The following is a 57,671-nucleotide window of genomic DNA, read 5'->3' as shown; positions in this document are numbered from 1 at the left end:
CGCAGGCGTTTCGCGTTTGCCGGTCAGTGCTGAGAAGGTTTTGTTGATCTGCTCAGAGAGGTTGCGGCTGTCGACATTGCCGACCACGTAGAGCGTCATCGCATCCGGGGTGTACCACTGATGGTAAAAGTCGTTGAGCTGGGTTAAATCAACCGGGGCGCGTGGCTGCGCCGCAGGATCGTGCGCCAGCAGCGCCGAGCCTTTGAGGCGGTAGCGCCACCAGACATCCTGCGTATCTTTCGGCCAGGTGGCGACCGGATCGGAGGCCGTCAGCGCGGTGCTCACCACCTGTTCGGTAATCGCCATATTGCCCGCCGTGGCCGCCAGCCAGTTCAGCGCTTCTTTCAGCAGCTCAGGACGGTTGTTCGGCAGGCTCAGATTATATTGGGTGGAATCATAAGAGGCGATGACGGGCGGCAGGGGGCGCTGAGGATCCATCGCCTGCTGCCATAGCGCGCGCTGCTGCTGGGTGTCGAGCGCGGTGTTGTGCACCATGGCCAGACGCGACAGCAGATGGCTGAAGCCGGTCTGTTGCGCACTCTCCACCAGTGAACCGGTGTTGACCACCAGCCGCAGTTCGATGCGGTCACTGGGGCGTTGCGGTGTGGCCAGTAACTGCCAGTTAAATCCGTTATCCAGCTTGCCTTCCTGCCAGGCCGGATCCGGTTGCAGCGTTTCTGCCTGGAGACCATAGCTGCTTGCTGCCAGCACTAATCCACCAACCAAAAGCCGAATTCTGGTGCCCTGCATGTGAACCCCTACTCAAATAATTCAAATATCGTTATCACTGGCGCGACGTGCCGCTGTTATTAACGAATCGGCTGGCGCCGAATCGCGCTGTTATCCAACAACAACGTGTTTGACCACAGGAAGTTCAGGATGTCGCGCAACGAAGTGAAAAACGTCAAAAAAAACAAGTGGGGTTTATTATGCAAATGCCCGCTGTCAGGGCAAGCGACAGCGGGCATTTGAGGGGATTTAAGTGAAATTCAATGATTAAACTGAAGATTCGGACGCTTTATTCTCTTTATTCTGGCCGGCGAGCGTGTCATTGAGCTGTTTGTGATCCAGCTGGTCGACCCATTTCGCTACCACCACGGTCGCCACACCGTTTCCGATCAGGTTGGTCAGCGCACGCGCTTCGGACATAAAGCGGTCGATACCCAGAATCAGCGCCAGACCCGCCACCGGCAGATGGCCGACCGCCGAGAGCGTCGCCGCCAGCACGATGAATCCACTGCCGGTCACCCCTGCCGCGCCCTTCGAGGAGAGCAGCAGTACCACCAGCAGCGTGATCTGATGGAAAATATCCATGTGGGCATTGGTCGCTTGGGCGATAAACACCGCCGCCATGGTCAGATAAATCGAGGTGCCGTCGAGGTTAAAGGAGTAACCGGTGGGGATCACCAGCCCGACCACAGACTTCTTACAGCCCAGCTTCTCCATCTTATCCAGCATGCGCGGCAGCGCCGACTCGGACGAGGAGGTGCCCAGCACAATCAGCAGCTCTTCTTTGATATAGGCGATGAACTTAAAGATGCTGAATCCGGCAAACAGACGCGCAATCAGCCCCAGCACAATCACCACAAACAGCACACAGGTGATATAGAAGCAGACGATCAGCTGGCCGAGCTGCACCAGTGACCCCACGCCATATTTACCGATCGTGAACGCCATCGCGCCGAAGGCCCCTATCGGTGCCAGACGCATGATCATGTTGATGATGCCGAAAATGACTTTCGAGAAGCTCTCAATCACGTTGAAGATCAGCGTGCCGGTGTTACCCAGACGATGCAGGGCAAAACCAAACAGAATGGCAAACAGCAGCACCTGCAGGATGTTGCCGCTGGCAAAGGCGCCAATCACGCTGTTAGGAATAACATCCAGCAGGAAGGCGACGATGCCCTGCTGTTCCGCCTGCTGCGCATAGACCGCCACCGCTTTGGCATCCAGGGTGGCGGGATCAACGTTCATTCCTGCGCCTGGCTGCACCACGTTAACCACGATCAGACCAATGATCAGCGCGATGGTACTGACAATTTCAAAATAGAGCAGCGCGACAGCGCCGGTGCGCCCGACGGCTTTCATGCTTTCCATACCGGCGATGCCGGTCACCACGGTACAGAAGATGACCGGGGCGATAATCATCTTGATTAACTTAACAAAGCCATCGCCCAGCGGCTTCATCTGGGTCCCCAGCTCCGGGTAAAAATGGCCTAACAAAACGCCGATGCCAATCGCCATCAGCACCTGGAAATAAAGGCTTTTAAAAAGTGAGGTTTTCATAAACAGGTGTCCACTAACGCCGTGAGGTGATGTTGTCGGATTCGTTATTGTGACTGGCGGGCAACAGAGGTGGCGCCTGACAGTAACCCGAAAATAACACTGTGTTTACGTGATTAATACAGGGCGACAAACCCCCAGGAAATGTCAGGATCGTAATTCTGAACTGAAACGCTTCAGCAAGGGGTTTTGTAACTAAAATTCTCGCAAAATCAATGAATCAGGCAATTATTGCGGCAGTGAGGAGTTTTCTATCCAGGCCTGATTGAATCGGGTCAGAGGCAGCGCTTCCGCGTAGAGGTAGCCCTGTCCGATATGAATGCCGCGCGCCAGCAGCCAGTCACGCTGCTCCGCGGTTTCCACGCCCTCGGCAATCACCTCAAGGTGGATAATCTCGGCGATAGCCGCCACGATGCAGACCATGGTGTCGTCATCCGGCAGCGCCGCCACAAAGCTGCGATCCATCTTCAGCTTGTTGACCGGCAACGCTTTCAGCTGATGCAGATAGTTGAGATTGGAGTAGCCCATGCCGAAATCATCCAGCGCCACCGCCACCCCGGCCTGCTGCAACAGTCGCAGCATCGCTATCGCCTGTTCTGCATCATCCAGATGCGCCGTTTCGGTCACTTCCAGCACAAAAGTGCCAGGGGCGATGCGGTGACGGGTCAGCAGAGACTGCAGATGGGAGACCACGCCCGTATCGCGCAACTGTACCGCAGAGATATTCACGCTCAGCGGCAGCATCATACCCTGCCGCTGCCAGCCAGCCAGAATGCGGCACGCCTCTTCAAACACCCAGCGTCCCACTGCGCTAATCACGCCTATCTCTTCGGCGCTGGCGATAAATTCTTCCGTCAGGCCGTAACTGCCATCCGGCTGGCGCATACGCAGCAGCGCTTCCGCGCCCGCCAGTGCCCCGGTGCGCATATCGACCTGCGGTTGCAGGTAGAGAGCAAACTGCTCATCGTGCAGACCCTGCAGAATGTCATGCTCCTGGGTCAGGCGTTTCTGTGCGCGCTCGGTCAGCGCGGCGTCAAAGAAGAGGATCTGATTTTTGCCCTGATGACGGGCCGACATCATCGCCGAGATCGCCCTGTCCAGCAGTTCACTTGCGCTCAGCGGCTGATCGTCGCGCAGCGCCAGACCGATGCTGACGTTAGGGCGCAGCTGCAGCTGGTGCAGGCTGACCGGCTGATTAAGGCGAATCATCAGATTGCGCGCCAGACGCAGGGCGCGGAACGGATTACTGGCGCGCTTCATCAGCAGGACAAAATCGCTGACGCCGGTCTGTGCCAGCAGGGTGTGGTCATCCAGCGTATGGCGGATCTTCTCCACCAGCGTCAGCATCAGCGTGTCGCGCTGCTCATCGCTGAGTATGCCGTTGGCTTCCTGCAGGGTTTCAATGCGGATCACCATCAGACCCAGCGACCGGTCAGGATTGCACATGAACTGTTCGACCAGCGCCAGGAACAGGGTGCGGTTGGGCAGGTCGGTGACCGGGAAGTGGGTGGTCAGCCGGCTCATCTCATCATGAATCGACTCCAGCACCTGCTGATTGCGGTTGTAGCTGCGCACCAGCATGCCGATTTCGTCATCATGATGGCTGTGCGGCAGGGAGAGTTTATGGGTCAGAATCGCCTGTGGCGGCAGCTCCTGCAGCTCGCGCGAGAGATGACGCAGCGGATGCACCACCAGCCGGTTGATGCACCAGCTGATCGCCACGGACAGGATCAGCGCCAGCAGCAGATAGGTGATGATCATGGTCGAGAGCGTGCTGAGGATAAACTGGTAGACGCGCGTTGAGTTCGCCTGCAGCACCAGATAGGCCAGCGGCTTTGGCATTCTGGTATTTTCTATCGAGTAGAGCGGCAGGGTAATCTGCACCGGCAGCTCAAACAGGCGGGCCACCAGACGCGGCACCGGTTTTTCCGTCTCAAAGTCAGCATGCAGCGCCTGAAACGCATTGGGCAGCACCACATCGGCGCGCGACAGGATACCGGCCGGTTTCAGAGAGTGAAGAATGTGTTCGGCCCGGGGGATATCGGCCCGCAGCACCGCTTCCGACAGCGGCTGACGAACGGTGTGGGCGATATTCTCCATCTGCTGGGCGTAGTCAATCCTGCGCTGCTGCACAAAATGAAACAGTTGGATGACGATAAAAATACTGATGGTGATAACCGCAACCAGCGAAACCGTCGCCATCTGCTTTATCGTAAGTGACCGGCTTACGCGCAAAAATTTCTCTCCTGACGATGAAAAAAGCCCAGATAGCAGACAGTACAATGCCAGCCAGTATATCCCATAAACTGACTTTTTTACCGTCTGAAAAGTCCGGCTTTTTCCCGGTCAGGATTATTTAAAATCCGCGTAAGGGGTCAGCGGCTGCGGCGGCATATCCAGGTCCCCTTCCCAGCCACCGGCAGCATAGCGCACATAAAGCAGACCATGACTCGGGGTGTAATCCTTCGCCTGCTGGATATCCACACCGGCACCGATAAACCAGTTCGACGTCAGCCGTCGCTCAATCACTGCCTGCAGCGTATAGCCGGTACCGCCGCCGGAACTGCTGGCAGAAGAGGGGTTACTGGCAAGGGTATAGCCCGGATTAACCGGATAGCGCTGCTGGGCATGGGTTTGTGAATGGGACCAGGAGACAGAGCCGCCCAGATCAAACGACCAGTTCTCTGTCCGCTGCCGCCAGGTGACCGGCACGGAAAAAGAGAGATACTGCTGCGGGCTGTAGTAGCCGCCCTGGCCGAAAGTGTAATCGCTGAGATCCTTCTGATAGTGCCAGAGCATGCTGTTCAGCCCGACGGTCGCCCGGCGGTTGTCGCTGTTGATGAGCTTATAGTAATAGCCGCCCATCAGGCGCTCGCGGCTGTTATCGGCGACATTTTTGCCGGTGATCTGATGCGCACTGATGTCGCCCCAGACGCCATGCGCGCCGCCCTGATCGTAACTCAGCCCGATGCTGCCGCCGGTGGCCACCACGCCGCCCCAGCTTTTGCCGCCGCTGGCTGCGGGATCGCGCGTCCCGGCATAGGAGAGCAGCGAACTGGCTATCGGCCTGCGTGAGGCCGTCAGTGTGACGCCGAGCTGTTTCACATCGGTTTTCCAGCTCAGGCCGCCGGTCCAGTTCGTGACTTCAAAACCCAGCGGCGTGGTACCGAGGTCAGCGGACCAGGTCGCGTTATGCCAGCCCGCGGCCAGCGCCGTCCCGCTATCGCGCTGGCGGTTGTCACGATTACAGCCGCCAGAATTGGCATCGTCGCAGCTGCCAAACAGGGCGTCGATGCTGCCGTTCCGGGTGGTAAAGGTGCCTGCGGAGACATCGACCCGATCAAGACGGAAAAAGCCCCGGCCATCGGCAAACGGATGTTCCGCCTGCAGCATGGTGGTGTGCGCCGTAAAATCGGAGATGCCGCCGGTGCCGCTGTTGCGTGAATAGTCCTGCTGCACCGTGAGCGTGGTCTGCTGCTGACGGTAGAGATCGGCCGTGTCGCTGCGCAGGCTGCGCTTCAGCCAGTCATCCTGGGGATCGTTGCGGGTTGCGCGGCTGATATTGCCACGGCTCGCGATGCCGCTGGCCGTCATCGCCTGACGATAGTCTGCCAGTGCCTGTTCAGGCTGCTGCCGCGCCCCTTCCAGCCGTGCCGCGTCACGATAGACCAGCGCTTTATCCTGCGAAGGGGGCAGCGAGGCGGCACGCTGTTTCAGATCGGTCAACAGCGCCGCGGCCCGCGTGGTTTCACCGACTGCCTGCCACGCCAGCGCCGCGCGGCGATCCGCATTCAGCGAGCTCTGCTGCGGCGGCAGCGTCTCCAGCGACTGACGGGCTTCGCCGTTGCGCTGCAGCGCCACCAGCCCCTCAATCCGTCCCAGCGCCGCATCGCGGTTGTCCGCCTGGCGCGACAGCACCTGCTGATACCCCTGCAGCGCCTGCTGCGCGTCCCCCCGCGCCAGCGCCCAGTCGGCCAGGGTCAGATCGCGGCGGCTGGAATCCGGCTGCTGCCGAAGCAGCGCGATTGCGGCAGGCTCATCGCCCGCCTCGCGCAGGGCATCGGCCTCGGCAAAGCGCTGATCCTGCGTCAGGCGGTCAGCCAGCTGACGCATATCGCTGCTCCATTGTGCTTCCGGCAGACGATGCAGCGTGGCGCTGGCCTCAGCAGCGTTATCGTTGCCCGAGAACCAGAGGGCGGCGGCGTAGAGCGCGGTGCTATCCTGCGGGTGCTGCTGCGCCACGCCGCGCATCACCGCCTCCGCCTGCTGCGCACGACCGCTGTTACGCAGCGCACCCGCCAGCCGGTAGCTGAGCCAGACGTCATCCGGCGTCAGCGCCAGTGCCTGGCGATAGCGATCGGTGGCCTGGGGCCAGCGCGCCTGCTGCGCCAGCGCATCGGCCTCCGCACGCAGGCTGTCGCTGCGCAGCGTGCGAATCGTGTCGGCCAGAGCGCGCTGCTGGTCGGCGGGCAGCGTATCGATAAACGCCATCTCGCGGGCGGGCGACACCGTCCGGTAAAGCCCTGCCAGCCGCCGCACCGCGGTGATATTGGTGCCATCCAGCCGGCGCGCTTTTTGCCAGAACCGTTCAGCGCCGGGCGCATCGTTGCGCGCCATCGCCACATCACCCAGACCAATCAGGGCGTAGCTGTCGCTGCTGTCATAGGTTTGCGCCGCGCGGTAGGCCTTTTCAGCCCCGTCGATATCGTGCTGCGCCAGCGCTTTATCACCCTGTTCAATCGCCAGCCAGTAACGACTGGTCTGCAGCAGCGACTGCCATTTGCCTATCAGCGTGCTCTGCTGACCCGCCTGAATCGCGCGCTCCAGCCAGCGAATGGCCACCTCACGATGGCCCGCGCGGGCCTGAATCTGCCCCATTGCGCCCATCAGTTCGGCATCCCCGGGATTGCTCTTCAGCGCCCGTTCAAGGGCGCGCATGGCGCTGTCATCGTTACCGGCATCGACCCGCGCCAGCGCCTGCATCCGGTCACGATAGGCGGGATCGGCCAGCTGGCTCTGCTGCTTCGATAACGCGTCCACACCCTGCTGATGAGGCTCGCCGTCGGTAAATACCGCCAGATAGGCCTTCAGCTGCGCCACGCTGCTGTCGCTGACCGGCTGGTCAGTGATCTGCTGCAGCCAGAGGTCGGCGGCGGCCTCACGCCCGCCGCCGCGCTCCGCCAGCCGCTTCAGCTGTGTAATTGCCTGCTCCGGCTGCTGACGCGCAAAGGCCATGCGGGCGATCTGTAATCCGACCCCGACGTTGCCAGGATAGCGCTGCTCCAGCACCTGAAGCTGCTGCCAGGCCAGATCCTCCTGGCCGGGAAGGCGCGCCACCAGCCGCCAGTACTCCAGGGCAATATTGGGATCGGGGAAGACGCCGTTAAACAGGGCATCGTAGGCGCTTTTCGCCTCCGCCAGTCGTCCTGAGGTGGCAAGCAGCCGCGCCTGCTGCAGTTGCTGCCGTCCGTCAGACGACATCATGCGCAGGCCGGCGGCAGATTCCCGCGCCGCTGCGGAATCGGGCGCCAGCCGGTTGAGCTGATCCAGCAGGGTCTGTGCGGTGGTGAGATCGCCCTGATGCAGCGCCAGTCGCAGACGCGCCGCCAGCACCTGGGGATTCTCCGGGTCAATCTTCTCCAGCCGGTAGAGCGACTGCTGCACCAGCTCATACTTGTTGGTCGATTCGCCGATGCGCACTTGGGTCAGCAGCCAGTCAACCGGTGAAACCTGCGGACCGGCGACAGGCGCAGCCTGCCCCGGCAGCGCACCCAGCAGGCCGATCAGCACACCTGCCCGCAGCAGAAGCGACTTATTCATCTTCATCATCAAGCAGACGGCGGCGCGAAATAAGGCGCATCAGACGCCAGACCAGCATGGCAAACAGCACCACGACACCCACCGAGCAGAGCGCCAGCCAGAAAGGATGGGTAGCCAGCGCGGCCCAGAGCCGCTCCCACCAGGGGAGGTGGCCCACATAGTAGGTCTCGCCGACACGCAGACTGTTCACACCCGACTCACGGACAATTGCCGTAGAGCCTGAGATGGCCGCACGTTTGCCGCTGTCAGCCAGCGCCTCATCGAGCAGCTGCCAGCTGCGCGGACTGCCATCGGCGAGCAGCGCAACCACACTGCGCTGATCGTAGAACGGCGACTGGAAACCAATCACGGTGGCCAGCGGACCCCGGGAGCCGATGGCGGTGGTGCTTTCTGCGCTGCGTTCCGCCTCGCTGAGGGTCTGAGCCGGCAGAGATGCCCGTCGCGCCGGGGTTTTCAGCCAGCTGGCGGTGGCGTCAACCAGCGCGCTGATCCGGCGGTCGTCCTGAAGATCTTTGGGGATGTCGCCGATCAGCAGCAGATCCGCGTCCTGCTTCTGCGCCGTGCGCCAGTCGTCGGTAAGCTGCACGCGCAGCGCCGGATACCCGGTCTGCGCGCCGATATTGCCCAGCGCATTCAGCAGGGTAGCGACCTGCTGCGCATCCGGATCCGGCTGAACCAGCACCAGCGTCTGGGAGAGATCGGCGTAGCGGCTGAACGGGAAGCCGGCATTCGCCCAGGTCTGCAGCGACGGCATTTCGATGTAGTGGCGATAACCGGAGAAGTCGATGCTGGAGTTGTCGTCCACCACCACATGATTGCTCACCGGGGTGACGGTTTCGCAGCGTCCGTCCGCCGTGCCCCCCATAAAGGTGGTGGCATAGTCGAAATCGAAACGCAGCTGATTCATTACGCCCAGACGGAGCGCCGGGATTTTCAGCTCATGACTCTTGTCTGTCGTTCCCTGCAGCAGGGGAAGGTGCAGCAGCTGCTGTCCGGCCGTGTTTTTCGGCTGCAGCGGGTAGTCCTGAATGAACTGATTGTTCAGGTTGACCGCCAGCCTGGAGCCGTCCGGCTGGGTGGGCGAGGTGTAACGATAGTTCAGATCCATATCGATACCGCGCGCCCGCACCAGGAAGAGATCGGGTGGCAGATTCAGCGTCAGGCTGATCGGATTAGGCTGCAGACCGTCAGACTGCAACTGATTTTCATATTGCGTCAGCTCGGCAAAAGTCGTGCGGCGATCGGTGCGTACCCAGTTTGGCGCATCATAAGGCTGGCGCGGGGCCAGCAGCGTGACGCGATCAATGGTGGAGGTATCGCCCCGCAGCAGTAACTCGCCCTGCGCAATGCCCTGCACGGCCGTCAGCAGGTCGTCATCGTTGCGGCCCAGAATCAGCAGCATTTTCGCATAGGGATTGTCAGGCTGACTGACGATCTCTACGGTCGGTTTGCTCACCGGTGGCAGATCTTTCAGGAATGCCGGGCGCGCATCATTGGTGGCAAACACCACCGCGTGCTGTTGCTGCGGCAGCTGATTGTAGAGGACCGGGAAGCGCTGGCCGCGCCAGGCGGCTTTGCTGCCAAACCAGGAGGCGAGGATGGCGGCAGCCCGCTGCTGCGCGACATCGGGCTGGGCGGCAAACACCATCGGCAGGGTCAGCGGCCGCGTGTCGCGCGCATCAAAGAAAGGCTCCGGGAAGTGTGACAGGTCATTTTTCAGCGGCAGCTTTTGCAGCGTCAGATCCAGGCTGCTGGCTTTACCGATATCGAGCCAGATGGTGCTGTTGGCCGGGTTTTCACAGATGTTGGCGTAGTGACCGACCAGCTCAAAGCGGACGCGGTTAAAATCGGCGATAAACCGGGGGTCCAGCGTCAGCTGCGTCTGATTCTCTTTGCCGATCTGCTCCGGCGTCAGGGTAATCAGGCTCACCAGTTCATCGTTGAGATAGATCTTCAGCTGCGACAGGGTCGGCAGCAGCGCAGGCGATGGCCGATAGCTGAGGTTCAGCATAGCACTCGTGACGACTTCGTCGCTGCGCACCCCAAACTCAATCTGCCCGGTGGTGCGCGTTCCGCGCAGCGTCATGCTGCCTGGCGGTGGTGCCAGCTTAGCAAAACTCAGCTGGCTGTTTCGTAGCGGCGCAGCCGACGGCTGCGGCACGGCCTGCTGCGCCGTTTCTCCGGCCGCGCTGACCGGTGCATTTTCCTCTGCTGCAGCGCAGCTTAACGTTGCGGAACCCAGCAACAGCGCAGCGACCCACCTGTTTATTCTCGTTGTCGTCATATCATCAACTCAATGCAGATTTTTTGAGGCGGGCACGCGTCCGATGCCTTGCGGCAAAAGCGAAGCCAGCCAGCTTACCCCAGCGGTAAGCAGGTTAAACAACCGACGTAACTGCGGCGGACCATATTCCGCCAGGCGCAGATAACCTTTGAAGCCGAGGATCATGATATCGGTGAGGCTCTGCACCGGTTTATCTTCCGGGAAACCGTCCTGCCACAACGCCCAGGTATCGGCACGGGCGAAGGTACACTGGATAAAATCGATGTGCTGCCGGGTGGTCAGGGACTCAAGACGAACGCCCGCCCGACGGCCAAAGACGCGCTGCACCGTGCAGGGGAAGCTGAACTCCTGCTGACCGCGACGCAGCAGCAGCCAGACCTTTTCATCCTCCCGCAACGCATCCGGCTCGCGCAGCTCCAGACCCACCCCGCCATCGGAGTAGTCCCGCAGCGTACAGGGCAGCATGTGGCCGTTTTCGCGCGCAATGGCGGCAGGCATCGCAATCTCCACGCGATGGGCCTCGCGGATCTGCCGGGCTTCAACCGAGACCGCTACCGCGCCCCCAAGAATCACCATGTTGTAGATGACCCACACCAGGCTGACCCACACCGTTAACACCTCGTTGGCCGGGCCGTGCTGCATGCGCCAGAACGCCATCCCTACCCCCGCCAGGTTAAGCAACACCAGCAGCATATAAGGCCGGGTGATGACCCAGTCCAGATGCCGCTTCTCAACCAGCCCGCCTTTGGCGGTGACGTTAAACTTGCCTTTGTGGGGATTGATCAGCGCAACGGTCGTGGGCAGGGCGATATACCACGCCAGCACCGTTTCGTAGACTTCACTCCAGAACGAGTGCCGCCAGCGCCCCTGAATACGCGAGTTGGTCAGGCTGGTGTGCAGCATGTGGGGCAGCACATAGACCGCGATCGCCAGCGCGGGCGCGTAGATGATGTAGGCGTGGCAGAGCAGAAACGCCAGCGGAGCCAGCAGGAAGATCAGCCGCGGAATGCCGGAGAGAAAGTGCAGCATGGCGTTGGCATAACAGAGTCGCTGTACCCACTTAAGCCCTTTACCGAACAGGGGGTTATCCAGACGGAAGATCTGCACCATGCCGCGTGCCCAGCGGATTCGCTGTCCGATATGCGCCGACAGGCTCTCGGTCGCCAGTCCGGCGGCCTGAGGAATACGGATATAGGCCGAGGTGTAACCCAGCCGGTGCAGGCGCAGCGAGGTATGCGCATCTTCCGTTACGGTTTCGACCGCGATGCCGCCAATCTCCTCCAGCGCGGTGCGGCGCAGAATGGCGCAGGAGCCGCAGAAGAAGGTCGCATCCCAGGTATCGTTGCCATCCTGAACCAGGCCGTAAAAGAGTGATCCCTCATTCGGCGTGCGGCGAAAACGGCCCAGATTGCGCTCAAACGGATCGGGCGAAAAGAAGTGGTGCGGCGTCTGCAGCATGGCCAGCCGGGGATCTTTGATAAACCAGCCCATGGTCATCTGCAAAAAGGCGCGCGTCGGCACATGGTCGCAGTCAAAGATCGACACGAAGTCGCTGCGGCAGTGCTTTTTCAGCGCATGGTTGATGTTGCCCGCTTTGGCGTGTTCATTCGAGGGACGCACCACATAGTTAACGCCAATGCTGGCGGCGAACGCGCGAAACTCGGGCCGGTTGCCATCGTCCAGCAGATAGATGTTAAGCCGATCTTTCGGCCAGTCGATACCCAGCGCGGCGTAAAGCGTCGGCCTGACCACGCTCAGCGGTTCGTTATAGGTCGGAACCAGCAGATCCACCGACGGCCACAGCGCACGATCGGCAGGCATCGAAACCGGCTGACGGTTGAGCGGCCATAGCGTCTGGAAATAGCCCAGCACCAGCACCACCCAGGCATAGGTTTCGGCGGCGATCAGCAGCAGACCCAGCACCAGGCTGAGCGGGTCATCCCAGTTGAGTGTCGAGGTGTAACGCCACCAGAGATAGCGGCAGGATACGGTCAGCGACAGGACGATCAGCATCATGGTCGGTAAGCGGCCCGGCACGCGCCGCACCACCATCGCCAGACTCCAGAGCAGCAGCACAAAGATAAACTGCGTCAGCAGGTCAAAGGGCTGGCTGATACAGAGCAGCGCCAGTACCGACGCGATCACGCCCATCCCGGCCAGGAGAGCGTAACGCAGCAGGGGCGGCAGTCTCTTCAGCCGTTTTTCCGCCCGCGCGCCCAGCCCCTGCGCCTCTGCCTGCCTGCCACGCCTGTCGAGCCAGCGATAGACCCGCTGCCGCCAGCCAGCCAGCGTGGCGAAGCCGTTCACGCGGCGGCGGCCATCACCCGGCAGGATAAACACCAGCCAGAGCGTCTGGATCAGATAGCGCACAGGATCAAGCGGCTGCGGGCGTTCGGGCGAAATATGCGGATAGAGGCGGCGGCGCTGCTGAATAATCTGCTGCCAGCCCGGTGCCTCCAGCCGCAACAGCGTCACGGCCAGCCCGCACCAGAAGAGATGCAGCGCGCTGGCGAAGCGGGATGCTCCGTTGTTCCGGGCGGTGCTGTAGCGACGCTGCAACGCCAGCCAGGCGGGTCGGGTCAGCAGCCAGCGCAGCGGGTTCATACGCGATCGCCTTTCAGATGAAGCAGCAGCCAGTTCGCCAGGGTGGTGAGCTCTTCGCTGACCAGCGCGTGGGGCCGGTATTCTCCGACCGGCTGCTTCATCATCAGCGCTTCTGACAGCGCTTCATCACGGTGGATCAGCAGCGGGATCAGCGGATTCAGCGACGCCATCCAGAGCTGATGCAGATCCTGCTGCAGGCGGCTGTTGGCGTTGAACTGGTTGATCAGAAAACGGGTCGCCGCAGGAAAGCGTTGCTGACTCAGGCGCAAATGGCAGTTCGCATCGGGCGTAATGATGCCGAGCAGGCCATCCAGCTGCGCATAGAGCGCCGCATGCCACGGCGCGCTTTCGGCGGGCAGATCAAAAATTATCCAGCCGTAGCGCGCCCGCAGCGCCGGTAGCGCCGCCAGCAGCGGGGCAGCAGTCGTGCTGTCCTGAACCGCAGCGGAGGCGGAAGCGGAGAGCTGACCATAGGGGAGCAGATCCGGCCCCTGCGGATAGCGCCGGGCGCTCTGCAGCCAGTCGCCGCCGTGACACAGCGCCTGCATCCAGCCCTGCTCCGCCTGCACCGGCAGATTAAAATGCATGCCGAGCTGGCTGACCGGCGAGCCATCAATCAGCAGAACCTGTTCACCCAGTGCCGACAGCGCCCAGCCGAGGCCCGCGCAGAGAGAGGAGGTGCCGACACCGCCCCGGATGCCCTGAAGTGCCATCAGCGCCATCAGCGATGCGGCTCCGGCTGTGCGGCAACGGTTTCGGTTAATAATGGCCAGCGCGATACGATCTCTGCCAGCCGTTCTTCGCGGGCAATATCGATATAACGGAACGCGTGCAGAGAAAAGGCGTCACGCAGTGCGCTGATATCATCATGAGGTCCACCCTCAACGGCGACCGGCGTATAAACATTCGGGTTTGTCATTATTTTTCGCCACGAACAAACAGTGTCGGATTGAGGACAGCGGCCTCTTCGCCTTTTTTCTGAAAAGGGGTTTCCAGAATAAGGACGCTATCAGAAAAGCATAATTGGCCTGTCGCAGTAATTTTTAATTCGTCAGGTTACAACCTGTACTGACTATAATAAACTAGCCTGGGCTGGAACAATATCGAATTCAATATGAAAAATTCTTTTTCACTGGGGCTGCGACAGGTTCAGCCTGAAGTCATAACGTTGCAAAATCCCGGTTTTTATTGGGTCACCTGCGCACGCCAGCAGGATATGCGTGCCTTTATTCGACAGGTTATTTCTCAACAGCATGCCGCCACGCTCATCAGCGCCGGGCTGCCGCCCCGCGAGCTGCTGACGCCCGACCTGACGGGCGGCCCCGACCGTATCCCGCTCTTTTCTCTGCCGGCAAATAAAAAAAGTCTGCTGCAGCTGGAAAGGGATTTATCCCGCACGCTCAGTCATAAAAGTGGGCTGGTGATCTTCAGCAGCAGTACGGCGCAGTGGGATAAATTAAACGAAGCGGAGTTGCGTGACTGGATAACACGCATGCGCAGAATGTTGCGCAAACGAAATATTACATTTCTCATCGTCACTACCGGTATTACTCTTTTTAATCAGACCAGCACGCTTCAGCGTTATTATCGCCAGATAGACGGACTGGCTTATTTAACCGTTGAGCAGGATAGCTGGCTGTATCAAATAAGCTGGTGGTATACCGGCGAAAGACTGTTTGCCGATCGCACGCTTCGTCTTGGCTATGAAGATGCGCATTTCTTTGCGTTAAAAGAAACGCAGGAACCGCTGAGCCTGAATGACGAGCAACACTATCTGGCCGATAAAAGCGTGCTTGAAGGCGCGCCGCCGCTTTCCCGCCAGTGGCAGCTGTTTGATGATAATCAGCAGGTCTGGTTGCAGGCGCAGCAGGCCCATGCGGCCACCGTGATCTTCAGCCTGAATCACAGTGAACAGATCGGTGAACTGGCAAAAATGGTGCACAGCCTGCGCCGCGCGCGCGGCAACGGGCTGAAAATTGTGGTGCGTGAGATGGGCGTCAGCCTGCGTTACAGCGATGAGCGCCTGCTGCAGGCCTGCGGCGTGAACACCATTGTGCCCACCACGGCGGCGATGTCGCGCTTTCTCACCATGCTCGAAGGGATTCAGGGGCAGCGGTTCAGTCGTCGCGTGCCCGCCAGCCTGGATGCGCTGATCGCCTCCCTGCAGCCGCTGCATGAAAAGGGCTATCTGCGCCTGGATGCGTTCTGTGAGGCGGTCAGCCAGTTAATCAGCAACACCCTGCTGCCGGAAAATGACAAAGGCCTGCTGGTCGCCCTGCGCCCGGTGCCGCAGCTCACCCCTCAGCAGGTTCTGACGCTCTGCAAACCGCGCCGCTTTGGCGATCTGGTCACGGTGCTGGAGGATCGGGTGATTCTGTTCCTCTCCTCCTGCCGCTACAACGACCTGGATAAAGCGCTGAAATTTATCTTTTCACTGCCGCACGATGAGCTGTTTGCCAACCGGATTATCTGGTTTGAGGACAACCAGATCCTCGCCGAGATCGGCAACATTAAAAAAATGACGCCGATGGCGCTGCAGGTGCTGACGCCGGTTTCCGATTCGGTGCGCACCGCGGAGACCCCGCCAGTGGCCGCGCCGGAGCGCCCGGTTCCGCAGCCCATTACATTACTGCCGGAGAGAGAGTCCTGATGAACCTGATGGATTGGGTGCAGATTGCGCTGCTGCTGCTGTTCATTCTGCTGATCGCCAGACCCGTGTGGCAGCAGTGGCTGCCGCGCCGCTGGAACGGTCTGCTGAATCGCCTGTTACCTGCACGTGCGCTGAAGTCTGAGGGGCACTGGCAGCGTCAATCTTCAAAAACGGATGCCAACATTAATGAAAAATGATCAACCCGCTGCGGCCCACGCTTCACGTTTGTGGTCCTGCTGGCGCGGCCTGGGCGGCTGGAATTTCTATTTCTTAGTGAAGTTTGCCCTGCTGTGGTACGGCTATCTTAATTTTCACGCCCTGAGCAATCTGGTGTTTCTCGCCTGGCTCCTCTTTCCGTTGCCGTCGCTGCGCCTGCATCGCCTCCGTCACTGGATCTCCCTCCCCATCGGGATCGGGCTGTTCTGGCATGACACCTGGCTGCCCGGACTCAGCAGCCTGCTCAGCCAGGGCGACCAGCTGGCGGGCTTCTCCGCCGCTTACCTGCTCGATCTGGCTGACCGCTTTATTAACTGGCAGATGTTAGGTGCGCTGTTTGTGCTGCTGGTGATCTACCTGTTTATTTCGCCCTGGATCCGCATCACCGTGCTGGTGTCGCTGATGATGATCTGGCTCAACGTGCTGACTATCGCCGGCCCGGCGATGTCGCTGCTGCCCACGCGCGCCGCCACGCCGCAGGTGGTTCTGAACCAGACGCCCGCCGCCGCCAGCCAGCCCGCGGCGGCACCGGAGGGACTCGATCAGTCGGCTGCCCCCACCAGCGCCAGCCTGACCGCCTGGCTCAGCCGCTTTTATGAGAGTGAACGCAAGCGCGTCACCCACTTCCCTGACAGTCTGCCAGCCGATTCGCAGCCGTTCGACATTCTGGTGATCAATATCTGTTCGCTCGCCTGGTCTGATATGGATGCATCCCAGCTGCGTAATCATCCGCTGTGGCAGCACTTCGACATCATGCTGACCAACTTCAACTCGGCCACCAGCTACAGCGGCCCGGCAGGGATTCGCCTGCTGCGTGCCAGCTGCGGTCAGACCTCGCACAGTGACCTCTACAAGCCCACCGATTCACGCTGCTATCTGTTCGATAATCTGGCGAAACTGGGCTTTAAAGAGCAGCTGATGATGGATCATACCGGTGTGTTCGGTAACTATCTCAAGGAGTTACGCGAGTCAGGCGATATTCAGGCTCCGCTGATGTCCCAGGCGGGTATTGCGCCGGAACTGACCTCGTTCGACGGCTCGCCGGTGCTTAACGATGCCCAGGTGATGCAGCGCTGGCTGGATGACCGCAGCAAGAGCAGCGATGCGCGCAGCGCCACCTTCTACAATCTGATCCCGCTGCACGACGGCACGCGCGACCTGGGCAGCACGAAAACGGCCCCGTGGAAGCCGCGCGCTCAGCTGCTGTTTGACCAGATCGACGCCTTCCTGACGCAGCTGGAGAAATCGGGCCGCCGGGTGATGGTTCTGGTGGTGCCGGAGCATGGTGCCGCGCTGCAGGGCGATAAAATGCAGATGTCCGGCCTGCGCGATATCCCCAGCCCCGACATCACGCACGTGCCGGTGGGAATTAAGTTTGTCGGCATGAAGGCTCCGCATCAGGGACAGCCCCTGAATATCGATGCGCCAACCAGCCTGCTGGCTGTCTCAGAGCTTGTCTCGCGCGTGGTCGATGGTCAGGTGTTTAATGCGCCGAATGTGAACATGTCGGTGCTGACGGACAAGCTGCCTCAGACGCCTGTCGTGTCGGAGAATGATGGTGCGGTGGTGATGATGTATCAGGGCAAACCCTGGATCCGGCTTAACGGCGGCGACTGGGTCGCCTACCCGCAGTAGCGCAGCGATGAAGGGGTTCAGGCGCGTCGGCGCGCCTGAACCGGAGTGAACCCGCTGCTATCCGCAACAGGGCGCTGAGCAATCAGCGCTTCTCCTGAAAAGCCTGCCAGGTCAGTAACTGCAGGCTGGCCGAAAAGTAGTTCTGATCCGCCGCCAGCGTATCGCTCAGATAGCCCGTCTCATTCAGCGTCAGGTCACGAACTGCCAGCAGTCCGCCCTCAAGATGGTAAGGGGCCGGGGTATTCGCCAGCACGTCAAACCAGGCTGGCGTCAGCATCCGGCTGTAACCCTGCCAGACGCGCTGAAACGGCACCAGCGCCAGACTGTGCGGGTCATACCACCAGATGTTCAGCGGCACGCGAATAGCGTCGTAGCTGAAGCGGCTGGAATAGCCGACTGCCGGGGCAACCGATCCGTCAGCATTCAGCGCCACCCAGTCCAGCGGCAGGCCGGTTTTCCCAAAGCTCAGCTTACCCAGCAGATCGAAACCGTCATTGATCAGCTTATCCCAGACCTGGAGATGGCTGCGCTCGCCAAACTCATGCCAGGCCTGAAACAGGAAGTAGGAGGGATTCAGCACCACAAAGCTGCCTTTGTTAAAGCCCTGCGCCCCGGGCAACAGCACGGTGTGCCCGCCAAAATTCGCCACGTCCAGCCGGATGATGGCACGCTGGATACGGTCAGAGGCCTGCTGATAGCTCTCTGCCTGCCACTTCTGCGCGGCACGCTGTAGCGCCCAGGCGAGCAACACATCACCATCCGAGGCGTTGTTTTTGTCGGCAACCGGGTTGTCACTGCCCGGCACATAGCGCCAGTAGAACAGCTCGGTCTGCGGATTACGCAGCTGGGTGCGTGTCCACTGCCACAGCCGATCAAAGGTGGCGCGGTCATCGTTAGCGACCGCCAGCAACATGCCATACCCCTGACCTTCGGTGTGACTGACATTGTTATTGGCGGTGTCGATGATCCGCCCTTCAGGGGTAACAAAACGGCTTTTAAAAGTGTCCCAGCCGCTGGCACTGGCCTGCGCGCTGCAGGCCAGCAGTAACACTGAGCAGATCCAGCCCAGCCAGAATGGCTTACGTTTCATAATTGATCCTATTGATATCGATAGTACAGCGTACTGCCTTCACTGCGTTCAGCCGTCACCGGCACCCGGTTGCTGCCGCCCTGCCCCTGCAGCCAGCCCGAAAAAAGACCGGCCAGCACCGCACCAAACGCCGACTGCCACTCAGCCGGTGAAAGGATGTTGTCGCCTGCCGGTATAGCGTGACAGGTAATCCGCAGCGCCGCCTCTTCCGGCTGAAGCTGCACAAACCCCCAGTTAAAGCGCGCCAGCTGCAGATTACACTCGCGCTCCAGATCCTGCACGGTGCGTGCCGCTGGCAACGGATAGCGGGTCGCCAGCGACTCCCCCATGCGGTAGAGGAAGGCTTCCGCCTCCTGCTGACCGGCGTTGGCGATCATCCCCTCAATCAGCACGCTGACCAGGTCAAACCAGCCCGGCTGCCAGGGATGCGAACCGCCCGAATGCTCACTCATTACTTCTCTCCGAACAGATAGCGGACATAGAGCTGCGCGCTGCTTTCGTTGTAGTCACCAAAGGTGTCATAGCCCAGCTGGCCGCCAATCGTCACATCTTTATTGAGTTTATAGTCAGCCCCCGCGTGCAGGTTATAGCCGACGCCGTTTTTACTGCCACCCGAGTAGTACGCCTCTTTCACGCTGCCACCGGCGGCAAGCGCCTCCAGCTGCGACTGCAGCCGGGCATCGGCCGGGAAGTACGCACTCTTATCCTGGCTGTAGCTCTGATAACCGGCGGAACCGCCGATGTTCACTTTCAGATCGTTAAACCGGCGTGAGAACTCCACCGGGAAAGAGACCGCCGCGTAGTTCTGCGGGCTGAAGTAGCCGCCCTGCCCGTAGCTGAAATAGCTGAGGTTTTTCGAGAAGTCCATCCACGACAGGCTCATCCCCACTTTCAGCTCGCGGTCGTCGCTGTGGAACGGACGAACATAAGCGCCTGCCGTCGCCTGCAGACTGTTGTTGCTGGCAACATTTTCGCCCAGATAGCTGTAAGCGCCTGCCCCGGCATAGAAGCCCGCATCGCCATTGTCATAGCTTAACAGGGCGTTAGCCCCGTTCTTCGTGACGCGGCCCCAGCGTTTGCCGCTGCTCTTATCCTCTGCGCCCACGTATGAGAGCAGGCTGTCGGTAATGGCGCGGCGCTCGCCGGTCAGGATCAGCGTCAGGAAGTCGGTCAGCTTCGGTGACCACTGAACGCCGCCCACCAGGGTACTGAGATCCTGCCCCAGCGGCGTACTGCCGAGATCGACCTTGTAACGGTCGCCCTTCAGCGCCAGATTCAGCTCCACGCCCGACGCCGTTTGCGAATCGGTGGTGGCGTTCGGCAGATCATTGACCGTAGCACCGCCTGCGGCGACCACATTGCCCTGGCTCAGCGCATTGGTGCCGAAACGACGCCACGCATCGGCCGCGCCGCTGCCCGCCGTGAGCGAGACCGGCGTGGCGGTAAAGTCAAAGCGCGCCTTTTCAAACGGCACGGTAGAGAACGTCAGCGGCGCTTTGGCTTCGGTGAGTTTGCTCAGGCCTGACTCGCCATCACGCCCGCGCACCTGCACCATACCCTGACTCCAGGTGCCGGTTTTCTCCTGCAGCGAATCCATCATGGTGTCGATCTCGTGCAGCGTCTGCGCCTGTCGGGACGCGGTTTCGCTGCCCGCAGCCGGTTCGCCCTGTGCCGTCACCCCGGCAGGCGCTGCCTGCCACGGCAGCACGGTGCCGTAGCTGGACGCGGTGTGTCCTACCGGCGAAGTGTGGCGATTGATAAAGGGGTTATCCGCCAGCGCCAGCCCGCCTATCGTCGGCACGCTGCCGGGCTGCGCACCCTGCAGGCCGATCAGCTGACCACGCGCGGAACGCAGATAGCCCATCGCCTGCGTATGGTCGCCATTGGCTTCCGCGACGCGCGCCAGCAGCAACAGGCGATCGGCCGACGGCGCGGTGCGGTTAAGGCCGCGACTCAGCGCACTGGCGCGCTGCACATCGTTCTGCGCCAGCGCCACGTTGATGGCCCCGACACGGGCATCCTGAGTCGGAGTATCCTGGGTCATCAGGTAGTCATACACCACACCGGCATCCCGGTTCATCTTACCGTCCTGGTAAAGACGGGCCATCGCGAACATCAGATCGCGGTTCTGTGGATCCTGCTGCAGGGCACCAATCAGCTTGTCATAGGCCACCGCATACTGCCGCTGCTGCCGCAGGCGATCCACTTCATTAATCAGATAGCCATTGCGAATGCCGGCCAGCTGGGTCGGGGTACTGCGCGCCTGCAGCTCAGGGTTACTGAGAAAGCGCTGTGCCTCGCTGCCGAGGCCCGCCTGATTCAGCACCGCCATCTGCGCCGCATAGTCGCCCGCATTCCCCTGCACGCCGCGCTGCAGGTTCGCCCGCACCAGCGAGACGGCGCTGGGGAGATCGCCCGCCTGTGCCAGCTTCTGCGCCAGGTTACCGGCATCAACCGGATTCGCGGGCGGATTGACCGTGAGCGCTTTCAGGGTATTGGCAGCGGCGGCCGTGGCCCCCTGCGCCAGATAGCGATCGGCGGTGCTCATCTGCAGGTTGAAATTGACCCGCTGCGCCAGTTCACGCATCGCTGCGGTCTGTGCGCTGGCGGGAATGCGTGACAGCAAGGTGCTGGCCTGCTGCCAGCCGCCGCTTTCGCTGGCGTTGAGTGCGCCAGCATACAGCTCGCTGCTGCTGGCACCGCTGCGCATGACCGGCTGCATCACGTTAGCGGCCAGCAGCGTATCCCCCTGCTGGCGGTAGAGCCGGGCCAGATCGAGCCGCAGCCACCCCTCCGTGGGATAGCGCTGAATAGCCTGTTGCAGCGTCGCCATCGCCGCGGCGCTGTTACCGGCGGCCAGCTGACGCTTCGCCTGCTGGCGCAGCGCATCGGCTTCATTCGCCCGCGGTGCGACGCTCTGGCGTACGCTCTCCGGCAGGGAGCCCAGCAGACTGCCAGCTTCAGCCGTGCGATTCTGCTGGCGCAGCACGTAGAACAGCCCCTCTTTGGCGCTGCGGTTATCCGCATCGCTTTGCAGGATTTCGCGGTAGATCTGCTCTGCCTGAACGGGCTGATTCGTGCGGCGCAGCACGTCGGCGCGGAACAGCCTGGCGGCCAGCCCTTTTTCGCCCTGCGCCTGCATCAGCGGTTCGCTTAATGTCAGCGCCTGTGCGCTGTCGCCGTTTTTCAGCGCCTGCTGCGCGCTGGCCAGCTGCGCATAGAAGCGGGCATCCTCCGCCTGCTGCTGACGCGACGCACTCTGATCGCCGCCAAGCTGCGCCGCCCGCTGCAGATAATCGGCCGCTTCCTGATAACGTCCGTCACGCTGGGCCACGTAGCCCATGCCCGCCAGCGCATCCGCATCCTGAGGATTGGCACCCAGCACTTTCTCAAAGCTGGCCTGCGCCCCGCCGACATCCCCGCTGTTGAGCGCGCTGAAGCCCGCCCCTTTTTCTGCGCCACCCACGTTCTTACGGTAGTAGTCCATGACCGCTGTGTCCTGCGGATGACGCTGCTGCCAGGTCTGATAACGCGCCGCATCGGCGGGCTGCGGGCCGAGCCACAGCAGCGCCTGACGCAGTGAACGGTCAGCATCCTGATTGCCGCTCGCCAGCGCGCTCAGCACCTCAATGCCTTCACGGCGGGTCGACTCCTGATAGGTCAGCGCTTTTCCCAGCGCCAGCTGCGCACCCGTGTCCTGCGGATGCTGCGCCGCAAACTGCCGCAGCGCCTCGACGGCCTGCGGCAGCAGCGTGCGGTCGCCGGCCATAGTGAGATAATATTCCGCCGCCACGCTGGCGGGCGGCTCATTGCCGCTGAAGGTGTTGCGCCAGGTCTGTAACGCCGCCGGTATATTGCCGCTGCGCGCCTGCTGACGCGCCAGCGAAAGCTGCGCCTGCGGAATGGTCTGCATCTGGCGCGCATTATCCAGCTCGCTCAGATGGGGATCGCCAGGGGCAACCTGACTCAGGCGGGCGCGATACTGCGCCGCCGCCGCCGTATCGCCGCCCTGCTGGGAATAGAGCGCCAGCAGGTAGAGCGCCTGGGTGTTGCCGGGTTCCACCATCAGCACCTTCTGCAGCGAAGCCTTCGCCAGATCGTCATGCGCCTTCTGGTGCCAGTAAGAAGCCTGGTCGAACAGCGCCTGCAACGCCGGGTTGCTGCTTTCCGCCGCCAGCAGCGGCGAAGAGAAGATCAGCGTGCTGCCCAGCAGCAGCGCATGGCGGATTCCGGCACTTATCAGAGTCGTGTTCATTCTTTTTATCCTTACTTCCTGCCGGAATCACGGCCCTGCTTTGGATGCAGACGCCGCCAGGCATGGCGCTTCAGCATCGCCCAGGCCGCACTGCCCACCAGCGCAGAGACCAGCAGCGCCGCCAGTGCCAGCAGCACCGAGTGCTGGTTGGCGTACCACACTACCATCATGTACCAGGGCATCTCGCCGCTGGGGAACTGTGCGCCGACGCGGAAACTGCGAATGCCGTTTTCATCGGTAATGATCGCGGTATCGCCGCGCACGGCGGCGTTGATCTGCGCCGAACTTAAATCGTTGTGCAGTCGCAGCAGCTGGTCGTCGCTGGTTGCGACCGTCATCACCACCAGTCGATCGGGGTTCCACGGCGAGCGATAGCTGAGGAAGCCGCGCCACGCCTCGTTGGAGGAGAAGTAGCGATCGGCATCCAGCTGCTGCCGACTCCAGTCGCCGGTCAGCCAGCCGCGTAATTGTTCCAGCGTATCCGGCTCTTTCACGCCAAAGGTGTTGCCGCTGGCGTCGTACGGTGACGCCGCCAGCATCGCCTGATTAAAGGCGCTGTTGCCGGTGGTGCTGACCGCCAGCAGATCGCTCTGCTGTAAACGTGCCAGATGGGTGCCACCAGCGGGCAGACCAAACATGACCTGATTCTGCGTCAGCGCCACGCCGGTGGCATTCCCGGCGCGCGCCGCCAGATCCAGCAGCGTCGACAGCTCGGCGTTGCTGGGGGTTTCCTGCAGCAGCAGCGTGGTCTGACCGAAGTCGGCAAGGCGCGAGAACGGGAATGAGGCCCCGACAAAGTAAGAGAGGTTCGGCAGCATACTGAAGTGGCGGGTATGGCTCAGATCGATCCACGAGTCCTCTTCAATCCGGCTCTTGATGTTGTTATTCAGCAGCACGCCGCAGGGCGCGTCGGCGCGCGGTTTAATATTGAAGTAGAGCGCCAGCTGGTTATCGCCGTAGATCAGATAGGGTTCGAGATTAAGCCGATACTGCTCCTGCCGCGCATCCCCGCCTAAACGGTGCCAGGCATTCTCCAGCAGACCGACTTTGTTCACCGTCAGGTTGCGCAGGAAGGTGCCGTTAAGCATGACGTTAAGGAACGAATTCTCCTCATCAATCCAGGTTTCCGACGGGAAACGATAGTGCAGATTGACCGGCACCGTGTCGCCATCCCACAGGAAAAGGTCAGGCGCGGCGCGGAAGTTCACGCGCAGGGCGTCGTGCCAGATGCCGCTGCTGGTCAGGCTCTGATCTTTGCGCAGCAGTTCGCTCAGGCGCACCGGACGGTCCGTGTTGATCCAGCGAGGGGCATCGTAAGGCTTACGGCTGTCAGGGAGCGGCGAAGAGACCGGCAGCTGGCTCTCATCGGTCGCCAGAGGCTGCGTCAGCCGGTTTGCCGCCTGACGCAGCTGATCCGCGTTGTTGCCACTGATCAGCAGCAGTTTGTAGACCGGATTGATGGGGTTATCCACCAGCTGCAGCATCGGGCCGTTGCTGGCCGGGAAGGTCAGCGTGCCGATGCGCTCTCCGGGATGACCAAACAGGATGCCGTTGTTCTCCGGCAGCTCACCGCGCACCACCGGGAAACGAATCCCGCGATAATCACTCTGGATGCCGAGCCAGGATGCCACCAGCGCCGCCGCACTCACCGCATCGGGAGAGAGGTTGCTGGCGAAGCCGATGGTCACGGTGGCGGCGGTCATCCGCTGAGGATCGAGGAACGGTCGCGGGAAATTGCGCAGGCGGGTGCCGATATTCAGCTGCTGCCCCTCAAGGTGCAGGGAGGTTTGCGGCAGGATGGTGACCTGATACTGCTGTGCGCTCTCTTTCTCACACAGCAACTTGTCCGCATCGTTGATTTTAAAACTCAGGTTGTTTTCAGAGACCACCATCGCCGCCGGGATCTCCAGCTCATAGTCGCTGACATCGCTGTCGGTCGCGCCCAGCGGCAGTGTGCCGAGCGGCTGACCGTTCAGCATCAGCTGCAGCGACGTATTCCGCGCTGCCAGTGCGGCTGAGACGCGCAGCGATAGATTGAGCCGCGCATTGGTAATCACCTCATCGCTGGGCAGGGTAAAGGTAATGCCTGACTGTAACTGGCCGCCGGTCAGCGTGATGCCGCGCGTCTGGCCCATCTGCGCCACGGAAAGGGTGCTGCTGATCGGCTGATTGATCGCCGCCATGACCGGTAACGGCGCGTCTGCCACCGGTGCTGTCGCCTGGCCTGGCGCATAGGGCAGCGCGCTGGCGGCCGCTTCCAGCGCCGGGTCCGCACTGCTCAGCCCCTGCGGCAACGGCACCGCTGACAGCGCACTGCTGTCCTGCGTGACGGCTCCGCTGTGCGCCGTCGGGGTCGCAGCATCGCCCGTCGCGGCAGGATTCTGCTGAGCGGCTGTCGCCTCAGCGGCAGGAACCGCTGCGGCTGGCGCTGATCCTGGCGTGTCACCGGGTGAGGCGGATGGTGACGCTGCGGAGGGAACCACTCCGCTGGCCGGGGCCGCACTGTTCACCGGTGCGGCAGAGGGCGCATCGCTGGCGGATGACTGGGCCGCGCCGGTCGCTGGTGCCACAGAGGGCGCGGCTGGCGACGTTTCGCTGGCCGGAACCTGCGCGGAATCAGTTCCCGGCGTGGCAGACGCTGCGCTGTTCCCGGCTGCCGCAGCTGGCGCGGCTGGCGACGTTTCGCTGACCGGAGCCTGCACGGAATCGGTTCCCGGCGCGGCAGACGCTGCGCTGTTCCCGGCTGCCGCAGCTGGCGCGGCTGACGGCGTTTCGCTGGCCGGAGCCTGCGCCGAATCGGTTTCCGGCACGGCTGACGGCGTACCCTCTGTGACAGACGGTGTGACCGGAGCCGCCCCGGGCGGCGTCGGGGCTGAACTGTTTACCGGCGCCACGCCGCTGTTGTCCACCGCCGCTGGCGTTTCCGCACCGGCAGGCGTCAGCCACAATGCCGCCGTCAGTGAACTGGCCAGCAATGTCTGCGTCAGGATCTTCATGCCGCGCCATCCTCTTTCGCCGCCGCGGCAACCGGGTCGACATTTTTACGTTTATCGTGGCGGCCCTTCCAGGTCAGCCAGAACAGCTCAAACACCGTACGGATAATGGTGCCCAGCGAGATCAATGGGTTGTCCTGTTTATACTCCGGCTGAATCCACGCATCGGCACGCGCCAGCACCACGCGCACCAGTTCGCGACGGCGCGCCAGCGGCATCGCTTCAAAGCGCAGACGAATGCTCTCCGCATCGCCGGAAATCTTCGTGACCGGAAGCGTAATCGCGCCTGACTTCAGCAGCAGATCGATCTCTTCGATTTCATCAGACTCGTGACGCCCGTCGGGCGCGTCGAGTTGCGCGCCCCCCATGGAGAGGTTACTGGTCAGCGTGCGCGATGAAATGCCGCTGGCGTAGTGAATAATCGTCGGGATCTGCACCTCAATACGGATGGTTTTACGCACCTGTTTGGTTTCGCGCGCCACGGCAATTGCGGCCATCAGAATGATCAGGCTGAAAATCGCCCAGCCGACGTTCAGGGCAATCACATAGGGATCGACGCCAAAGTAGTCATGCATCACCGCCCGCACCACGCCAGCCACAATGCCGATGCTCAGCAGCAGCGCCACGATCACGTGCGGACGCACAATATGGAAGTCGAAGAAGCCCTGATCCAGCACGCCGCCTTTATCGGTCACGTTAAATTTGCCATGTTTAGGCGACAGCAGGGTCAGGATGGTCGGGATCACCAGGTGGAAGCACATCACCGTCTCATAAATCTCGCCCCAGAAGGTGTAGCGGAAACGGCCATTCATGCGGGAGTTCACGTAGAGTGACATCACCAGATGCGGCAGCACGTAGGCGAAAATCAGCGACGCCGAGGAGTGAATAATGTTGAGGTTAAACAGCAGGTAAGCCAGCGGCGCGGTCAGGAAGGCGACGCGCGGCAGACCAAACTGAAAATGCAGCATGGCGTTGAGATAGCAGAGACGCTGCTGCCACTTCAGACCCCGGCCAAACAGCGGGTTATCGACGCGGAAAATCTGCGTCATGCCGCGCGCCCAGCGGGTACGCTGAATGATATGCAGCCCCAGACGTTCCGTGGCCAGACCGGCCGCCAGCGGGATCGACAGAAAGGCCGAACCCCAGCCCAGCCGCTGCATTTTCAGGGCGGTATGCGCATCTTCCGTCACGGTTTCAACGGCAAAGCCGCCAATCTCTTCCAGCGCGGAACGGCGGATCACCGCACAGGAGCCGCAGAAGAAGGTGGCGTTCCAGTTGTCATTGCCCTGCTGCACCGGGCCATAAAACAGCGACCCTTCGTTTGGCATGCTGCGCGCGGCACGCAGGTTACGCTCGAAGGGATCGGGTGAGTAGAAGTAGTGCGGCGTCTGAAGCAGCGCCAGTTTTGGGTCGTTCAGAAAGGGGCCGACCGTCGCCTGCAGGAAGGTGCGGGTCGCGACGTGATCGCAGTCGAAAATGCAGATCAGCTCACCTTTGGTGATTTTCATGGCATGGTTAAGGTTACCGGCCTTGGCGTGTCTGTTGTCGTCGCGGGTGATATAGCCCACCCCCACATCGGCCGCGAAGCGGGCAAATTCGCTGCGCTTGCCATCATCCAGCAGGTAGACCCTGAGTTTGTCGCGCGGGTAATCAATACACTGCGCCGCCAGCACGGTGTCGCGCACCACTTCCAGGCTTTCATTGTAGGAGGGGATATAAATATCCACCGTCGGCCACAACCGGGTATCGTCCGGCATCGGAACGATGGTGCGTTTTAAAGGCCAGGTGGTTTGCAGGAAGCCGAGAATTAAAATCAGCCAGACGTAAAGCTCCGCCAGATATAAGCCAATCCCTAAGATAGCCTCGACTTCGGAATTAAAATGCAGCGTCTCTGTCGTCCGCCACCAGATATAACGGCTGGACATTAATGCCGAGAGGATCACCATCACCACGGTAATTTTGCGGCTCTTGCTGAAACCCAATAAAAACATCATGCCGATGCTGATCAGACCAAAAATATACTGTTTCTGGCTGTCCATCGGCGTAGTGATGATCACCGCCGCAACAGGTGCAAGCACCAGCAGCAGCAGGTAAAACCCGATTTTACTCATGATTCACCCTGAGAAGCGCTGTGTAAATCAGCTGTCTGGCGAAACCAGCCGGTTAAAAATGGTGAGTACGGATAGGTGCCTGAACTTCGCCATTGCCCACGGTGATATTGAGAATGCTGCTGACGCGTTTCGCGATCAGTTCAATATCAAATGCCGCGGCGGAAGCGGGGCTGAAATCGTAAACAGACTGCTGAGACGCGTTGGCTTCGCCAACACTTTCATCACGGTGAACCACGCCCAGTAAATTATCCCCCAGCCGCTGCTGCATAAAGGCCGTCACATCGCGATTAATATTGCGGCGGTTATCGCACTGGTTCAGGATAAAATAGTGCCCCTGCTTATTATTAAGCGGTTTACCGATCATCCGGTTCTCTTCTATCTGCGGTAATAACGAGACCGATGCGGTATCCGCTAACATCACCACTAAATGCATATCGGCCAGCGCCGTCATGGCTTTAAGGGCCGGACCGGGGCCGGGCGGAAAATCAGCCACAATCACCAGGCCGGGATAATTGAGCACCGTGTCGAGACCGCGCTGAATAAAGTGGGGATCTTTCATCAGGTTCTCTTCGAACCGTTCGCGCTGCGGCTCTGTGACGTCGCCATAAGGCAGAACAAAGATATTGCCGCCGGTGGTGAGAATCGACTGACTCCAGTCCGCCTGCTCTTCTGAACGCGCCACAAATCCGCGGCCGTCGTGGAGCGGCACGCCAAAATGCAGACGTAATGCGTTCTGCACATCAAAATCGATGGCCAGAACTTTGCTACCGGATCGCGCCAGGCTCCAGGCCAGATTCGCCGCCAGCGTGGTTTTCCCCACGCCCCCCTTCGGCGAGCACACACAAACTAACGGCATAGCGCAATCTTCTCCAGTAACGGTTTCAGTAAGGTTTCTTTCGGCAGGCTGACTTCACGTGAGCGGAACAGCGCGCCAAACCGTCCCGGCTCAGCATGAGGCGCGGACGGTGCCACCGCGGGCTGAAGTTCAGCCACGCTGGCGGGCCGGACCGGCGCGGCGACAGGTTCAGCGACGATGGCTTTTTGTGGCGGCGGGGGTGGCGGAAATAAGGACGACGGGCCCCGCTCAGCCGCTGGCGTGGCCGCAGGGACGCTGCTGCCTGCCAGGCTGTCGAGAATCGAACTGCGGGCCGCCGCCGGTTGCGCACTGAGCGCGGCGTAACGGGGCTGTGCCTCTGCCGGCGACGCAGAGAGCGTTGCGGGGCGCGGTGGCTCTGGCGGAGGTGCCGTAAACTCATCACCGCGCAGCGGCTGCGGTTGTGGCAGGTCTATTCGCTGACCGCCACCGAACGGCGTGTGATGCTCCTCCTTCGCCAGTTGACGAAGCAGTGCCCATTTACTCTGTTCCGCCGGTTCCTGCGTCTGGCCAGACATATCTTTAAAGGCGATGTCGAGCGTTTGTGTTTTTTCTTTAAAACGCTGCAAATCATCATAATTCTTCATTTGAGGTGGCCTGCCACAAGGGGGGAATTTTCCTGGAATATACCACATCCTGTTATTCGCAGTCAGGAAAACCTGATTATAAAAAAAGCATATTTAATTAACTATTTTAATCATACAGATTCGCTAATCTCCCGATGACGCCTTCAATAGCCAACCGGCACTTAAAATTAATAAATTAAACTTAAGTTAAACTGGCTATTCCTGTCTGAATAATGTTTCAGCAGAGAGGGCTCAGACATTTCCTGGTACAGCCAGCCGCACTAATATAACGATGGCACCGCTGAGGGAAGATGCAGCGCTGCTGGCGAATAACAGCGACGGGCTGTGATAAGGGAGGGAGAAAATAAAGCGGGTGGACTGATCGTCAGGCCATAACTCTGCCGGTTCAGGCTGAAGAGGGCTGAGCCCGTGCGATATCAGGAAACGCAGGCCCCGGACGGGGCCTGCCGATCCTTAACTGACCTTTTCTGCCACACCGACCGGCTGATTCTCATCCTGATCCACCGCAAAACAGGCAATCTCCTGTCCGCCGTAATTTTTCAGCTTCGGTTGCAGCTGCACACAGGTGCCAAAACGACGGTGACAGCGCGCATTAAAGGCGCAGCCCGGCGGCGGATTGAGCGGGCTGGGCAGCTCGCCGGTCAGCTTAATCCGCTCACGCCGATCGTCAGGATTCAGTCGCGGTGTCGCGGAGAGCAGCGCCTGGGTGTAAGGGTGACGCGGATGACTGAAAATCGCCTCTTTGCTGCCCTTCTCAACGCAACGGCCGAGGTACATCACCATCACCTCATCGGCGATGTGCTCCACCACCGACAGATCGTGCGAGATAAAGACGTAGGAGAGCCCCATATCCTGCTGCAGATCCATCATCAGGTTAAGCACCTGGGCGCGCACCGAGACGTCGAGGGCCGAAACCGGCTCATCGGCGATCAGGACGTCCGGATCGAGCATCAGCCCGCGCGCAATCGCAATACGCTGACGCTGTCCGCCAGAGAACATATGCGGATAGCGATCGTAGTGCTCGGTTTTCAGGCCGACTTTCGCCATCATCTCCAGCGTCTTCTCACGGCGTTCCGCTTTAGTCAGCTGAGTATTGATCACCAGCGGCTCTTCCAGAATCTGACTCACCTTTTTACGCGGGTTGAGCGAGCCATAGGGGTTCTGGAACACGATCTGGATTTTCTGACGGCGCAGCTTCTGCGCCTGGGGATCGTGTTTCAGCAGATCCTGACCGTGCCAGTAGAGCTGCCCTTCGGTCGGGGTTTCAATCATCGTCAGCAGACGGCCAAGGGTGGATTTACCACAGCCTGACTCGCCCACGACCGCCAGGGTCTTGCCCCGCTCCAGATTAAAGGAGACGCCATCCAGCGCCTTAACCAGACGCTCCTGACCAAACAGACCCTTTTTCACCGGGTAGTGCTTCTTCAGATCAATCGCCTGCAACAGGAACTGATCTCTGGTTGTTTCATGACTCATACGTTGGTCTCCCGGCATCGTCCAGCGGATAGTGACACTTGGACTGGCGTCCTGGAATGGTGCGCAATTCAGGTTCCACCTGACGACAATGATCGGTCGCATAGGGGCAGCGTGGGTTAAGCAGGCAGCCCGTCGGGCGGTCATATTTGCCCGGCACCACGCCAGGCAGCGAGGCCAGACGCGCTTTATCCGCCGCAAACTCCGGCAGCGCGCGCAGCAGCGCCTGCGTGTAAGGATGACGCGGCGCTTTAAAGATATCGCTCGCTTTACCGCTCTCCACCACCTGACCGGCATACATCACGATGATGTGGTGCGCGGCTTCCGCCACTAACGCCAGGTCGTGCGTAATCAGGATCAGCGCCATGTTCTCCTGACGCTGTAACTCCAGCAGCAGTTCGATGATCTGAGCCTGAATGGTCACGTCGAGCGCCGTGGTCGGCTCATCCGCAATCAGCAGCTTAGGCCGGCAGGCGATCGCCATCGCGATCATCACACGCTGGCTCATGCCGCCCGACAGCTGGTGAGGATAGACATCAAGCCGCGATGCGGGATCGGGAATTCCCACCTGGGTCAGCAGGTCGATTGCCCGCTGACGCCGGGTGCGTTTATTGCCGCCCTGATGCACCTTGATCGCTTCCATAATCTGGAAACCCACGGTGTAGCAGGGGTTAAGGCTGGTCATCGGGTCCTGAAAGATCATCGCCACTTCTGCGCCAACCAGCTGGCGGCGCTCTTTTTCGGAGATGCGCTTCAGATCGCGCTGGTTAAACTCCAGCTTTTCCGCCATCACTTTGCCGGGGAAATCGATCAGCCCCATGATCGCCAGTGAACTCACCGACTTGCCGGAGCCGGACTCGCCGACAATGCCGACCACCTGGCCCTGCTCAACCTGATAACTGATGCGGTCAACCGCACGAAACGGTGCTTTGTCGTCGCCGAAATGCACCGACAGTTTGTCTACATTTAATAACGCCATCTCGGTGCCTCTTTACTGCTTGAGTTTCGGGTCGAGTGCATCACGCAAACCATCGCCCATCAGGTTAAATGCCAGCACGGTAAGCAGGATGACCAATCCAGGGAAGGTCACCACCCACCAGGCACTTTGCGCATACTGCAGCACGTCGGAGAGCATGGTGCCCCACTCCGGCGTTGGCGGTTGCGCACCCATACCGAGAAAGCCCAACGCCGCCATATCCAGGATGGCGTTGGAGAAGCCTAATGACGCCTGCACGATCAGCGGGGCAAGGCAGTTAGGCAGAATATTGACGAACATCTGACGCAGCATACCGGCACCGGCCACGCCGGAGGCGGTGACATAGTCGCGGTTCACCTCCACCAGCACCGCCGCACGGGTGAGACGGATGTAGTGCGGCAGGGCGACAAAGGTCAGCGCGATAGAGGCGTTGACGATCGAGGGGCCAAAGATGGCGACCAGCACCAGCGCCAGCAGCAGGCTGGGCAGCGCCAGCATGATATCAACGACACGCATGATGATGACGTCGACCAGGCCGCCGAGATAACCGGCCAGCAGGCCGAATATCACGCCGAAAATCAGCGACAGCACCACCACCAGGCAGCCCACCAGCAGCGACAGGCGCGCGCCGTACATCAGGCGCGACAGCACATCGCGGCCCACATCATCGGTGCCCAGAATAAAGTTCCAGCTGCCCCCGTCCTGCCAGACCGGCGGATGCAGCAGCGCATCGCGGAACTGCTCAGCCGGCGCATGCGGTGCCAGCACATCGGCAAAAATGGCGCACAGCAACACGATGATGATGTACACCAGGCCAATTACCGCGCCTTTGTTACGTTTAAAGTAGTGCCAGAATTCCTGAAACGGGGTCATCGGCTTGGGTGCAACGGTAACGCTGCCGGGATCAACAACAGACATGATGCCCCCTTATTTCTTGTGACGTATGCGCGGGTTCACCACGCCATACAGCAGATCAACCAGCAGGTTGACCAGGATAATCAGTACTGCCGTGAGCAGCACACCGCCCTGCACCACCGGATAATCACGGCGCTGCAACGCTTCAATCAGCCAGCGACCCAGACCCGGCCACGAGAAGATGGTTTCGGTCAGAATCGCCCCGGCCAGCAGCGTGCCGACCTGCAGACCGATGACCGTGACCACCGGCAGCATGGCGTTGCGCAGCGCATGCACCACAATCACCCGCATCCGCGTCAGGCCTTTGGCGCGCGCCGTGCGGATGTAATCTTCACCCAGCACTTCCAGCATCGCCGAGCGCGTCATACGCACAATCACCGCCAGCGGAATGGTGCCCAGCACGATGGCTGGCAAAATCATGTGCATGACCGCGTCATGGAAGTCGCCCGGCTCACCCCAGAAGAAGGTGTCGATCAGCATAAAGCCGGTCAGCGGCATGCTGTCATCCAGGAAGACGGTGTCGCCGACCCGCCCGGAAACCGGCGTCAGGTTGAGCTGCACCGAGACCAGCATGATCAGCATGATGCCCCACCAGAAGATCGGCATGGAGTAGCCGGTCAGGGAGATGCCTACGGCGGTGTGATCGAAAATGGAGCCACGCTTCACGGCGGCCAGGACCCCAACCGGGATGCCCACCGCAACGGCAAATATCATGGCGCAGATGCCGAGTTCCAGCGTCGCTTTGAAGCGCGGAACAAACTCATCCCAGACCGGGATGCGGCTCTTGAGTGAAACGCCCAGGTCGCCATGCAGTACGCCGTTGATGTAGTTCAGGTACTGTTTCCACAGCGGCTGATCCAGACCCAGCAGCGTCATTAACTGTGCATGACGTTCAGGAGAAATCCCGCGTTCGCCCGCCATGATCAGCACCGGATCGCCGGGGATCATGTGAACAAAAGCGAAAGTGAGTAATGTAATACCGATGAACGTTGGGATGACAAGGCCCAGACGTCGGAGTATGAACTGCAGCATAATCCGGGTTCTCTCTTCTCCGCGCGACCGTCGCCGCGAGGGTTGTTATTGCTTACATCTGACGATCGGGTAGGTCCGACCGCGACGCAGTCAGACTGCGCCTCTACCGTTTCCAGTAAAACAGGGAGAAAAAGCCGGGGCGACGCAGGGCCGCCCCGGAAAAGGCGACAATTATTCCTGAATGTCTACCTGAGCAAAGTAGTGTCCGCCCAGCGGATCGACTTTGTACCTGGTGACTTTCTTGCTGACCGGTTCGTATACCGTAGAGTGCGCGATCATCAGCGCCGGTGCCTGGTCATGCATCACAACCTGTGCCTGTTTGTAGTACTCGATACGCTTCGCCTGGTCGGCGGTGGCGCGCGCAGGCTGGATCTGATCCTCAAAGGATTTATCACACCAGCGCGAGTAGTTAGAGCCATCTTTCGCGGCTGAACAGCTGAACAGGGTCGCCAGGAAGTTGTCCGGATCTCCGTTGTCACCGGTCCAGCCCATCATGACGGTCTGATGCTCACCCGCTTTGGCGCGTTTCAGGTATTCGCCCCACTCGTAGGTGACGATTTTGGCTTTCACGCCAATCTTCGCCCAGTCGCTCTGGATCATTTCCGCCATGCGGCGTGCGTTCGGGTTGTAAGGACGCTGAACCGGCATCGCCCAGAGGTCGATGGAGAAGCCGTCGGCCATGCCCGCTTCTTTCAGCAGCGCTTTAGCTTTCTCAGGATCGTAGGCGTAGTCTTTGACCGCGTCGTTGTAGCCCCACATCGTTGGCGGGATCAGGTTTTTAGCCGGCTGGCCTGCACCCTGATAAACCGCGTCGATAATGGCCTTTTTGTTGACGGCCATGGTCAGTGCCTGACGCACTTTCAGGTTATCCAGCGGTTTTTTCTCAACGTTGTAAGAGAGATAGCCGACGTTCAGGCCAGCCTGCTCATACAGGTTGATGTTTTTGTCCTGCTTCATGCGTGCGATGTCAGCCGGGTTCGGATAAGGCATGACCTGGCACTCACCCTTCTGCAGTTTGGCGTAGCGCACTGACGCATCCGGGGTGATGGAGAAGACTAAGCGGTCGATTTTTGGCTTTTCGCCCCAGTAGTTCGGGTTCGCTTTGTAGAGGATGCGCGAATCTTTCTGGTATTGCAGCAGCTGGAACGGACCGGTTCCGACCGGGTTCAGGTCGACGTTTTGCGGCGTGCCGGCTTTCAGCATGTTGTCCGCATACTCTTTGGACAGGATAGAGGCGAAGTCCATGCCGAGGTCGGCAAGGAACGGCGCTTCAGGGCGGGTCAGCACGAAGCGTACGGTGTTGTCGTCCACCTTCTCGATTTTGCTGATCAGCTTCGGCATATCCATGCCTTCGAAATATTCATAGCTGCCGCCGGAGACGCCGTGATAGGCGTTGTTTTTATCCAGCTGGCGCTCAAAGGTGAACACCACATCATCCGCGTTGAAGTCACGCGTAGGTTTGAAATCTTTGGTCGTCTGCCACTTCACACCCTTACGCAGGTGGAAGGTGTAGGTTTTGCCATCGTCGCTGACGTCCCACTTCTCTGCCAGCGCAGGATGCAGTTCGGTCGTGCCGACAGTGAACTCAACCAGTCGGTTGTAGATCTGACGTGAGCTGGCATCGTAGGTGGTGCCCGAAGTGAATAACTGCGGGTTAAAGCCTTCCGGAGAACCTTCAGAACAGTAGACCAGGGTTTTTGCCTGAACACCGGCGGCGACAGTCATAGCAATCAGGCTCAGACCGACCTTCAGCATCCCGGATTTAGCCAGGGAGTTGATCATGCTTTTGCTCCATTGTGATGTGATGTTGTGTGTATTGCCTGACCTCTGGTTTTTTTATGCGGTTCAGGCGTACCACCGAACAGGTGGTTAAATCGCGCTACGTTTTTTTTGTTTTTCCGAAGCGGGTTGGGCATTCAGAAAATTCCGTAACTGCGGCTTATTGACGCATCAATTTGTCAACAGTTGCAAAGAACGTCAATACAAGGGTTACTTATTTACACAGAGTGTGAGGAATAGCATGCAACGGTAATAAATACCGTTTCCGCACAAAAGCCATACAATGCACAGTGCTGCAGCCCCGATATCCGTGCATTGTGCTGGATGCCAGCTTTATCGCTAGTGATTCTCACCGCTAAAAAACTTAAAACTTTTACCGGCAAATGTTGAATAACTGAACGATTCACCGTGCGTTATGACGTTCATCCAGCGGAATATGCTGGTTTTGATGTATAAGAAATCAGCATGTTGCTGCTTTCGGTCATAAGAAGAACGTGTCGCGAATTATGGTGGCATCTCTGATGTGGCAAGGCCTGCGAGCAGGAAAACGGCGATAATAACGGCTGGCAAGCATCTGGCGCGGCGAATGCCTTTTTCTGGAACTTTCTGGAAGAGGACAGATAAAACGTGAAGCTGTGAAGGACGCGGTGAGCCGGTTCACTGTGAGAGCGCGTCTATGATCGTATCTGCTTAGCGGGGAGATCGAGCCTGCTCAGGTAACCCGGTCAGATTCATTTGAGGTTCAGGTCTGGATAGCGTCAGATGCGACTGCAGGACGTGAAGCGAAGGGAGCATACGCCTGTAGCAAAGCATAGCGGGCCAGGGATGGCCCGCGCTGAGCCCGCCAGGGATGGCGGGTTTTGCGTCTTTGCGAAAGGCGTATGCTCCCTGAAGCCGGCTCAGCATCAGCCGCCACCTTTCTGAAACGGGATGCGGCTGCCGGGAATACGTTTCCTGAAGCCCGCTCAAAAATCACTCTTTGCCTTTCAACAGACGAAAAAAAACCTGTCTGAAAAGACAGGTTTCTTAAAGATGGTCGGCGAGAGAGGATTCGAACCTCCGACCCACTGGTCCCAAACCAGTTGCGCTACCAAGCTGCGCTACTCGCCGATGGGGGCGCATGTTACTGCTACCCCGGATTAGCGTCAACCGCTTTTTAAGCTTTTGCCGCCGATCGCCTGGAAAGCATGCGGTTACCGGAAATCAGCCGCCTGCCCTCCCCTTTCGTACACCATTACAGCGATTTAGCCTGACTTTTCGCCGGTGCCTGGCACCAGTTATTGGCCGGGTTAATGCCGCCATCTGGCGAGGTATACCCCAGACAACCCAGGATGGTATCGAACAGCTCAACGTGACGATGGGTTCGCCCCACACGCTGCTGCGCCTGCAGACGCTCAAAATTATTGCGGTTCTGGCTGTCTTCCAGATACTTATCAGACGCCCAGACCATCATCGGCACGCGGAACTGCTCAGGCGGCGCCATCTCGCGCGGCGTGCCGTGCAGATGCATATTCTCGCTGATCGACTCCCCGTGGTCGGCGGCATAGAAGACAATCGCCTTCTTATCACGCAGCTGATCCAGCACGCTGTCCAGCATGCTATCCACATAAAGCACCGAGTTATCGTAAGCGTTGATCAACTGCGCTTTGCTGCAGGTCTCATCCACCCCCATACACTCCGGCTGATACTTCGCGAAGCTGCGCGGGTAACGCTGTGAATAGAGATAATGCGACCCTTTGGTATGCAGGATCACCAGATGCTTGCCCTTCGGGAAACGATCCAGCGACGCCTTCATCTCAGGCACCAGCAGCATATCATCCACGGCTTTGCCCTGATTGCGCTTCTCGGAACCGATCTGCTCACGGAAGGCAAAGTTATTGGCATTAACGTTGTCGTAGAACCAGACTTCGCTTTGCATCGCAAACAGCTCAGAGGTGAAGCCCAGCTCTTTCATCACCGCAAACACATTCTGCTCTTTCAGCGTACGGCCCGGATTATTCATCGTGCCGCCTTCGCGCACGAACATGCAGCGCAGCGACAGCTTGGTTGCGGTATCACAGGATTCACCCCGGAACGCGACCAGATTTTTCTCTTTCGACAGTTTAGGCGTGGTGTCACGCTCATAACCCAGCATACCCATGTGATCCCAGCGCGTGGTCTCACCAATCACAAACACCACATAGGTATCATCCAGCCCGGCAGGCGCGACGTAGGTAAACTTCTTCGCCGGATCCAGCAGTTCCTCGCTTTGCAGCGACTCATCCATGCGGGTCCAGGCAAACAGTCCGACCGCCGCCAGCCAGTTGGAAGGAAGATAGGAGTGCGCGACCACGCCGCCGTAGCTCGGCAGATCGATGTTCGTGATCTCTTCATTATGCTTCTGCAGCTTGTCGAAATAACGGATTGGCAGCCAGACCAGCGCCACGCAGAGCAGCATAATCAGGGTCGGTTTCAGACGCTGTCCCGGCGTACGCAACTGCTCATTCAGCGTCATGCTCAGCCGGTTGCGCCAGATCATCAGCAACGGTAACGCACTGACCAGCACCATCCACAGAACGAAGTGGTAGCCGATCACCTCTTTAGAGAGATCGGTGTCGGTGGTCATCACCGACGCCACAATGCCGTAGCCAATCACCACGTTGAAAAACGCCATGTAATAGGCGGCGGCAACAGAAATCAGCACAATCAGCGTGGCGAGCACGCGATAAAACCACTTGCCTCCCAGCGACAGCAGACGCATCAGGAAGAATGTCAGCAGCACGATCGCCACAACCTCGGTGACCGCCGTCAGCCAGTTCGTGACTGTAGATTGCTTCAGAAAACCGTCAAAACGACGATAGAAAATCGGTAAATTCAGCAAGATACCGAGATAGAGCGCCAGCAATAGCGATAACTTTTGCTGCGTTAGCGTTTTAATGTAATTCATGAAAAAGGGGGTTTCTCCGGTGTGAAGCGCCTGACAAATCTTTAATGTGACTGCCGAATCGCGGCAGAGTTCGCTGAATAAGCGGGCCGGACAAGATGAAGGAAAATTCTGAACGGGTTTATGGGCTATAACGCGAGGTGGCCCAGTAAAACATGGCTGCGTTTGATAGACCAGAAAATAATCTTTGTCGACCTGATTAGCACATTTTTTGTACAAGACAGATCGTGGCGGACAAACAGAGGGTGGCAGAGCGAAATCGGGGATGGAAAAAAGAGGGCCTGAGAGACTCAGGCCCGCTGTTCGCTTAGCGAATAATATTCAGCGTCACGTCAATGTTGTTGCGGGTCGCGTTTGAGTAAGGACAAACGATATGCGCCGCATCAACCAGCTTCTGCGCTTCTGCTTCATCCATGCCTGGCAGATGGATGTTCAGGGTCGCTTCGATACCAAAGCCGTTGGGAATAGGACCGATACCAACTTCACCTTCGATCCAGGCATCTTTTGGCATGGCGATCTTGTCACGGCCTGCCACAAACTTCATCGCACCGATGAAGCAGGCAGAGTAGCCCGCAGCAAACAGCTGCTCAGGGTTAGTCGCTTCGCCGCCTGCACCGCCCATCTCTTTCGGGACACCCAGTTTCACGTCCAGTACACCGTCAGAAGAGGTTGCACGACCATCACGACCACCGGTTGCTTTGGCTTTGGCGCGGTAAACCACTTGTTCTAAAGACATGACATTTCTCCGTTACGCTATTTAATCGCCCGCTACTTATCTGTGCGATATCAGGCGATGAGGTTTAACGGGTGCCACGCACCCGTCAGCAATTTTTATCGGGACTGGTTCAGGTTATCCCGCAGCCCATCCAGCTCTGTTTTCAGCGCCAGCAGGGTCTCATCGTCACAGGCTGTGGCGCATTTCACCGCTTCAGGAATAGAGGCGGCTTTAATGCGCAACGCCTCGCCCGCTTCGGTGAGCGTCACAGCAACCTGACGCTCGTCCTGACGGGTACGCTGCCGGTTAATCAGACCTGCGCTCTCCAGTCGTTTCAGCAGGGGCGTCAGGGTGGCGGAGTCTAAAAAGAGCTGCTCGCCGATCTCTGAGACGGTGACATCATCTTTCTGCCACAGCACCAGCATCACCAGATACTGCGGATAGGTGATGTCGAGCTGGCTCAGCAACTGGCGATAGACTTTATTCATCGCCAGGTTGGCAGAGTAAAGCGCAAAGCAGAGCTGCTGATCGACCAACAGTGGCATCGGTTTCACTTTTTTGTCATCTTGATCACTGTTCATGGTGTTTAATATAGGTAGCGCACTAGATAATTGCAAGCAAACTTTTATCAGGGGAACAGGCATGCAGAATTCACTGGAAGAACAGGCGCGTCGTTTCGCCACCGAGGCGCATGCCCGGGCCGGTCAGCGCCGCAAATATACCGACGAGCCTTACATCGTTCATCCGGCGGCGGTCGTGGAGCTGGTGCGCAGCGTCAGCCATGATGATGCCCTGCTGGCAGCCGCCTGGCTGCACGACACCGTGGAAGATACACCGACCACGCCGGGCGATATAGAAGCCCACTTCGGCGCGCGCGTGGCTAGCCTGGTAGAAATGCTGACCGACAGCGCGCCTGCCACGGCCAAAAATCGGGCAGCCCGTAAACTGGCGCACTTTCGCCATACTGCCAGCGCCAGTCCTGAGGCGCAAACCATAAAACTGGCCGATATCATCGACAATACCCGCGCGATTGTGCGCTTCGATCCTGACTTTGCCCGCGTCTATCTGGTGGAAAAGCAGATACAGATTACGCTGCTGAAACAGGGCGATGCACAGTTATGGCAGCAGGCTTCCACCATTATAGAGAGTGGGATCGCACAGCTGCGGGAATCACCCTATAACGTCCCGGAAAGCTGGTTCGTGAAGCAGGCCGCCAAATACAGCGAATTACATGCATAAAAAACCCGCCAGCGGCGGGTTCTTTTCTGAAGCAGGCTTAGTCGAGCAACTGCCGTCCAAGATAGGGATTGGCATGTAACAACTTCATCAGTTTCTGTGCCGTCGCAGAAGGACGGGTGCGCCGGGCTTCCCAGCTTTTCACGGAAGATACGCTGACGCCCATCACTTTAGCAAACTCATCAACCTGCATGCCGGTCATTTCGCGCAGGCGCTGTGGCTCTGGCTGAGCGGGTTGCTGACGCTGAATCAGTAAGTCGGCGGCGCGATCATCACGTGTCAAAACAATCTGCTCAAGGCTGCTGAGCAATTCAAACATCGGGTCTTTTAATTCCATAGAGAACTCCTTAAAACTCGCTATGAAGCACGTGAAAGTAGAGAGGTAAGAGCCTCAACCTGGGGCTCTGAAACCGGGCCTGTTACAGGCTGGATCCCGCAAGGGTTTGTTTTTGTTATTTTTGAAACCACTACGGGACGCAGCCTGCTGTGCACTGCTTTAAAAGGTGTCAGTTCAATGCAACAAATGCCGGGAGACTAAGTATGGATAGAGACCTGACTATTTGCCGCGCAATTTCTCATTATTTTTTTCACTATCTTTTGCCGGAGATGTTCCGACGCCGCTAAGACGCTGAGGCAGCTGGTTTTTGTGCCCTCATAGCGGACAAAAAAATCAAATGCTGTTTGCTATTTATGCGGGTGCCGTCATGCTTTTTGCAGGCATCTTCTCAATTTTGTGAGGCAGTCTGCCTCTTCAGATAGTGAGTGCAAAATATACGCCAATGGTTTACTTCCTGAACACTTATATTCACTGCCTTTATGAAATTAAGAATAGTCCTGGCAACCCCCTGTGCGCGGCCGCGCGGCGGCTCACAGCAGGTTGTGGATGAATCACCTATTCTGCACGGCCAGACATCACCGGATAAAACAGCAGACTCCCTGATGAAACGGTCTCTGCCTTCTGCCGGTGCAGCGCTCCGTCAATGCTGATGCGCCTGCGCGAAAGAAGTGCAGGCGCTATGGCACGCCGATGACGGCCAGACCGGGAGCTGAACTCTCTAAGGAAAAGCGATGCGTGAAACAGATTTCAATGTCGGCTATCCCTCTTATCGCGTACCGATGATGGGACGTAACGCCGTCGCCACCTCCCAGCCGCTGGCGGCGCAGGCCGGTCTTCGTATGCTGCAACAGGGAGGTAACGCCGTGGATGCGGCGGTCGCCACGGCCATGGCCTTAACCGTGCTGGAGCCGACCGGAAACGGCATCGGCAGCGATGCCTTTGCCATTGTCTGGGACGGTCACACGCTGCACGGGCTGAACGCGTCCGGTCGTGCCCCCGCCGCCTGGCATCCTGAACGCTTTGCCGCTTCAGACACCATGCCTGAAACCGGCTGGGAGTCCGTCACCGTGCCGGGGGCTGTCTCGGCCTGGGTCACCCTGGCTGAGCGCTTCGGCACACTGCCGCTGACCACCCTGGCACAGCCAGCGATCGATTATGCGCGCGACGGTTTTCCGGTTTCACCGCTGATTGCTCAGCTCTGGCAGCGCGGCTATGACAAGCTGCGGGATCAGCCTGGCTTCAGCCGCTGCTTTGCGCCGCAGGGCCGCCCACCGCGCGCGGGTGACATTTTCCGCAACCCGGCGCAGGCCAGCACCCTGCAGGCGATCGCTGAGAGCCGGGGAGAGAGTTTTTATCGCGGTGAACTGGCGCAGAAGATGGCAGCCTTTGCCCGCGAGCATGGCGCAGCCCTGACGCTGGAGGATTTGAAAAATCATCGCGCCGACTGGGTCACCCTGCTCTCCCATCCGTTTGCCGGCGGATCGGTTCAGGAGTTGCCGCCTAACGGTCAGGGCATCGCCACCCTGATTGCGCTCGGCATACTGGAGGAGTGGGAGATTCATCGCTACGCGCCCGATTCTCCGCAGTGGCTGCATCTGTCGATTGAGGCGATGAAGCTGGCGCTGGTCGATCTGGAGCGCTATGTCACCGATGAAGATCACCTCGAATTTCCGGCTGACCGCCTGCTGAGCAGCGACTACCTCCACCAGCGCGCCGCGCTGATTGACCCCGGCCAGGCGGGCGATTTTCGCTTTGGGTCGCCGCAGCAAAGCGGCACCGTTTATGTGGCAACCGGCGATGCCAGCGGCGTGATGGTTTCATTTATTCAGTCTAACTACATGGGATTTGGCTCCGGGGTGGTGGTGCCTGACACGGGCATCAGCCTGCAGAATCGGGGTGCCGGGTTTTCACTTGACCCCTCTCATCCCAACCTTGTGGCGGGGGGTAAGCGCCCCTTCCATACCATCATTCCGGCCTTTGCGCGGGATGAGCAGGGCCAGCCGCTGATGGCGTTTGGCGTAATGGGCGGCCCGATGCAGGCGCAGGGGCATGTCCAGCTGGCGCTGCGCATCATGCTTCACCGGCAAAATCCTCAGGCGGCGATCGATGCGCCGCGCTGGCGGGTGGTGCAGGGACGCGAGGTGGTGTTTGAGTCAACGATCGATCGCAACACCCTGAGCACCCTGCGCCGCATGGGACACAACGTGGTGCTGGAAGATCCGCTGAGCAATTACAATTTTGGCGGTGCGCAGGCAATCGTACGCGATCCTCAGGGCTTCTACATTGCGGCCAGCGAGAGCCGCAAAGATGGTCAGGCGGTGGTGTTCTGAAGCGAGGTTCAGCCTCCTTCGCATCACAGAGGGCGTGCTGCCCGGCACGCCCTGACGCCCCGGCGCGGAGGTGCGACGGCGCGGGTTGCAGAAAGTCTCTGTTTCACGTGTGGTTTCACATTGTGCCGTGACCAGGGATTGTTCTATTCTTTAGGCCATTCTTACCTGGATATCAGACAGTATCACCGACAGGAGTTGAACCCATGGCTTCAGGACTTACCCGCATCCTGGCACGCAGCGGCATGATGATCGCTGGCGTGCTGATCGTGCTGCAACTCACCGCGTGCGGTGATAAAGAAGGCGAGCAGCGCAAAGCATTTATCGATTTCCTCCAGAATACTGTTATGCGCAGCGGCGAGCATCTGCCCAGCCTGAGCGAAAATCAGAAGCAGAGTTTTGGCAACTTCGCCAGCGATTACGCCATCCTGTATGGCTTCTCACAGCAGGCGAATAAAGCCGTTGAGCAGGGGATGCGCCCGGTGGTCGATGAGCTGTCTGCCATTCGCGTGCCGCAGGATTACCTCAGCCGTCGTGACTCACTCCGCCAGGCCACCAGCGCCCTGGTGATCGTCACGCAGCAGATTGAGAGCGCCAAAATGCAGGCGGACAGCAGCAAAGCGACCCTGAAGCAGCAGGATGACCTGAAAAAGGTCTACGACAGCGCCTACAACAAAGTGGTGACGGTGCCTGCCAATCAGCTGATCCCGCTGTTGCCTCAGCTGCAGGCGCTGAGTCAGGGCGCGGTCCAGGCCGGTGACTTCCTGCAATCGCAGGGAACCCGCGTCAGCTTCAATGATGGCGGTGTGCAGTTCCCGACCCAGGAGCAGGCTTCGCAATACAATGCGCTGATGAGCACCGTGTCAGCCAATGCGCAGGCTCTGCCTCAGGCTCAGGCCGCCGTTCAGGCGGGTCTGCAGTAACACTTTTTACGGGCAGGCACCGATCGCCTGCCCCTCTCCCTGCCCCTTTTTTCCCCGCCTCTTCTGCCCCTGAATCCCCCGCTGACTAAAGTGTGATCTGGCGCATTTTCGACCAAAAATAGTTTGTGATCTCAGTCACATTTACATAACAAACCCTGCCATCACCAATGTGATATTCATCACAGATAAGCCGGTGCGCCGGTCAGAATTCAGGCAAAGTCACCGTGCCCGCCTCTGTATTTGTGATCAAAGTCACGCTAATAGCCCCCGTCCCCACCGCAAATGAGTGATGTGGATCACACTTATTCCGGGCCCTACGCAGTGCCAGATTCGCGTGATAGAGTCCGCGTGCATACAGTAATACCACCGGCTCTGGTCGGGGTGGCTAAACAAAAACAAACGCGCTCTCCTATTGCAGCGCGTCTCAATAAGGGGTGGGTTTATGTCCTCATCAGTCAAGGTCAAAGTACAGAGCTTTGGTCGCTTTCTGAGTAATATGGTGATGCCAAACATCGGGGCGTTTATCGCCTGGGGTATCATCACCGCACTGTTTATTCCAACCGGCTGGATCCCTAACGAAACGCTGGCCAAATTGGTCGGCCCGATGATCACCTACCTGCTGCCGCTGCTGATCGGTTTTACCGGCGGGCGTCTGGTGGGCGGCGATCGCGGCGGCGTGGTCGGTGCTATCACCACCATGGGTGTGATCGTGGGTGCCGATATGCCGATGTTCCTCGGCGCGATGATTGCCGGTCCGCTGGGTGGCTGGGCTATCCGCTCGTTTGACCGGGCTATCGACGGCAAAATCAAAAGCGGCTTCGAGATGCTGGTTAACAACTTCTCGGCCGGTATTATCGGGATGATCCTGGCGCTGCTGGCTTTCCTGGCCATCGGTCCGCTGGTGGAAGGTCTGTCTCACATTCTCGCCGCCGGCGTGAACCTGATGGTGCAGAACAACCTGCTGCCACTGACCTCCATCTTCGTTGAACCGGCGAAAATCCTGTTCCTGAACAACGCCATTAACCACGGCATCTTCTCGCCGCTCGGTATCCAGCAGGCGAGTGAAGCGGGCAAATCGATTTTCTTCCTGATCGAAGCCAACCCGGGTCCGGGTATGGGCGTGCTGATGGCCTACATGTTCTTTGGTCGCGGCAGTGCCAAACAGTCTGCGGGGGGTGCGGCGATTATCCACTTCCTGGGCGGCATCCATGAAATCTACTTCCCGTATGTGCTGATGGCCCCTCGCCTGCTGCTGGCGGTGATCCTGGGCGGGATGACCGGTGTCTTCACGCTGACCGTGCTGAACGGCGGCCTGGTCTCTCCGGCTTCACCCGGTTCTATCCTGGCGGTGCTGGCGATGACGCCAAAAGGTGCCTACTTCGCCAACATCGCGGCGATTGCTGCCGCCTTCGCTGTCTCCTTCGTGGTCTCTGCGATTCTGCTGAAAACCAGCAAAGTCAAAGAAGATGACGATATCGAAGCGGCAACCCAGCGCATGCATGAGATGAAAGCGCAGTCGAAAGGTCAGGGTGCAGCGGGTGGCGCTATCGCCAGCGATGCCATGAGCGTCGATCTGCATCACGTCCGTAAAATCATCGTCGCCTGTGATGCCGGTATGGGCTCCAGCGCCATGGGCGCAGGCGTGCTGCGTAAGAAAGTGCAGGACGCGGGTCTGAGCAATGTTTCGGTAACCAATACCGCCATCAACGCTCTGCCGGGCGATGTCGATCTGGTGATCACCCACCGCGACCTGACCGAACGCGCCATTCGCCAGGCACCGCATGCACAGCATATTTCGCTGAACAACTTCCTCGACAGCGCGCTCTACAGCACCCTCACCGAGCGTCTGGTGGCGGCAAACCGTAGCGACCTCCATCGTGAAACGGTCAACACCGCCCTGTCAGACAGTTACTATGAAGGCAACGCACATCTATTTAAGCTGGGCGCGGATAACGTCTTCCTCGGCCTGAGCGCCAGCAACAAAGAGCAGGCCATCCGCTTTGCGGGTGAGCAGCTGGTGAAAGGCGGTTACGTTGAGCCTGAATATGTTGAGGCGATGCTGGCGCGTGAAAAACTGACGCCGACCTACCTCGGCGAGTCGATCGCGGTGCCGCACGGCACGGTGGAAGCCAAAGATCGCGTGCTGAAAACCGGCGTGGTGTTCTGCCAGTATCCGGCAGGCGTCCTGTTCGGCGAAGATGCGGACGATGTGGCGCGCCTGGTGATTGGTATTGCTGCCCGCAACAACGAGCACATTCAGGTCATCACCAGCCTGACCAATGCGCTGGATGATGACAGCGTGATTGAGAAGCTGGCGAACACCAGCAGCGTGCAGGAAGTGCTGGATCTCCTGTCAGGCAAACCGGCACTCGCGTAATTCAAGGCTGTTTTTCCCTGGGGCGGTCATGCCCGTCCCGATTTCCTGGGGCGGGTTTGCCCGCCCCATCGTCATTTGATATGGGTCAAAAATTATGAAAGCGTTACATTTCGGAGCAGGAAACATTGGTCGCGGCTTTATCGGCAAATTACTGGCTGATGCAGGTATCGAACTGGTTTTTGCTGATGTGAATCAGGCGGTGCTGGATGCACTGAACGCGCGTCATGAGTACCCCGTTCATGTGGTTGGCGAGCAGGCCAGAACAGAAACTGTTAAAGGCGTCAGTGCGGTAAACAGCACCAGTGATGAAATCGTCACCCTGATTGCGGAGGTGGATCTGGTCACCACCGCCGTGGGGCCGCAGATCCTGGAGCGTATCGCCGGTAGCGTAGCCAAAGGGCTGGCAAAACGCAGCGACAACGGTAACACCCGTCCGTTAAATATCATCGCCTGCGAGAACATGGTGCGCGGCACCAGCCAGCTGAAACAGCATGTGCTGAAGGCGCTGCCCGAACAGTATCACGCCTGGCTGGAGCAGCATGTTGGCTTCGTGGATTCTGCCGTTGACCGCATCGTGCCGCCAACCGAAGCGGGCAGCAGCGATCCGCTGGAGGTGACGGTTGAAACCTTCAGCGAGTGGATCGTGGATAAAACCCAGTTCAAAGGTGACCTGCCGGCCATTCCGGGTATGGAACTGACCGACAACCTGATGGCGTTTGTCGAGCGTAAGCTGTTCACCCTGAATACCGGCCACGCGATTACCGCCTATCTCGGCCAGATGGCGGGTCACCAGACCATTCGCGATGCCATTCTTGACGAAAAAATCCGGGCCGTGGTGAAAGGCGCGATGGAGGAGAGCGGCGCCGTGCTGATTAAGCGCTACGGTTTTGACGCAGAGAAACATGCGGCTTACATCCGCAAGATCCTCGGCCGTTTTGAAAACCCCTATCTGAAAGATGAGGTTGAGCGCGTCGGGCGTCAGCCCCTGCGTAAACTCAGCGCGGGCGATCGCCTGATCAAGCCGACGCTGGGGACGCTGGAGTACGGTTTACCGCACGCCAGCCTGGTGCAGGGAATTGCCGCAGCGATGCACTATCACAGCGACCAGGACCCGCAGGCGCAGGAGCTGGCTGCCCTGCTGGCAGAGAAAGGTCCACAGGCGACGCTGGCGGAGATCTCAGGGCTGGATGCTGACAGCGAGGTCGTGGCTTCGGTGGTGAGCGCCTGGCACGCTATGGCATAATGCGCGCGTGTTAGTGACGCAAGCCGGGCGCAGTTCGCCTGCGCCCAACGGCGGTATTGAACCCATGCAGGCAATAATGGAAGAGAAGCAAGCTTTTGAGAACCGGGTGCTTGAGCGCCTGAACGCCGGTCGTTCGGTGAGAAGCTTTCTGATCGCCGCCGTTGAGCTATTGGCGGAAGCCGTCAATCTGCTGGTGCTGCAGGTGTTCCGCAAAGATGACTATGCGGTCAAATATGCGGTAGAACCGCTGCTGCTGGGCGATGGGCCTTTAGGCGAACTCTCGGTTCGACTGAAGCTGATCTACGGCCTGGGCGTCATCAGCCGGCACGAATATGAAGATGCTGAGCTGCTGCTGGCGCTCCGCGAAGAGCTGAATCACGACACCGGGGAGTATCGTTTTACCGACGATGAAATTCTGGGCCCTTTTGGCGAGCTGCACTGCGTGACCGCCTGGCCGCCCGCACCGGTGTTTCACACCGACGATGCAGAACTGCGCAGCATGCAGCAGCAGCGCTATCTGCAGATGGTGCGATCCACCATGGTTCTCTCCCTCACCGAGCTTATCGCCCGCATCAGTATGAAGCAGGCGTTTAAAAAGTCCGGCAGCTAATCCCGTCAGGCGCCCTTGCGGCGCCTTTTTTGCCTTAACCTGTCGGGAACCGGCGCCAGATTTGGTGTATCCTTGGCCTGTTTTCCTCAACGAGTTGTTGTCATGAAAGAGCAAGAAAAGAACGAAATCAAACGTCTCAGCGATCAGCTGGACGCACTGAACCGCAAAGAGCCGCAGTTACTGGAATCGGGTGATGCCGAGAAACTGGGCGCGCTGCTGAAAGAGAAAGAAACGCTGGTCACGGAAATTGAGCGTCTGCGCAATCAGCGGGTTGAAAAGCTGAGTGCTGAAGCGCAGAAGCTGCAAAAGATGGGCTTCAGCCGCGAAATTACCAAAAAAGAGCAGGCAAATCTGGGTGCGCTGAAGAAAAGCGTGCGCGGCCTGGTCGTGGTGCATCCAATGACCGCGCTGGGACGTGAAATGGGTCTGAAAGTGATGACCGGCTTCGCCAGAACCGCATTCTGAGCCCGCGATCAGGCGGCAGCCTGATCGACATCGGCCTGGTGTTCGCCGGCGGCGGCATAAACCTGCTCCGCCAGCGAATCCAGCAGTTCATAGCGACGGCGATACTCTGCCCGCTTCTTACTGGCGATCTCCTCCAGCGTTTTACGCGGCAGGCTCAGCGGCAGTCTGAACATCCCGTCCGGTCGAGCCTCGCCACTCAGCGACAGCCAGAACTCACTGTAGCTGGCAAAGAACTTATCCCCTTTGCTGTGACGATAACGCAGACTGCGGAAGACGTGCGTCTCATCGCCCACCGCCAGAATAGCTTCCACGCCGCACTGCTTCGCCACAATAAATACCGCTTCCATTAACAGGCGTTTCGGAAAGAGCCCCTGCGCCGCTTTGGTCGCCTCGCGGATCACCTCATTATTGATATGTTTCCGCGGGCCCTGTAATCCGCCAATTAATAAGGTGCGCTGGTTATTCTCGTTCAGAATAGAAAAAGAGAGCGAGGCGATCACTTCGTCGTTATAACGCAATACCAGCGTCACTTCACCTTCACGGTCGAAATAACCCGAGCTGCAGGAGAGCAGGAATTTCTCGCCATTTTTACCGATCAGCGTCGCCAGCGGATTATCAGACGCGCTCTGCAGCAGCTGACGCAGCGCCGGATTCGCCAGATTATTCATCAGGGTGTAGTGATCGAGAATGGCCTGTGCGCGGGCCGCGATGCTCATCCCCGAGCGCAGATAGGGCCGGTGCAGCTTGGCTGGCAGCAGTCCCTGGGTGCTCATCAGCAGGGCGCGCTGTGGTAATTGCGACAGCGCATCCAGATAATGCAGCGTAGTCAGCGGCGATATTAATGTTCTTAACACAAATTTCAGCCGGAAGCGTTTACTCAGCCAGAGTTTATCCGGCACATATTTCCCACTGATTAACTGGAAAAAAAGCGAGGCAGTTGAATCGGTCGTGGATTCATGAGTAGTTATAATTGACATAATCAGCGACACACAAAGAGTTAAGCAACGATGTCACTGAAAATAACATGGCCAATATCAACGGCAGGTTAATATCGGACAACATTAAAGCGGATATTTTACGATTTCTGGTTCACTTTGAGACTGCATAAAATAGGGATAAAAAAAACCGGCAAAATAGAATTTACCGGTTTATCTTCATTATGTTTACGTTTGGTTAACTTACTGAGCAGCAGCGAAACGCGCAGCCGCTTCGTCCCAGTTAACGACGTTCCAGAACGCTTTGATGTAATCAGGACGTTTGTTCTGATACTTCAGGTAGTATGCGTGTTCCCACACGTCCAGACCGATAATCGGGAAACCAGACACGCCGGCAACCGCTTCGCCCATCAGTGGGTTATCCTGGTTTGCGGTCGACACCACAGCCAGTTTGTCACCCTGCTTAACCAGCCATGCCCAGCCAGAACCGAAACGGGTGGCTGCCGCTTTCTCAAACTCTTCCTGGAATTTTTCTACGCTGCCGAAATCTTTCTCAATCGCGGCTTTCAGGTCGCCCTGCAGCGTGGTGCCGGTTTTCAGGCCTTTCCAGAACAGGCTGTGGTTAGCGTGACCACCTGCGTTATTGCGCAGAGGGCCTTTTTTGTCTGCTGGCAGCTGATCCAGTTTGGTGATCAGCTCGTCAACCGGCAGATTGGCAAATTCAGTGCCTTCCAGCGCCGCGTTAGCGTTGTTCACATAGGTCTGGTGATGTTTGGTGTGATGGATTTCCATCGTCTGCTTGTCGAAATGCGGTTCCAGTGCGTCGTATGCGTAAGGCAGGGATGGCAGTGAATAACTCATGTTCTTCCTCTCCATTTAGTGGGTGCAGCACGACGGATTCAGGACGTGCCGCGTAAGCAGTCGAATCATTATAGTTAAATTCATGTAGCGTAAAAGGGTAATCAATGCCCTATAAAACTTAAGGAATTGAGAAATCCGGCAATAGCAACCCGTTGTTTTTACAAGATGCTGCGCTTCACCCTGCCTTTTTGACCCTCTCCGTCCGCCGGACCGGGATGCCGGTTCCGCACGCAGAGCAGGCGGTCTGTCCGCCCGCCTGCCGCGTCAGGCCTGACCTGCGGACTACCTGCCCAGCTCGCGCAGTGCGCTGTCGAGTGCGCCGACCAGCCAGTCGATGTCACTCTCCTGGAATGCCAATGGCGGACGCAGTTTCAGCACATTCCCATAGGGGCCCGCGACCGAGGTCAGCACGCGATGTTCACGCAGCTTCTCGATTAAATCCAGCGCCAGGGTTTTATCCGGCGTTTTACTGTGTCGATCGGTCACCAGCTCGAAGCCGATAAAGAGTCCGGCACCGCGCACATCCCCTACGCACTCATAACGATCCATCAGGGTTTTCAGCTCAGCCAGCAGCTTCGCGCCGACGACCCGGCTGTGTTCCTGCAGCCCCTCTTCGGTGATCACCTTCAGCACAGCCTGCGCCGCGGCCATGGCGACCGGATTGCCGCCAAAGGTGTTGAAGTAAGGAATTGAGTCGCTGAAGGCGGCCAGCACATCACTTTTTGCCAGCAGCCCGGAAACCGGGATGCCATTGCCCATTGGCTTGCCGGTGGTAATGAGATCGGGCACCACATCGTGGCGGCCAAAGCCCCAGAAGGCGTCGCCGGTGCGACCAAAGCCAGGCTGGACTTCATCGGCAATAAAGATACCGCCGTTGGCGTGCACCACATCGACCGCTTTTTTCAGGAAGCCGCGCGGATTGGGCAGCACACCGTCCGAGGAGAAAATCGAGTCCGCCAGGAAACCGGCAAATTTAATGCCGTGCGCCGCCATGTCATCAATCTGCTGCTGAATCTGGTCAGCGAACCAGTCGCCAAGGTCGGGCGCATCCACCCGGTAGGCATCCGGCGGCATCACCAGCCGTGTGGTGGGGGCCAGCGGCTGTCCGCTGCCCAGCGCCGGCGACGCACCGGAGGTCAGCTCACTGGTGCCGTGATAGGCCTCCTTGCTGACAATAATGCCGGTGCCGCCGCTGAAGGCGCGCGCGACGCGGATTGCCAGATCATTCGCTTCCGAGCCGGTGCACATATACATCGCACGATCGATCGCCGCAGGTGTGGTCGCCAGCAGCGCTTCACTGTAATCGAGGATATTTTCATGCAGGTAACGGGTGTGGGTGTTCAGCATTTTCATCTGCTGCGTCACCGCCTCGATCACCGCCGGATGGCAGTGGCCGATGCTCGCCACGTTGTTATACACATCGAGATATTTATCACCTGCGGCATCCCACAGGTATTGCCCTTCACCCCGCACCAGATGAACCGGTTTGCGATAGAACAGACGATAGGATTCGCCAAGCACTTTGCTGCGTTTATCGGTCAGTTTGCGCGTGTCGCTGTCCAGCGCATCGGCATGTTCGGCACGAAAACTGTTGGTATCCATAATGGTGGAACGCGTGGCCATAATGACTCCCGTGACAAGGATGAAGGAGGAAGATCAGACCCCTCCATCATGCCTGCCTGAAAATAAAATGCAACCAAATACACAAATACAACAAAATACACATGACGCAGGGAGATCGCCGCGTTAAGCTGATGCCTGATTCAGACGGACTCCTGCGCCTCACTGGCGTATTATCCGTGCTCTTCGCGCTTTAAAAGGAAACCGCTATGCTGCAGGAAACGCGCCTTCATCGCATCCGCGCCCTGCTGACCCGACTCAATCAGGTCAGTACCGAGCGCATCATCAGGGAGCTGGGGGTCTCACGCGAAACCGCGCGCCGCGATATCATCGAGCTGGAAGCCCTGGGGCTGGCGCGCCGCGTTCATGGCGGATTGGTGGCGATAGAACCCTCGGCGGAGCCGCCGCTGACGGAACGTCGCAGTACGCAGACCCGGGAGAAGCGCGCGATCGCCCGCGCCGCCGCGCAGTTGCTGCAGCCCGGACAGACGCTGTTCCTTGATGCGGGCAGTACCACCACGCTGCTGGCAGAAGAGCTGCACGCCCTGTCCGGCCTGACGATCGTGACCAACAGCCTGCAGGCCGCGCTGGCGCTGAGCGCCGGAGAGGAAGACCAGCCTCTGAATAATCAGATTATTTTGCTGGGCGGGAATATGTCCGCCGGGGCGCAACAGACGCGCGGTGAGATCACCGTGGGCGAAATCATCCGTTACCGCGCCGATGTGGCGCTGCTGTCGCCGGTTGGCATTGAGGCCGATTGTGGTGCCAGCAGTTTTCATCCGCATGAAGCGGCCATCGCCCGGGCAATGGTTCAGCAATCCGCCGCCTGCTATCTGCTGGCCGATCACACCAAGCTGGGCGTGGTGAGCCGGACAATCTACGCGCCGCCGCAGGCGATCAGCCTGCTGATTACCGACAGCGGCGGGGATAACAGTGCCGAACTGGATGCGTTGCAGCAGGCGCTGCCCCGGTTGATCGTGGTCTAGCGAAGCGGCAACGGCAGGTAATTTAACGCAGCCGCTGCGGGTGGCTGTAGATCGTGGCCCGGCCCGGCTTGCTGAAGCCGACCAGCGTCAGATTGCAGCGCTCAGCCACCTCAACCGCCAGACGGGTCGCGGCAGAGACGGCGAACAGGATCTCGACGCCGCACATGGCGGACTTCTGCACCATCTCATAGCTGGCGCGGCTGGAGACCAGCAGCGCCCCCGGCCCCCACGCGGCCTGGCTGCGATAGCCCAGCAGCTTATCGAGTGCCACATGGCGACCCACATCTTCACAGCCGCCGGCCAGCTGACCATCGGGCTGGATCCACGCCGCCGCATGGGTGCAGCCGGTTTTCTGTCCGACAGGCTGAAACTCTTTCAGCTGTCCCAGCGCCCGATCGAGCTGATCCAGCGCAAAGGTCTGGGTAAAGGGTAACGGCGACAGCGGCTTGCCGATCTGATCCAGCTGTTCAACGCCACATACGCCACAGCCGGTCCGGCCCGCCAGCGCACGACGCTGCGCTTTCAGCGCCATAAAGCGGCGGCTGGAAAGCTCAATCTGAACTTCAATACCGTGACAACCCGGCACGATGTCCATGCCGAAAATATCGCCCGGCGCGTCGATAATGCCCTCTGACAGCGAAAAACCCAGCGCGAACGCCTCCAGGTCTTTGGGCGTGGTCATCATCACCACGTGAGAGATGCCGTTATAGACCAGCGCCACCGGCACCTCATCCGCCAGCCAGTCAGGCTGAGCCGTCATCAGATCGGCACGCTGCCAGACCTGCGTTGTGCTGACGCCGGCCTGAGTTGTTAAATCTTCGCCTGAGTCAGGCTGGATAGCTTTCAAAAAATAGGACCTGTTGTTAATAAATAATTGCCAGTGCGGCTGCACGGCGAAGGGCTGACATCGTCTGATTTTGCCTGCAGGCCCGGCACAGCGCAAATAAACAGCGGGGCAATTCATGCGGTTTCAGGTGTGCCAGGCGCGCAGCCACGGCTGCGGGTGTGCAAAATGAGAAGGGAACGGCTCCGGCATTAACATCCGGGAGCAAATCACCCCCGCCATCCGCGGCTGACGCTGAAAATGGACTTGCAATGCCGCTCCGCCGCTGCAGGTTTTTAACAAAATTTAGAAAAAGAATTACTAATCGCTAACCTGTTGACCCTGGTCAACTTACAGGCAATCAGGGCTGTTATTTTGCAGGGCTTCGCAATGGAGCCGGAAAAGAAGAACGATAACATGCAAATTAACAGACGGAGTTTTTTTAAGATCTGTGCGGGCGGACTGGCGGGAACCAGCGCGGCGTTGCTCGGTTTTGCCCCCACCACAGCCTTAGCCAGTGTCCGGGAGTTCAAGCTCATTCGCGCCAGAGAGACACGGAATAACTGCACCTACTGTTCCGTCGGCTGCGGCATGCTGATCTACAGCCTGGGGGATGGCGCTAAAAATGCCAGCGCCTCGATTTACCATATTGAAGGTGACCCGGATCATCCGGTCAGTCGCGGATCGCTCTGCCCCAAAGGCGCGGGCGTGATCGACTTTATTCACAGCGACCAGCGGCTGAAGTACCCGGAATACCGTGCACCGGGTTCCGACACATGGCAGCGCATCAGCTGGGAGGAGGCGTTTGATCGTATTGCCCGCCTGATGAAGCAGGATCGCGATGCCCACTTCCAGACCACCAACGCCGCAGGGGTCACGGTAAACCGCTGGCCAACCACCTCCATGTTCTGCTCCTCCGCCACCAGTAATGAGACCGGCCTGCTCGACCAGAAGTTTGCCCGTTCGCTGGGCATTCTGGCGCTGGAGAACCAGGCGCGTCTCTGTCACGGCCCGACCGTGGCGGCGCTGGCCCCCAGCTTTGGTCGCGGAGCCATGACCAACAACTGGAACGACATCAAAAATGCCAATGTGGTGATGATCATGGGCGGCAACCCGGCCGAAGCGCATCCGGTCGGCTTTAAATGGGTCATTGAAGCGAAAACCCGGAACAAGGCGCAGGTCATCGTGGTCGATCCGCGCTTTAACCGCTCTGCCGCCGTTGCCGATTTTTACGCGCCCGTGCGGGCGGGCAGCGATGTCGTGTTCCTGATGGGGGTGATTAACTATCTGCTGCAGCACAACCTGATCCAGCAGGAGTATGTTCGCGCCTTCACCAACGCGGCCCTGATCGTCAGTGACGGCTTCAGCTTCAGCGACGGTCTGTTCAGCGGCTACGATGCCGACACCCGCCAGTACGATCGCCAGAGCTGGCACTATGAGCTGGATGAAAACGGCCATGCACGACGGGATGAGAGCTTCACTCATCCACGCTGCGTGCTGAACCTGCTGAAAACCCATGCCAGCCGCTATACGCCGGAGATGGTGACGCGCCTGTGCGGCACATCGCAGGACGCCTTTATCGCGGTGTGCGAACAGCTCGCGTCGACCTGCGTGCCGAATCGCACCGCCACCATCCTCTATGCGCTGGGCTGGACGCACCACACTAACGGCTCGCAGATTATCCGCACGGCGGCAATGATCCAGCTGCTGCTGGGCAATATCGGTATGCCGGGTGGCGGCATCAATGCGCTGCGTGGTCACTCCAATGTACAGGGGTTTACCGATCTCGGCCTGCTGTCACAGAGTCTGCCGGGCTATCTGCCGCTGCCCTCCGAGAAGATGACCACACTGGCCAGCTGGCTGGAGAAGGCCACGCCGGTTGCGCCTCTGCCGGGGCAGGTCAACTACTGGCAGAACACCGACAAATTTTTTGTCAGCCTGATGAAGAGTTTTTACGGCGATAAGGCCACGGCGGAAAACCAGTGGGGCTACGACTGGCTGCCGAAATGGGACAAAAGTTACGACTGCATGGCGCAGGCGGAGATGATGGAGCAGGGCGCGCTGAATGGCTGTCTGATTCAGGGCTTTAACCTGCTGGCCGCCTTCCCGGACAAAAATAAGGCGGTGCGGGCCCTCTCCCGGCTGAAGTTTATGGTGGTGATCGATCCGCTCAGCACGGAAACCGCCAGCTTCTGGCAACATCACGATGCGTTCAACGACGTCGACCCGGCGCAAATCCAGACCGAAGTGTTCCGTCTGCCCTCCTCCTGCTTCGCGGAAGAGTCGGGATCGGTCGCAAACTCGTCACGCTGGCTGCAGTGGCACTGGGCTGCCGCCGAGCCGCCCGGAGAAGCACTGCACGACGGAAAAATTCTCGGCAATCTGTTTATGCGGCTGCGTGAACTTTATCGTCTTGAAGGCGGTGCAAACCCTGAGCCGCTGATGGCCATGCGCTGGGACTACCGCGATCCGTTCAATCCTGAGCCGGAAGAGGTGGCGCAGGAGAGCAACGGCCAGGCGCTGGCCGATATTTATGACGCCAGCGGCAGGCTGCTGCTGAAAAAAGGTCAGCAGCTCAACAGCTTTTCGGAGCTGCGTAACGATGGCACCACCGCCAGCGCCTGCTGGATCTACAGCGGCAGCTGGACGCCGGACGGTAATCAGATGGCGCGGCGCGACAATGCCGATCCCTCCGGGCTGGGCGCGGTCTCCGGCTGGGCCTGGTCGTGGCCGGCCAACCGCCGCATTCTCTACAACCGCGCCTCTGCGGATGCGCAGGGTAAAGCCTGGGATCCGCAGCGCCGTCTGATTGAGTGGGACGGCGCACGCTGGCACGGCATCGATGTGCCGGACTATCCGGTCACGCTGCCACCTCAGCAGCAGGCCGGGCCGTTTATCATGCAGCCCGATGGCATGGGTCACCTGTTTGCGCTGGATAAAATGACGGATGGTCCGTTCCCGGAACACTATGAGCCGATGGAGAGTCCCCTCGCCGACAACCCCCTGCATCCGCAGCAGCGTCACAGCCCGGTCGTTCGTCTCTTCAGCAGTGACGTCGCACAGCTGGGCGAGGTCGCTGACTATCCCTGCGTCGCCACCACCTACTCCATCACTGAGCTGTTCCGCCACTGGACCAAGCATGCCCTGCTGAACGCCATTGCGCAGCCGGAGCAGTTTGTCGAAATCGGCACCGAACTGGCGGAGGAGAAAGGCATTCAGGCCGGTGACAGCGTCAGAGTCTCGTCACGCCGGGGTTATATCGAGGCCAAAGCGGTGGTCACCCGCCGTCTCCCGCGCCTGATGATTGACGGCAGGCCGGTGGATACCGTGGGTATTCCCTGTCACTGGGGCTTTGAGGGCACCACGCGTAAGGGCTTCCTCGCCAATACGCTGACGCCTTCCGTTGGCGACGCCAACTCGCAGACCCCGGAGTACAAGGGATTTTTAGTGAAAGTCGAAAAAGCGTAACGGTGGATGACCATGGCTTATCAATCACAAGATATTATCCGTCGCTCTGCGACCAGTGGCTTTACCCCGCCGCCGCAGGCGCGCGATCACCAGCGCGAAGTGGCGAAGCTTATTGACGTCACCACCTGTATTGGCTGCAAAGGCTGCCAGGTTGCCTGCTCCGAATGGAACGACATCCGCGATGAGGTCGGTCACAACATCGGGGTCTATGACAATCCCACCGATCTGAGCGCCAAATCCTGGAC

Annotated in this window: 41 protein-coding genes and 1 tRNA gene (2 of these 42 running past the window's edge); 13 read left to right on the top strand and 29 right to left on the bottom strand. The window is 59.2% G+C overall.

The genetic code is table 11. The annotated features are described in order from the left end of the window. From HFD97_RS13035 to bcsR, 8 genes are all read right to left on the bottom strand, one after another. On the bottom strand, window positions 1–750 hold the 5' portion of the coding sequence (locus HFD97_RS13035; protein ID WP_009088402.1) for a pitrilysin family protein. The gene continues 744 nt to the left of window position 1, outside the view; 750 of the gene's 1,494 nt are visible here — the first part of the coding sequence; the start codon lies at window positions 748–750; its stop codon lies beyond the left edge, outside the window. Between the two features lie 246 nt (window positions 751–996). Beyond that, entirely contained in the window at window positions 997–2,286 is a 1,290-nt protein-coding gene (locus tag HFD97_RS13030) for a dicarboxylate/amino acid:cation symporter (protein WP_167432027.1), read from the bottom strand. A 225-nt stretch (window positions 2,287–2,511) separates the two neighbouring features. Beyond that, the gene (hmsP, locus tag HFD97_RS13025) at window positions 2,512–4,518 is read right to left on the bottom strand and encodes a biofilm formation regulator HmsP (protein WP_033736127.1); all 2,007 of its coding nucleotides are present in this window, start codon (window positions 4,516–4,518) and stop codon (window positions 2,512–2,514) included. 117 nt (window positions 4,519–4,635) lie between these two features. Continuing rightward, the gene (bcsC, locus tag HFD97_RS13020) at window positions 4,636–8,103 is read right to left on the bottom strand and encodes a cellulose synthase complex outer membrane protein BcsC (RefSeq protein WP_167432028.1); all 3,468 of its coding nucleotides are present in this window, start codon (window positions 8,101–8,103) and stop codon (window positions 4,636–4,638) included. Next, window positions 8,096–10,387 (bottom strand): cellulose biosynthesis cyclic di-GMP-binding regulatory protein BcsB, encoded by a 2,292-nt coding sequence (bcsB, locus tag HFD97_RS13015; RefSeq protein ID WP_167432029.1) that lies wholly within the window; start codon window positions 10,385–10,387, stop codon window positions 8,096–8,098. Before bcsB (HFD97_RS13015) ends, bcsC begins: the two co-directional genes overlap by 8 nt. 9 nt (window positions 10,388–10,396) lie before the next feature. Then, a complete protein-coding gene (bcsA, locus tag HFD97_RS13010; protein ID WP_009088393.1) occupies window positions 10,397–12,991 on the bottom strand; it encodes a UDP-forming cellulose synthase catalytic subunit in 2,595 nt (864 codons plus the stop codon). After that, window positions 12,988–13,713 (bottom strand): cellulose biosynthesis protein BcsQ, encoded by a 726-nt coding sequence (gene bcsQ, locus HFD97_RS13005; protein ID WP_167432030.1) that lies wholly within the window; start codon window positions 13,711–13,713, stop codon window positions 12,988–12,990. Before bcsQ (HFD97_RS13005) ends, bcsA (HFD97_RS13010) begins: the two co-directional genes overlap by 4 nt. Beyond that, window positions 13,713–13,910, bottom strand: coding sequence for a cellulose biosynthesis protein BcsR (bcsR, locus tag HFD97_RS13000; protein WP_150029915.1), 198 nt, complete (start codon window positions 13,908–13,910; stop codon window positions 13,713–13,715). The genes bcsQ (HFD97_RS13005) and bcsR overlap by 1 nt, the downstream gene beginning before the upstream one ends. A gap of 195 nt (window positions 13,911–14,105) precedes the next feature. Between bcsR and bcsE the strand changes: the two genes are divergently transcribed. The 3 genes from bcsE to bcsG are packed head-to-tail and all read left to right on the top strand — an operon-like array spanning window position 14,106 to window position 17,492. Then, the gene (bcsE, locus tag HFD97_RS12995) at window positions 14,106–15,641 is read left to right on the top strand and encodes a cellulose biosynthesis protein BcsE (RefSeq protein ID WP_167432031.1); all 1,536 of its coding nucleotides are present in this window, start codon (window positions 14,106–14,108) and stop codon (window positions 15,639–15,641) included. Further along, complete coding sequence (locus HFD97_RS12990; RefSeq protein ID WP_009088386.1) at window positions 15,641–15,838, top strand: cellulose biosynthesis protein BcsF; 198 nt, start codon at window positions 15,641–15,643, stop codon at window positions 15,836–15,838. Before bcsE ends, HFD97_RS12990 begins: the two co-directional genes overlap by 1 nt. Further along, entirely contained in the window at window positions 15,828–17,492 is a 1,665-nt protein-coding gene (gene bcsG / locus HFD97_RS12985; RefSeq protein WP_058958314.1) for a cellulose biosynthesis protein BcsG, read from the top strand. The genes HFD97_RS12990 and bcsG overlap by 11 nt, the downstream gene beginning before the upstream one ends. Before the next feature lie 82 nt (window positions 17,493–17,574). On the opposite strand, the gene HFD97_RS12980 is transcribed toward bcsG, so the two are convergent. From HFD97_RS12980 to HFD97_RS12905, 16 genes are all read right to left on the bottom strand, one after another. Further along, complete coding sequence (locus tag HFD97_RS12980) at window positions 17,575–18,582, bottom strand: glycosyl hydrolase family 8 (protein ID WP_009088382.1); 1,008 nt, start codon at window positions 18,580–18,582, stop codon at window positions 17,575–17,577. An 8-nt stretch (window positions 18,583–18,590) separates the two neighbouring features. Further along, window positions 18,591–19,034, bottom strand: coding sequence for a cellulose biosynthesis protein BcsD (gene bcsD, locus HFD97_RS12975; protein WP_009088381.1), 444 nt, complete (start codon window positions 19,032–19,034; stop codon window positions 18,591–18,593). Continuing rightward, window positions 19,034–22,837, bottom strand: a complete 3,804-nt coding sequence (locus HFD97_RS12970; RefSeq protein ID WP_167432032.1) for a cellulose biosynthesis protein BcsC — start codon at window positions 22,835–22,837, stop codon at window positions 19,034–19,036. Before HFD97_RS12970 ends, bcsD begins: the two co-directional genes overlap by 1 nt. A gap of 11 nt (window positions 22,838–22,848) precedes the next feature. Then, on the bottom strand, window positions 22,849–25,833 hold the full coding sequence (gene bcsB, locus HFD97_RS12965) for a cellulose biosynthesis cyclic di-GMP-binding regulatory protein BcsB (protein ID WP_167432033.1): 2,985 nt from the start codon (window positions 25,831–25,833) through the stop codon (window positions 22,849–22,851). Beyond that, window positions 25,830–27,941 carry a UDP-forming cellulose synthase catalytic subunit gene (gene bcsA / locus HFD97_RS12960; protein ID WP_009088376.1) on the bottom strand — a complete coding sequence of 704 codons (2,112 nt, stop codon included), beginning with the start codon at window positions 27,939–27,941 and terminating at the stop codon, window positions 25,830–25,832. The genes bcsB (HFD97_RS12965) and bcsA (HFD97_RS12960) overlap by 4 nt, the downstream gene beginning before the upstream one ends. 52 nt (window positions 27,942–27,993) lie before the next feature. After that, a complete protein-coding gene (gene bcsQ / locus HFD97_RS12955) occupies window positions 27,994–28,797 on the bottom strand; it encodes a cellulose biosynthesis protein BcsQ (protein ID WP_009088374.1) in 804 nt (267 codons plus the stop codon). Beyond that, a complete protein-coding gene (gene bcsO, locus HFD97_RS12950; RefSeq protein WP_140029638.1) occupies window positions 28,788–29,402 on the bottom strand; it encodes a cellulose biosynthesis protein BcsO in 615 nt (204 codons plus the stop codon). Before bcsO ends, bcsQ (HFD97_RS12955) begins: the two co-directional genes overlap by 10 nt. A gap of 453 nt (window positions 29,403–29,855) precedes the next feature. After that, window positions 29,856–30,878 (bottom strand): dipeptide ABC transporter ATP-binding subunit DppF, encoded by a 1,023-nt coding sequence (gene dppF / locus HFD97_RS12945; protein ID WP_167432034.1) that lies wholly within the window; start codon window positions 30,876–30,878, stop codon window positions 29,856–29,858. After that, window positions 30,868–31,854, bottom strand: a complete 987-nt coding sequence (gene dppD / locus HFD97_RS12940) for a dipeptide ABC transporter ATP-binding protein (RefSeq protein ID WP_009088368.1) — start codon at window positions 31,852–31,854, stop codon at window positions 30,868–30,870. Before dppD ends, dppF begins: the two co-directional genes overlap by 11 nt. 12 nt (window positions 31,855–31,866) lie before the next feature. Further along, a complete protein-coding gene (dppC, locus tag HFD97_RS12935; RefSeq protein WP_009088366.1) occupies window positions 31,867–32,769 on the bottom strand; it encodes a dipeptide ABC transporter permease DppC in 903 nt (300 codons plus the stop codon). Between the two features lie 9 nt (window positions 32,770–32,778). After that, the gene (gene dppB / locus HFD97_RS12930) at window positions 32,779–33,798 is read right to left on the bottom strand and encodes a dipeptide ABC transporter permease DppB (RefSeq protein WP_009088364.1); all 1,020 of its coding nucleotides are present in this window, start codon (window positions 33,796–33,798) and stop codon (window positions 32,779–32,781) included. A 171-nt stretch (window positions 33,799–33,969) separates the two neighbouring features. Further along, a complete protein-coding gene (gene dppA, locus HFD97_RS12925) occupies window positions 33,970–35,580 on the bottom strand; it encodes a dipeptide ABC transporter periplasmic-binding protein DppA (protein WP_167432035.1) in 1,611 nt (536 codons plus the stop codon). 1,030 nt (window positions 35,581–36,610) lie between these two features. Next, window positions 36,611–36,687 (bottom strand) — tRNA-Pro (locus HFD97_RS12920). Window positions 36,688–36,811: 124 nt separating this feature from the next. Beyond that, complete coding sequence (gene eptB / locus HFD97_RS12915; protein ID WP_167432036.1) at window positions 36,812–38,503, bottom strand: kdo(2)-lipid A phosphoethanolamine 7''-transferase; 1,692 nt, start codon at window positions 38,501–38,503, stop codon at window positions 36,812–36,814. 304 nt (window positions 38,504–38,807) lie between these two features. Beyond that, window positions 38,808–39,236, bottom strand: coding sequence for an organic hydroperoxide resistance protein (locus HFD97_RS12910; RefSeq protein ID WP_009088357.1), 429 nt, complete (start codon window positions 39,234–39,236; stop codon window positions 38,808–38,810). Between the two features lie 95 nt (window positions 39,237–39,331). After that, window positions 39,332–39,796, bottom strand: coding sequence for a MarR family winged helix-turn-helix transcriptional regulator (locus HFD97_RS12905; RefSeq protein ID WP_046100928.1), 465 nt, complete (start codon window positions 39,794–39,796; stop codon window positions 39,332–39,334). A 61-nt stretch (window positions 39,797–39,857) separates the two neighbouring features. Between HFD97_RS12905 and HFD97_RS12900 the strand changes: the two genes are divergently transcribed. Continuing rightward, on the top strand, window positions 39,858–40,454 hold the full coding sequence (locus HFD97_RS12900; protein WP_150029923.1) for an HD domain-containing protein: 597 nt from the start codon (window positions 39,858–39,860) through the stop codon (window positions 40,452–40,454). A gap of 37 nt (window positions 40,455–40,491) precedes the next feature. On the opposite strand, the gene HFD97_RS12895 is transcribed toward HFD97_RS12900, so the two are convergent. After that, on the bottom strand, window positions 40,492–40,788 hold the full coding sequence (locus HFD97_RS12895; protein ID WP_009088351.1) for an HTH-type transcriptional regulator: 297 nt from the start codon (window positions 40,786–40,788) through the stop codon (window positions 40,492–40,494). 731 nt (window positions 40,789–41,519) lie between these two features. On the opposite strand from HFD97_RS12895, the gene HFD97_RS12890 reads away from it, so the two are divergent. From HFD97_RS12890 to HFD97_RS12865, 6 genes are all read left to right on the top strand, one after another. Beyond that, on the top strand, window positions 41,520–43,118 hold the full coding sequence (locus HFD97_RS12890) for a gamma-glutamyltransferase family protein (RefSeq protein WP_167432037.1): 1,599 nt from the start codon (window positions 41,520–41,522) through the stop codon (window positions 43,116–43,118). Between the two features lie 203 nt (window positions 43,119–43,321). After that, the gene (locus tag HFD97_RS12885; RefSeq protein WP_009088346.1) at window positions 43,322–44,038 is read left to right on the top strand and encodes a DUF3053 domain-containing protein; all 717 of its coding nucleotides are present in this window, start codon (window positions 43,322–43,324) and stop codon (window positions 44,036–44,038) included. Between the two features lie 442 nt (window positions 44,039–44,480). Continuing rightward, window positions 44,481–46,415: a PTS mannitol transporter subunit IICBA gene (locus HFD97_RS12880; RefSeq protein ID WP_167432038.1), complete on the top strand. Its 1,935-nt coding sequence runs from the start codon at window positions 44,481–44,483 to the stop codon at window positions 46,413–46,415. 94 nt (window positions 46,416–46,509) lie between these two features. Then, complete coding sequence (gene mtlD / locus HFD97_RS12875; protein WP_046100926.1) at window positions 46,510–47,658, top strand: mannitol-1-phosphate 5-dehydrogenase; 1,149 nt, start codon at window positions 46,510–46,512, stop codon at window positions 47,656–47,658. A 64-nt stretch (window positions 47,659–47,722) separates the two neighbouring features. Then, window positions 47,723–48,268, top strand: a complete 546-nt coding sequence (gene mtlR / locus HFD97_RS12870; protein WP_181161962.1) for a mannitol operon repressor MtlR — start codon at window positions 47,723–47,725, stop codon at window positions 48,266–48,268. A 102-nt stretch (window positions 48,269–48,370) separates the two neighbouring features. Next, on the top strand, window positions 48,371–48,733 hold the full coding sequence (locus tag HFD97_RS12865) for a YibL family ribosome-associated protein (protein ID WP_058957163.1): 363 nt from the start codon (window positions 48,371–48,373) through the stop codon (window positions 48,731–48,733). Window positions 48,734–48,741: 8 nt separating this feature from the next. On the opposite strand, the gene HFD97_RS12860 is transcribed toward HFD97_RS12865, so the two are convergent. The 3 genes from HFD97_RS12860 to HFD97_RS12850 all read right to left on the bottom strand — a co-directional run bounded on the left by HFD97_RS12860 (window position 48,742) and on the right by HFD97_RS12850 (window position 52,152). Beyond that, a complete protein-coding gene (locus HFD97_RS12860; protein ID WP_167432039.1) occupies window positions 48,742–49,710 on the bottom strand; it encodes a VirK/YbjX family protein in 969 nt (322 codons plus the stop codon). A 201-nt stretch (window positions 49,711–49,911) separates the two neighbouring features. After that, entirely contained in the window at window positions 49,912–50,529 is a 618-nt protein-coding gene (gene sodA, locus HFD97_RS12855; protein ID WP_009088335.1) for a superoxide dismutase [Mn], read from the bottom strand. Between the two features lie 282 nt (window positions 50,530–50,811). Then, window positions 50,812–52,152, bottom strand: a complete 1,341-nt coding sequence (locus tag HFD97_RS12850) for an aspartate aminotransferase family protein (protein ID WP_009088333.1) — start codon at window positions 52,150–52,152, stop codon at window positions 50,812–50,814. 206 nt (window positions 52,153–52,358) lie between these two features. Here HFD97_RS12850 and HFD97_RS12845 point away from each other — a divergent pair, with 206 nt between their 5' ends. Next, window positions 52,359–53,135 carry a DeoR/GlpR family DNA-binding transcription regulator gene (locus HFD97_RS12845; RefSeq protein WP_167432040.1) on the top strand — a complete coding sequence of 259 codons (777 nt, stop codon included), beginning with the start codon at window positions 52,359–52,361 and terminating at the stop codon, window positions 53,133–53,135. Between the two features lie 22 nt (window positions 53,136–53,157). On the opposite strand, the gene fdhD is transcribed toward HFD97_RS12845, so the two are convergent. Next, the gene (gene fdhD, locus HFD97_RS12840) at window positions 53,158–53,982 is read right to left on the bottom strand and encodes a formate dehydrogenase accessory sulfurtransferase FdhD (RefSeq protein WP_167432041.1); all 825 of its coding nucleotides are present in this window, start codon (window positions 53,980–53,982) and stop codon (window positions 53,158–53,160) included. Between the two features lie 393 nt (window positions 53,983–54,375). Here fdhD and fdnG point away from each other — a divergent pair, with 393 nt between their 5' ends. Together fdnG and fdxH are read left to right on the top strand one after the other, a co-directional pair. Next, window positions 54,376–57,426, top strand: coding sequence for a formate dehydrogenase-N subunit alpha (fdnG, locus tag HFD97_RS12835; RefSeq protein ID WP_167432042.1), 3,051 nt, complete (start codon window positions 54,376–54,378; stop codon window positions 57,424–57,426). A gap of 12 nt (window positions 57,427–57,438) precedes the next feature. Continuing rightward, window positions 57,439–57,671, top strand: partial view of a formate dehydrogenase subunit beta gene (gene fdxH, locus HFD97_RS12830; protein ID WP_167432043.1) — the 5' end (the start) only. It continues 667 nt past the right edge of the window; the window shows 233 of its 900 coding nt (coding positions 1–233); the start codon lies at window positions 57,439–57,441; its stop codon lies off the right edge, out of view.

This window comes from Pantoea sp. EKM103V, from assembly GCF_011800365.1.
GTDB lineage: Bacteria > Pseudomonadota > Gammaproteobacteria > Enterobacterales > Enterobacteriaceae > Pantoea > Pantoea anthophila.
Note: the sequence above shows the minus strand (reverse complement) of the source record. Positions and strands in the feature narration are given on the sequence as shown.

Bases quoted from the DNA above. Each gene is read 5' to 3' on its own strand.
- mtlD (WP_046100926.1), top strand. From the start codon at position 46,510: ATGAAAGCGTTACATTTCGGAGCAGGAAACATTGGTCGCGGCTTTATC.
- dppF (WP_167432034.1), bottom strand. From the start codon at position 30,878: ATGAGTCATGAAACAACCAGAGATCAGTTCCTGTTGCAGGCGATTGAT.
- HFD97_RS12980 (WP_009088382.1), bottom strand. From the start codon at position 18,582: ATGAAACGTAAGCCATTCTGGCTGGGCTGGATCTGCTCAGTGTTACTG.
- HFD97_RS12890 (WP_167432037.1), top strand. From the start codon at position 41,520: ATGCGTGAAACAGATTTCAATGTCGGCTATCCCTCTTATCGCGTACCG.
- HFD97_RS13030 (WP_167432027.1), bottom strand. From the start codon at position 2,286: ATGAAAACCTCACTTTTTAAAAGCCTTTATTTCCAGGTGCTGATGGCG.
- bcsB (WP_167432029.1), bottom strand. From the start codon at position 10,387: ATGACGACAACGAGAATAAACAGGTGGGTCGCTGCGCTGTTGCTGGGT.
- dppC (WP_009088366.1), bottom strand. From the start codon at position 32,769: ATGTCTGTTGTTGATCCCGGCAGCGTTACCGTTGCACCCAAGCCGATG.
- dppB (WP_009088364.1), bottom strand. From the start codon at position 33,798: ATGCTGCAGTTCATACTCCGACGTCTGGGCCTTGTCATCCCAACGTTC.
- bcsR (WP_150029915.1), bottom strand. From the start codon at position 13,910: ATGACAAACCCGAATGTTTATACGCCGGTCGCCGTTGAGGGTGGACCT.
- HFD97_RS12885 (WP_009088346.1), top strand. From the start codon at position 43,322: ATGGCTTCAGGACTTACCCGCATCCTGGCACGCAGCGGCATGATGATC.
- sodA (WP_009088335.1), bottom strand. From the start codon at position 50,529: ATGAGTTATTCACTGCCATCCCTGCCTTACGCATACGACGCACTGGAA.
- HFD97_RS12860 (WP_167432039.1), bottom strand. From the start codon at position 49,710: ATGTCAATTATAACTACTCATGAATCCACGACCGATTCAACTGCCTCG.
- bcsE (WP_167432031.1), top strand. From the start codon at position 14,106: ATGAAAAATTCTTTTTCACTGGGGCTGCGACAGGTTCAGCCTGAAGTC.
- HFD97_RS12970 (WP_167432032.1), bottom strand. From the start codon at position 22,837: ATGAACACGACTCTGATAAGTGCCGGAATCCGCCATGCGCTGCTGCTG.
- eptB (WP_167432036.1), bottom strand. From the start codon at position 38,503: ATGAATTACATTAAAACGCTAACGCAGCAAAAGTTATCGCTATTGCTG.
- dppA (WP_167432035.1), bottom strand. From the start codon at position 35,580: ATGATCAACTCCCTGGCTAAATCCGGGATGCTGAAGGTCGGTCTGAGC.
- fdnG (WP_167432042.1), top strand. From the start codon at position 54,376: ATGCAAATTAACAGACGGAGTTTTTTTAAGATCTGTGCGGGCGGACTG.
- bcsC (WP_167432028.1), bottom strand. From the start codon at position 8,103: ATGAATAAGTCGCTTCTGCTGCGGGCAGGTGTGCTGATCGGCCTGCTG.
- bcsB (WP_167432033.1), bottom strand. From the start codon at position 25,833: ATGAAGATCCTGACGCAGACATTGCTGGCCAGTTCACTGACGGCGGCA.
- dppD (WP_009088368.1), bottom strand. From the start codon at position 31,854: ATGGCGTTATTAAATGTAGACAAACTGTCGGTGCATTTCGGCGACGAC.
- HFD97_RS12845 (WP_167432040.1), top strand. From the start codon at position 52,359: ATGCTGCAGGAAACGCGCCTTCATCGCATCCGCGCCCTGCTGACCCGA.
- bcsQ (WP_167432030.1), bottom strand. From the start codon at position 13,713: ATGGCGCTGATGGCACTTCAGGGCATCCGGGGCGGTGTCGGCACCTCC.
- bcsA (WP_009088376.1), bottom strand. From the start codon at position 27,941: ATGAGTAAAATCGGGTTTTACCTGCTGCTGCTGGTGCTTGCACCTGTT.
- HFD97_RS12880 (WP_167432038.1), top strand. From the start codon at position 44,481: ATGTCCTCATCAGTCAAGGTCAAAGTACAGAGCTTTGGTCGCTTTCTG.
- HFD97_RS12910 (WP_009088357.1), bottom strand. From the start codon at position 39,236: ATGTCTTTAGAACAAGTGGTTTACCGCGCCAAAGCCAAAGCAACCGGT.
- bcsQ (WP_009088374.1), bottom strand. From the start codon at position 28,797: ATGCCGTTAGTTTGTGTGTGCTCGCCGAAGGGGGGCGTGGGGAAAACC.
- HFD97_RS12895 (WP_009088351.1), bottom strand. From the start codon at position 40,788: ATGGAATTAAAAGACCCGATGTTTGAATTGCTCAGCAGCCTTGAGCAG.
- HFD97_RS12990 (WP_009088386.1), top strand. From the start codon at position 15,641: ATGAACCTGATGGATTGGGTGCAGATTGCGCTGCTGCTGCTGTTCATT.
- bcsA (WP_009088393.1), bottom strand. From the start codon at position 12,991: ATGAACCCGCTGCGCTGGCTGCTGACCCGACCCGCCTGGCTGGCGTTG.
- HFD97_RS12900 (WP_150029923.1), top strand. From the start codon at position 39,858: ATGCAGAATTCACTGGAAGAACAGGCGCGTCGTTTCGCCACCGAGGCG.
- HFD97_RS12865 (WP_058957163.1), top strand. From the start codon at position 48,371: ATGAAAGAGCAAGAAAAGAACGAAATCAAACGTCTCAGCGATCAGCTG.
- HFD97_RS12905 (WP_046100928.1), bottom strand. From the start codon at position 39,796: ATGAACAGTGATCAAGATGACAAAAAAGTGAAACCGATGCCACTGTTG.
- bcsO (WP_140029638.1), bottom strand. From the start codon at position 29,402: ATGAAGAATTATGATGATTTGCAGCGTTTTAAAGAAAAAACACAAACG.
- bcsG (WP_058958314.1), top strand. From the start codon at position 15,828: ATGAAAAATGATCAACCCGCTGCGGCCCACGCTTCACGTTTGTGGTCC.
- mtlR (WP_181161962.1), top strand. From the start codon at position 47,723: ATGCAGGCAATAATGGAAGAGAAGCAAGCTTTTGAGAACCGGGTGCTT.
- bcsD (WP_009088381.1), bottom strand. From the start codon at position 19,034: ATGAGTGAGCATTCGGGCGGTTCGCATCCCTGGCAGCCGGGCTGGTTT.
- HFD97_RS12850 (WP_009088333.1), bottom strand. From the start codon at position 52,152: ATGGCCACGCGTTCCACCATTATGGATACCAACAGTTTTCGTGCCGAA.